Raw genomic sequence first — 55357 nt, forward strand, 5'->3', positions numbered from 1 at the left:
TGGTGCTCCCGCACCTGCGCGTACAAAACGCCAATGCCATCTCCAGCCCGCTCACGCATGGTTTTCCGTCCATCACCGCCTTCACCGGCCTGATGTGGGCGCTGGAGCGCAAGCTGGTGCAGGCGGGTATCGCACTGCAACTGCTCCAGGTCGGCGTGATCTGCCATGCGCACGACGAACAGGTGGTCGATGGCTACGTGAAGACCTTCCGCCTCACGCGCAACCCGGTCGGCAAAGACGGCAAAACGGCAGCCATTGTGGAAGAAGGACGCATCCATCTCGACATTACTTTGGTGTTTGGGGTGGCAATGCCTGACACCGCTGCGCTGATTCAAGCAACAGAAGACCAGTCACAGGCGCTGGCACAGGAAGCTTCACAGGTGTTGTCAACGATGCGCATTGCGGGCGGCACGGTACTGCCCACACCGCCCACACCGGGCCGTCGCACACGCCCCTGGCTGGCACTGCTGCCCGAAGATGCCGAGGCCCAGGCCGCCGCGTTCAAACAATGGCGCCGCCAGTGGCTGCCCGGCTATGCGCTGGTGGGGCGCGACGATCTGCTGGCAAAACGCCTGGCCCATCTGCAACAAACTCAGCCCGACGCCACGCTGCTCGATGCCTGGCTGCATGCCGCGCGTTTCAACCATGCGCCCATTGCGGCAGCAGAAGGTGAAGCGCCACAGGCGGACGGCAAAGTGCGCTGGGCCGATCCGCTGCGTGGCAAGGGCGCAGGCTGGACAGTGCCCATCCCCGTGGGCTACACATCGTTGACCGGCAAGCCTTACGGCGCAGGCGAAGTAGCCCATGCGCGCGACAACACCACACCGTTTGCGTTTGTGGAGTCGGTGTACTCGCTGGGTGAATGGATCAGCCCGCACCGGCTGCACAACGTGCAATCGCTGCTCTGGGACGCCGAAACCGATAGCGAAAAAGGCCTGTACCGCTGCCGCAGCGGCTATGTGCCGCCGGACACGGATGCAGACACGTTGGATAACGATGAGCCGGATTTTGATTAACGGATGCATTGACTACACGGCGCTGTGATGTCTGCCGCGCTGTTTCCACACACTCTTTGAAAGATTTGAACCATGTCTGAAAAACTCACCACCGCCTCCGTCCTCGCCTTTGAACGCAAGCTGGACCCATCTGATGCCGTGTTCCACGCCGGCCTCTGGGCCGACCAGGCACATGCCAACGCTTGGACACCCGTCACCGTCCGCGAGAAATCGGTGCGCGGCACCATCTCTAACCGTCTCAAGACGAAAGACCAAGACCCGGCCAAACTCGACGCTGCCATCGAAAACCCCAACCTGCAAACCGTGGACGTTGCCATGCTCCCCAGCGACGCTGACACCCTGCGCGTGCGCTTCACGCTGCGCGTGCTGGCGGGCGTGGGCACCCCATCGGCCTGCAACAGCGCCCCCTACCAAGCCAAACTGCTGAGCACCGTCAAAGGCTATGTGGACACCCACGGCTTCACGGAGCTGGCCCAGCGCTACGCAGCCAATCTGGCCAATGGGCGCTTCTTGTGGCGCAACCGCGCAGGGGCAGAAAGCGTGCAAATTACCGTGGAGCAGTTGAAAGACGGCCAAGCCCAAAAATCCTGGTCTTTTGATGCTCTAGCCCTTGATATGCGTGCGCTTGACGCTATCAATAGTGAAGTAAAAACCCTCGGGCAAACCATTGCCGATGGCTTGGCTGGAAAAGAACACGTCTTGCTGCAAGTGACCGCTTTTGTGCGCGTGGGCGCGGGCCAGGAGGTGTTTCCGTCGCAAGAGCTGATTCTGGACAAGGGCAGCAACAAAAAGAGCAAGACGCTCTACAAAATTGGTGAGCTGGGCAAAGAAGTAGCTGCCATGCATTCGCAAAAAATCGGCAACGCCATCCGCAGCATCGACACCTGGTATGAGGGTGCCGAAGAGCAAGGCCCGATTGCCGTCGAGCCCTACGGCTCCGTCACCACCCAAGGCAAGGCCTACCGCCAGCCCAAACAAAAAATGGACTTCTACACACTGCTGGACAACTGGCTGCTGAAAGACCAAGCGCCCCCTTTGGAGCAGCAGCACTTTGTGATGGCAGTGCTGGTGCGCGGCGGCGTGTTTGGCGACGCGGGCAAGGAGTAAGCGCCATGGCCCCCTTGAGCCACTACATCGACCTGCACCTGCGGCCCGACCCGGAAACCACGCCCCCCCATTTGCTGGCTGCGCTGTACACGCGCTTGCACCGCGCACTGGCGGCAGCGCCCACAGCGCCAGCGGGGCCGGGCATTGCGGTGGGTTTTCCGGGCTACGACAGCCGTCGCCGCACCTTGGGCGAATGTCTGCGCCTGTACGGCGACGAGGCCACGTTGCAGCCCTGGGCCACCGGCACGTGGTTGGGCAGTTTGCGCGACCATGTCCGCAGCACCGCTCCGCTGCCGGTGCCTGCCGATGCGGCACACCGCACGCTGCGCCGCATTCAGGTCAAAAGCAGCCCCGAACGCCTGCGCCGCCGCCTGATGAAGCGCCACCAGCTCACCGACGAACAAGCCCGCCAGCGCATCCCCGACAGCGTGGGCCGCATGACCGATTTGCCCTATGTGCAACTGGCCAGCACCAGCACGGCGCAGCAATTCAAGCTCTTCCTGGCCTTGGGGCCAGCCCAGTCGCAACCGCAGGCGGGGGACTTCAACAGCTACGGCCTGAGCGCCACCGCCACCGTGCCGTGGTTTTGACCCTTTTTGAAGGCGCCCGCCGAGGTGGTTATGAATCAACAACTTACGGCGGCCTGAAATAAAAGGGTTTGGACGATGGAAATGCCTGAAACCCTTGCTGCGCAAGGGCTCCGGGCAGAATGGGCCGTTCACTGCCGCATAGGCAGCTCAGAAAAAGCACCGTTCCCTTATCAGTTCGCGCTCAAAGTTCACTGCCGCATAGGCAGCTCAGAAAATCTCGGCAGCGGCGCCTTGCGTGACGCCAAACGTTCACTGCCGCATAGGCAGCTCAGAAACGGATGGAAACGAGGCCAGAATGATCCCGCAAGGTTCACTGCCGCATAGGCAGCTCAGAAAACCAACCAGCCTTACATCCAGCCCGGAATTAAGTTCACTGCCGCATAGGCAGCTCAGAAAAATAAGCACTGACCCGACGTGGTACGAGTGCAGTTCACTGCCGCATAGGCAGCTCAGAAATTCACTTCATTGTCTGCGTCACGCTGCTGGCCGTTCACTGCCGCATAGGCAGCTCAGAAAATCGACGCGCAGCATGCGATCTACGAGACCGTGTTCACTGCCGCATAGGCAGCTCAGAAATTAGATGAAAAATAGACGTGGCGGCCACCCTTCGTTCACTGCCGCATAGGCAGCGCAGAAACTGGATGGCAGCCAGCGCCGTGGCCTTGAATTGTTCACTGCCGCATAGGCAGCTCAGAAAGAAAAGCTGGAAGCCGAACTGCCAGATGGCCCGTTCACTGCCGCATAGGCAGCTCAGAAATGCTTGGCAAGGCAAAGGCCGTGCATGATGCCGTTCACTGCCGCATAGGCAGCTCAGAAATGACGTGTACCCAGTCGGCTTTACCGCTGCGAGTTCACTGCCGCATAGGCAGCTCAGAAAATTCGCCCGTGGAATCCCCCACCAGCGCCACAGGTTCACTGCCACATAGGCAGCTCAGAAAACGCCAGAAAGCGCCCCGGCCAGCCCCAGCGCGTTCACTGCCGCATAGGCAGCTCAGAAATGCGAGGCCATCGTGCAGGCCTTGGACACACAGTTCACTGCCGCATAGGCAGCTCAGAAAAGTTGACGACAGGCCCGCAGGGGATTGCCCGAGTTCACTGCCGCATAGGCAGCTCAGAAAAATACACATGGGTTGTTCGGTTTGAAACCGAGGTTCACTGCCGCATAGGCAGCTCAAAAAACAAAACGGGCATGGGCGCACTGGCATGAAAAGTTCACTGCCGCATAGGCAGCTCAGAAAGAACTGGTACGACGCATTGGCGTGGCCCGCCAGTTCACTGCACCACAGGTAGCCCCAACCACCCCGTCATCAGTCACTTTTTGATAGCTGCTTGCGCATACCCTGCGCGGCTTACAGGCCAATTTGGCTTCAAATTCTCATGGCATGTGCGCTGGTGCTGGCACGGTATAGCGCTGGTCGGGGTGGTTTTCCTGCTCTGGCAGGGTGTAGGCCAGTACGCCGCTGGCCACCATGGGGCTGAGGTAGTTGCGCACCAGTTTCTTGTGGTCTTGCTTGCCCAGGACGAGGGCAATCTCGCGCGAGCTCAGAGCGCGCCAGGCGCACAGGTCGCGCAGCAGGTCGTGCAGGGCTTCGCGGCGGGGTTTGGTGCCGGGCGCGGGGATACGCGCCAGGATGGACTCAGGAATAGACCCCAGCATCTGGTGCCCATTTTCAATAGGCTGGAGCCCATCAGGGCCAATGTGGTGCCCATATTCGCTTGACTGGTGCCCTTTTAAAATAGGCTCCAGCCCATTCTCAGGAGGTGGTGCCTGTTCCAGAATGGGCTCCACTGGCAGCGCAGCAACAACGGGCGCTGCCAATTCGGCCAGGCGCTCCTGGGCCAGGGCGCCCAGCAGCCAGTGGGCGCGCTCGCCCTGGCCGTGCGCTTGCAGCAGGCCCAGTTGCTCCAGGCGTTGCAGGTGGGCGCTGGCGGTGGTGGCGTCGCTGCGGTTGATGGCGCTGTAGGTGGCGGCGTCGATCTGGCCGCACTCGCGCACCAGCACCAGGGCGCGGGCTTCTTCGTCGCTGAGGGCTTCGCGGGTCAGGCGGCGCAGCCAGGCGCGGTCGTCGGGGCCAAGGAACTGGTGGAACAACAACGTGGCCACAAACTGGTCGGCGCTGCGCTGCGATGCCAGGGTGGGCGGCAGCAGGTCGTGGGCCAGCATCTGCTCGCGCAGGGTGCGGATGCCGCTGCCTTTGGTGCTGGCCAGGCGCACGTCGTGCAGCACGGCGGCAATGCGCGGGTTGCGCAGCAGTGCGCCGGGTGCGTCCCACTGCGCGCTGGGTTTGAGGGCGTGGCCGGGGTTGCGGATTTCCAGCCGGTTGTCGTAGCGGATGATTTGCACCGGCGCCTGTAGCCGGTAGCTGCGGTGCAGCACGGCGTTGACGATGGCCTCGCGCACCGCGCGCTGGGGCAGGCTGTCGTCGTGGGCGGCGGGGCCGTCGGTGCCGGGGGCGGGGGCTGTGAGTTCGTAGCGCACGGCGTTGCTGGCGCGGCGGATGGCGGCCAGCAGCGGGGCGCGGATTTCTTGCGTTTCGTAGGGCGCTTCGGGGTCGGGCGCCCACACACGGCCCGGCACGCGGATGTAGTCGATGCGCGCCATGGGCAGGCAGCGGCGCAGCGCCAGCGGTGTGCCAAACAACACGATACCGGCCACTGTGGGGCGCAGTTGTTCACCCTCGCCTTGCGCGCAGCCCAGGGCGCGCAGCAGGTCGTGGTCGTTCCAGATCAGCTCTTCGGCGCCGGGGTGGGCCTGGCGGCGCAGCTGGCGGTATTCCTCCAGCGCGGCGGGGTCGATGTCGTGCCACTGGGCATCGGGCAGCACGGCAGCGTCCAGCGTGGTGGCGTGGCGGGCGGCATACAGGGCGGCCAGATCGTCTTCGGTGCCGGGCTGGTCGCTGCTGCCAATGCGCCGGTAGGCACCGCGCGGCAGGCCCTGGTGCGCCAGAAATACCGGCTTGGTGGCGGGCGCGGCCTCGGGCAGGTAGGCGACAACCACGGTGTGCCCGGCCAGCCGCTCGGTGCGCACCTGCGGGCGCAGCGCGGTGTTGAAGGCGCTGGCGCAGTGCCGGGCCAGCTCGGCCTGCAACTGCTCGGGCTGGGCCACGCCCACGACGCGGTAGCGCGGGGGTGGCTCGGTGGTGGTGGGCGCATCGGGTGCGGGCTGGGCCTGGGGGACGGCAGATGCGGGGGCAGTGGCCTGGTCTGCGAGCGTTGCCGGGGCCGTCCAGGTGCTGGGCACCGCCGGGGCTGTCGGGGCGGCGCCAGTGCCAGGGGCGCTGGGGGCGGCGCTATCGGGCGGCACGGGCTCCAGGCCCCACAGCAGGTAGCCGCCGCCCTGCCCTGGCTCGTTGGCAAAAGCGCAGAGGGTGCGCAGGGCAGCGCGGTCTATGCGGGCGTGGCCGGGGGCTTCGATGCGGCGCGATGCGCCCAGCGACAGCAGCTCCTGCAGCAAGTCTTCTGCGGTGCGGTTCATGGTGTTTTTTCCTTGGTATGCAGCGGCGCCAGCGCCTGCAAGTGGCCTGGCGCGGTCGGTGTGGCGCGCCATTATTGGCGCCATGGCCCCCGTGGGCGCGGCGCTATACTCGCGCCCGTTTGGTGCTCGCACCGCCATTGCGGCTGTGCAGTTAAACGGGAATCAGGGAGGAGGCGTCCGGCACAGGACGCCATCCCCACCTGAGCTGCCCCCGCAACGGTAAGCGAAAGAAGGCCTGCGGCCTTCACCCCGCGTCACATATCCACTGGATCAGCCGATCCGGGAAGGGCTCACGGGACATTTTCGCCAGCCCGGAGACCGGCCAACAGGCGGGTGCGCTTGCGCGCCCATTTCACAGAACCTGCGGGGAGGCAGGGGTCTGGGCGAATCCGGTTTTCTCATGATGTCCCTGTTTTTTCTGGCCCGTGGGCCAGTGGCGCGATTGGTGTCGGGCAACGCTGCTCCCCGTGCGGGTGCTGGCGTGGCCGCTTTGCTGCGCGCAGCGTGACCGGCACGGTCTGGTTTGTGGGCGCCGGGCCGGGCGACCCCGAACTCATCACAGTCAAAGGCCGCAGCCTGATCGAGCGCGCGGGCGCCATCTTGTTTGCCGGGTCGCTGGTCAACGCGGCGGCCACCCGCTGGGCGCCGCCAGGCTGCACCATTGCCGACAGCAAAGACATGACGCTGGCGCAGATGGCCGCATGGCTGATCGAGCAAGCCCGCCAGCACACCACGGTGATTCGCCTGCAAACGGGCGACCCGGCGCTGTACGGCGCCCTCATCGAGGTGGTGCAGCCGCTGGACGCGGCGGGCGTGCCGGTGCGCGTGGTGCCGGGCGTGTCGTCGGCCATGGCCTCGGCGGCAGCGGCGGTGGAGAGCTTCACGCTGCCCGAGGTAACGCAAAGCGTGATCTTCACCCGCGTGGAGGGGCGCACGCCCATGCCCGAGGGCGAATCGCTGGCCGAGCTGGCGCGCCACCACTGCACGCTGTGCATCTTTTTGTCGATCACGCTGCTGCACAAGGTCGAGGCTGGCCTGCGCGCGGCGGGCTGGGCCGAGGACGCGCCCATGCTGGTCGTCCACAAGGCCAGCTGGCCGGGTGAAGAGCAGATCGTGCGCGGCACGCTGGCCGACATTCGCCAGCGCTGCCGCGACGCCAAGATCGTCAGCCAGGCCATGGTCATTGCCAGCCCCACGCTGGGCGCGCGCCAGTGGCCCGAGCTGGTCAAGTCCAAGCTCTACGACCCCACTTTCACCCACCGCTTCCGGCGTGCCAGCGAAGCCGCGCCCGCCCCTGCCCCGGAATTTCTGCCGACCCAACCCGCTCCCCTATGACCACGCAGCACGACACCATTCTTCTCATCGGCCACGGCTCACGCGAGAGCGAGGGCAACGACGAAATCCACCGCTTTGTGGCGCAGTGGCGCACACGCCAGCCGGGCTGGAACATCGAGGTTTGCTTTATCGAATTTGCCCCGCCCAGCCTGCACGATGGGCTGCTGCAAGCGGCTGCGGGCAGCGCGCGGGTGCTGGTGTTGCCGCTGATCCTGAACGCTGCCGGGCACGTGAAGATGGAAATCCCCGAGGCCATTGAGCACGCCCGCGCCCACTGCCCCGGCACCGAGTTTCTGTACGGCCCGCACCTGACGGCCTGCGACCCCATCCTGGCCGTGTTGCGGCGCAACCTGCGCCAGTGCATGGCCACGCTGGACATGCCCGACCCCACCACCACCGGCGTGGTGCTGCTGGGGCGGGGTGCGTCCGACCGCCAGGCCAATGGCGATGTGGCCAAGATGGCGCGCTGGCTGATGGAAGAAACCGACCACGAACTGGTGGACCTGGCCTTCACCGGCATCACCTGGCCCCGGCTGGAGCGCGTGGTGCAGCGCCAGGTGCAGCTGGGCATGAAGCAGGTCGTGGTGCTGCCGTATTACCTTTTTACAGGCACGCTGATGCAGCGCATTGCCCGGCAGGTGGAGCACCTGCGCCAGCAATACCCGCAGGTGCGTTTTGCGCAGGCGTCGTATTTTGGTTTTGAGAAGGAAATCTTCGCCCTGTTGGAGCAGCGTGTGGCCGACCTGCGGGCGGGCGTGCAAGACAGCCGCCTGCCCTGCGACGGCTGCAAATACCGCGAGCTGGCCCACGACCTGGGCCACGGCCACAGCCACGCACACACCCATGCCCCTGCACCGGCCACAGACGCCGTGGTGCATCTGCACCAGCACGACCATGGCCACAGCCATGCCCCCGCGCACGACGAGCACCACCCGCACAGCCACGGGGTGCTGACCGCATGAGCACCGTCAACACCGTCACCGAGCAGCTCACCCGCGCCGGGCAGGCCATTGAGCACGACAGCTTTGCCATCATCGACGCCGAGGTGCCAAGCCACGCCTACACGCCCGAGCAGTGGCCCATCGTGCGGCGCATGATCCACGCCAATGCCGACTTCGACTTCAACGGCCTGACGGACTTTCACCCCCAAGCCGTGCAGGCGGGCATGGCCGCCATGCTGCGTGGCGGCACGCCAGTGGTGGCCGATGTGGAGATGATTTGCTCGGGCCTGTCACAGCCACGGCTGGCGCACTTTGGCATGCGCACGCACCAGTTCATTTCCGATGCCGATGTGATCGCACTGGCGCAGCAAGAGGACACCACCCGCGCCGTGCAGGCCATGCGCAAGGCCCACCGCCTGGGCTTGTTGCAAGGCGCCATCGTGGGCATTGGCAATGCGCCCACGGCGCTCATCGAACTGGCCCGGCTGATTGCGCAAGAGGGTGTGCGCCCCGCGCTGGTCGTGGGGATGCCGGTGGGCTTTGTCTCGGCCGCCGAATCCAAAGACTTGATTGCCAGCCAGCACGAAGTGCCCTGGCTGGTGATTCGCGGGCGCAAGGGCGGCTCGACGCTGGTCGTGGCTGCCTTGCACGCGCTGCTGGCGCTGACCGAGGCGCAGCAACAGCAGTGGCGCCAGGCCAACCCCTGCGGGCAGGGCTGACACCGCCATGATGGAAAAAACCGTTCGCCGGGGCACCCGCACCGGGTTCACCACCGGGGCGTGCTCTGCCGCCGCCGCTGCCGCCGCAGTGCAGGGCCTGGTGCATGGCACGGTGCCCGACGCGGTCGATTGCCTGCTGCCCAATGGCGATGCGGTGCGCTTTGCCGTCCACGATGGCCGCTGCGATGGCACCACCGCCCACGCCATGGTCATCAAAGATGCCGGTGACGACCCCGACTGCACCGACAAAGCCCACCTGACCGCCGATGTGTGTACCCTGCCCGGCCAACCCGGCGTGGTGTGCCTGCGCGGCGGTTTTGGCATTGGCACCGTGACCATGGCCGGGCTGGGGCTGGAGGTGGGTGGCCCGGCCATCAACCCGGTGCCCCGGCGCAACATCGAAAGCAACGTGCGCGCCGCCGCCGGGGCGCTGCTGGAGCACACCGGGCTGGCCATCACTTTGTCGGTGCCGCAGGGCGTGGAGATGGCCAAAAAAACGCTCAACGCGCGGCTGGGCATTGTGGGCGGCATCTCGATTCTGGGCACCACTGGCATCGTCAAACCGTATTCCACCGCGGCCTACCGCGCCAGCGTGGTGCAAGGCATTCAGGTGGCGGCCACGCTGGGCCACGGGGTGGTGGTGCTGACCACGGGCGGGCGCACCGAGCAGTTCACCATGAAAGAGCGCCCCGACCTGCCCCCCGCCTGCTTTGTGCAGATGGGCGACTTTTTGCGCTACGCCCTGGATGAGGCCGTGGCCCAGGGGCTGCGCCAGGTGGTGATTGGCGGCATGGTCGGCAAGCTGACCAAAATTGCCCAGGGCGAAACCATCACCCACGCCCAGCGCGCCGAGGTCGATACGCAACTGCTGGCCGACCTGGCCGCCAGCCTGGGCGCACCGCCCGCCGACTGCGCGGCCATCGCCGCTGCCGAAACCGCCCGCTTTGCCGCCGAGCGCATGGAGGCGCTGGGCCTGTCGGCGCCGTTCCATACCGCCCTGGCCCGCGCCGTGGTGCGCACGCTGATGGCACCGGCGCGCTATGGCGGCCAATTTCAACTCCATGTGCTGGTGTGCGACTTTGACGGTCGCAAAGTGGCAGAGGCTTTTTCCCATGACTGACCCCCAACCCTGCCGCGTGATTGGCGTTCTGGACGACGGCGCAGCCAGCCTGAGCGCCACGGCACTGGCCTTTTTGCGCCGGGCCGATTGGGTCATTGGCGGTGCGCGCACGCTGGCGTTGCTCGACGATGACATCGCCCCCCACGCCATCCGCCGCGACCTGACCGGCCAGCTCAGCGCCGTGCCCGGCTGGATTGCCCAGGCCCGCGAAGCCCAGCAAACCAGCGTGGTGCTGGCCACGGGCGATCCGCTGTGCCACGGCATTGCCAGCTACCTGGCCGCGCGCCTGTGCATTGCGGCCATTGAGGTCTTGCCCAACGTCTCCACGCTGCAACTGGCCTGCGCCCGTTTTGGCGTGGCCTGGCAAGACGCGCGCATTGTTTCGGTACACAGCAAAGACGCTGGCGAATGGCAAGCGGGCACCGCACCCGGCCACGGCCTGTATGCGCTGGCGCAAGCGGTACGCCAGCACGAGCGCCTGATCGTGCTGACCAGCCCCGACAACAGCCCCGACCGCATTGCCCGCCTGCTGCTGGCCGAAGGGCTGGGGGACGACTTTGTGCTGTGCGTGGCTGAGCGCCTGTGCTCGCCGCACGAGCGCACCTGGGCCGACATGCCGCCCGCAGAAGCCGCCCTGCACCGCTTTGCCGACCCCAACGTAGTGCTGCTGCTGCGCACCACGGCACGCCCGCGCCCGGTGTGCCTGGGCCTGGCCGACAGCGCCTACCAGCAGCGCCAGCCCGACAAGGGGTTGATCACCAAACAGGAAGTACGCGCCGTCTCGCTGGCGCGGCTGCAACTGCGCTGCGACAGCCGGGTGTGGGACATTGGCGCGGGCAGCGGCTCGGTGGGGCTGGAGGCCGCGCGCCTGTGCCCGCAAGGCCATGTCTGGGCCATAGAGAAAAACGAGGCCGATGCCGCCATTGCCCGCTGCAACGCGCGCGCCCTGGGCGTCAGCAACCACACGCTGGTACACGGCAAAGCCCCCGAGGGCCTGGGCACCTGGCCCGACCCCGACGCCATCTTCATCGGTGGCTCGGGCGGCGAACTGGCCGACTTGATTGCCCTGTGCCTGCGCCGCCTGCGCCCCGGCGGCTGGCTGGTGATGAACTTTGTCACCCTGGAGAACCTGGCCACCGCCACACAAACATTGCAAGCGCTGGGGGCCACCTGGGATGTGCTGCAACTGCAAGCCGCCCGCAGCAAACCCATCTTGCACATGCACCGCATGGCCGCCGAAAACCCGGTGTGGATCGTCTGCGCCCAGCCGGGAGATGGAGCATGACCGTCATGACCCCTGCCGCCGCAGCCCCCACCGCCCCATCGCTGGGCCGCCTCATCGGTGTATCCCTCGGCCCTGGCGACCCGGGCCTCATCACCCGCGCCGCGTGGGCGCAATTGCAGCGCACCGATGCAGTGTGGACGTACCCGGCCCGCAGCACCAAGACGCCCAGCTACGCTTTTGACATCGTGCAGCGCGCCGGGCTCACACCGCCTGCGCAGCACCAAACGCTGCTGTTTCCCATGACACACGACGGCGACAAGCTCGCCCGCGCCTGGCTGCGCGCCGCCCAGACGGTGCTGCCCTGGCTGCTGGCCGGGCAAGACGTGTTGTTTTTGGTGGAAGGCGACGCCAGCACCTACGCCACCTTCGGCCACCTGGCGCGCACGGTGCAGGCGCTGGAGCCGCGCACCACCACCCAGGTGATTGCCGGGGTCAACGCCTTCACCGCCGCCTGCGCCGCACGCAACCTGCCGCTGGCCGAGCAGGACGACACCATCGCCATCGTGCCCGCCGCCTACGGCGTCAGTGCAGTCGATCGCCTTCTGACCGACTTCGACACCCTGGTGCTGATGAAGGTCAAGCCCCTGATGGACGACCTGATCGACTGGCTCACCCGCCGCGACCTGCTGCCCCACACCCAGTTCATCGAGCGCGTGGGTGCGCCCGACGAGCGCAGCATCAACGGCGTGGATCTGCCCGCGCTGCGTGGCACCAAAGTCAGCTACCTCTCGCTCATGGTGGTGAAGAACCCGCACCGCATCCGGGGCGAGCGCATCAAGGGCTGCCTCAAGAAGGCATCGCCTGCGCCATTGCCGCCTGCCGATCGCCATGGCCTCTGTGCCGCACTGGAAACCTCCGAATGACCGCCACCGCATCCCCCGCAGCGCCCGCCGTGGTGCTCTCAGCCCCCGCACAGCCTCTGCAAGAAGCCCGCGTCTGCATCGTCGCCATCACCCGCCACGGCGCGGCCCAGGCGGCCCAGCTGGCGCGTGATTTGCCTGATGCCCATGTCTGCACTGCCGCCAAATTTGCCCACGCATTTGACGGCCTGGGCAACCCGGTGCGCGCCTATGAAGGCGCGCTGCGCGACGAAATGGCACCGCTGTTTGCGGCCTACGATCAACTGGTGTTTTTTGTCTCACTGGGCGCGGTGGTGCGGCTGGTGGCGCCGCACTTGCAATCCAAAGACGAAGACCCCGGCGTCACGGTAGTGGATGACGCCGGGCAATTTGTCATTCCGGTGCTGTCGGGCCATGTCGGTGGTGCCAACGCCATGAGCGAGCGCATTGCCGACCTGATCGGCGCCACCCCCGTGCTGACCACCGCCTCGGATGTGGGCAAAACCATCCCCGTCGATATCCTGGGCCGCCACCTGGGCTGGCGCGTGGAGGCGCCCAAAATCAACATCACCCGGGTTTCGGCGCATGTGGTCAATGGCGAGCCCATCGCCGTGGTGCAAGAGGCGGGCAGCACCCGCTGGTGGACGCGGCCCACGCCGTTGCCCGCGCACATCGAGCGGTTGAGCGCCTTCAGCCAGGTGCGCCCCACGCACCACCGGGCCGTGCTGTGGATTACCGATGCCAGCGTTCCCCCGGCGCTGTGGGATGCCTGGGCCGAGCGGTTGGTGGTGTACCGCCCGCCAGCAGGCCAGCCCGCTGACGCCAGCACGGCCTGCACACCCACGGCAGCGGGGGCATGACGCCGCGCACCTTGCTCAGCGTCGGGCTGGGCTGCGACCGGGGCACACCGCTGGCCACCGTACAGGCCTGCCTGCACGAAGCCCTGGCGCAACTGGGCGCCACGCCCGCCGACATCGTGGCCGTGGCCAGCATCACCCTCAAGGCCGACGAGCCGGCCCTGGCACAACTGGCCGCGCTGCACGGCTGGACGCTGCAATGGTTCAGCCCGGCAGAGCTGGCCGCTGTGCCCGTGCCCAACCCCTCGGCCACGGTGCTGCGCCATGTCGGCACGCCCTCGGTCAGCGAGGCGGCGGCGCTGCTGGCCGGGCGGGTGCCCATGTCGGCCCTGCTGGTCGAAAAACACAAGCATCGCGGGCCCGATGGCAAGAACGCCACCGTGTCGATCGCCCGTGCGGCCGCGTCGTTTTCTGCTTCGTAATTTCCCCCCCACCCCTCTGACGTTTCTTGAAAGGAAACCACCATGCACATCGAAATCGGCATCCTCTCGCCCGAAAAAATTGCCTATGCCTCAGCCGCTGCCACCGCGCTGCTGGGCGCCCACGCCCTGGGCCTGCTCAAAAGCCCTGCGGCGTGGCTGCGCACCGCCCTGGCTGCGTTCTTCTTCAGCGTGCTGATGCAGGCGTGGCACGTGCCTGTGGGCCCGTCGGAGCTGCACCTGGTGGGCGCGATGCCGATTTACCTGTTGTTTGGCTTTGTGCCCACGCTGTTTGGCTTTGGCGTCGGTCTGCTCATGCAGGCGCTGGTGTTTGAGCCGCAAGACCTGGCCCACCTGGCCATCAACTTCCTGAGCCTGGCCGTGCCGCTGGTCACGGTACACCACACCCTGGGCAAAAAGATGCAGGGCATCAACGTGGCCAACGTGCTCCAGCTCGACGCCGTGTACTACGCGGGCGTGACGCTCATGGTGGGTTTCTGGCTGTCCATCAGCAGCGATGCCGCGCCCGTGGCCGACTGGGCGCTGTTTGCCGCGTCCTACGTCAGCCTGGTCGCCATCGAGCCGCTGCTGACCATCGGTCTGGTGGCGCTGGTGGGCCACCTGCGCGGCAGCCGCTGGCTGGCAGCTTGCATCGACGAAGGCTTGCTGCGCCGTGCAGCCCCGGCGGCGTTATCGGCAGCGGCCTGATCGGCAAAGGGCCCTACCCATGACCGCAGGAAAAATCATGCTCGTGGGCATTGGCCCCGGCAGCACCGAGCACATGACGGCGCGCGCTCGTGCCGCCATTGCCGAGGCCGACACCATCATCGGCTACGTCACCTACATCAAGCTGGTGGCCGACCTGATCGAGGGCAAAGAGATCGTGCGCAAGTCCATGACCGAGGAGCTGGACCGCGCCATCGAAGCGCTGGAGCGCGCCCGCCAGGGCAAAAAAGTGGCGCTGATTTCATCGGGCGATGCGGGTGTGTACGGCATGGCCGGGCCCACGTTCGAGGTGCTGTTCCAGGCGGGCTGGACGCCGCCCGTGCTGGATGCGCACGGCGTGCCCGAACCCGGCGGCATTGTGGTGGAAGTGGTGCCCGGCGCATCGGCCCTCAACAGCTGCGCGGCCCTGGTGGGCGCACCGCTCACGCATGACTTTTGCGCCATCTCACTGTCGGATCTGCTCACGCCCTGGCCCACCATTGCGCGCAGGCTGGATGCCGTGGCTTACTCCGATTTTGTGGTGGCCCTGTACAACCCCAAAAGTGGCCGCCGCACGCGGCAGATTGTGGAGGCGCAGCGCCTGTTCCTGCGCCACCGCAGCCCTGATACGCCCGTGGCCATCGTCAAAAGCGCCTACCGCCGCCGCGAGCGCATCGAGTTCACCACGCTGGCGCACATGAGCGATGCCGACATCGGCATGCTCAGCACCGTGCTCATCGGCAACAGCAACACCGTGGTGCTGGGCGGCCTGATGGTCACGCCACGCGGCTACGCCAACAAGTACGACGTGCAGGCCGGTGGCACCACGCGCGAGGGAGAGCGCCCAGGCAGGTCGCTTTCCACCGGGCTCAATGGCTGGCTCGAAAATTTGTTTGCCGACCATGCAGCGGGGGACAGTATCGAAGCCCTGGCCCAGCGCCACCGCCTGCCGGTGGAATACATCCGCGACACCCTTGAAAACCCGCTGGAAGCCGCAGCGCAAGATGCCCCCGAAGAGGCCGAAGCATGAGCACTGACAACACGAATGCGGCTGTGGCCGCCGATGCCAGCACACCTGAAGTCGTTCGCCCCAAGATCAGCGACTACCGACGCCACCTCCTCATCTGCACCGGCCCGCGCTGCGCGCCCGAGGGCGAAGCGCAAACCCTGTTCGATAGCCTGGGTGACAAGCTCAAGGCGGCGGGCCTGCACGAGGGGGATTTGCGCGTCAAGCGCAGCCGCGTCGGTTGCTTTGCCGCCTGCAAGGGCGGGCCGGTGGTGTGCGTGCAGCCCGACGGCACCTGGTACTACAACGTCACCCCGGGCCACATGGACCGCATCGTCACCGAACACCTGGTGGGCGGGCGCGTGGTGCAGGAGTTGGTGTTCCACCAGGGCCCATCGGGAGCAGCGCTGTAACCCGGCAGCCTCTGCATCCCACAAAAGCTCCTGAATCGATAGCTGCAAGCGCTCACCACACGGGCGCTTGAGGCCGATTTGGCTTCAACTCTTGGGTGTCAGGCCGGTGTGGCCGCGCTGCGCCGTACCTGCGCGGCCACCCCCGCCCCCACCAGCGCTGCCGAGCCCACACTCAGCAACAGGGCCAGCGCCGAGCCGTAGAAGATGCCCCCGGTCAGCCCCCGATCGAGCAGCGCGCCAAACACCGGCGCCGCCACCGAAAAGCCCAAATCCAGCCCCGAATACACCGTGCCATACACGCGCCCCGTGGCCCCGGGCGGCGCGGCGCGCTTGATCAGCATGTCGCGCGACGGGCTGGCAATGCCCGTGCCCAAGCCCGCCAGCGCCGCCACCACCACGGCGGCCATACCGGGCAGCCAGCCCGTGCCCACCAGCACCAGCAGCACCGCTGCGGCGGCCAGGCACACCGAGATGATTTTCTCCAGCCGCGCCACCCGCCCCACCAGGAAGCCGCCCACCACCATGCCCGCCGCACCGCACAGCATGTAGCCCGTGACGACCAGCGCCGTCAGGCTCAGCGGCAGGCCGTACATGGTTTGCAGCGCCGGGCTGGCAAAGCTCTGGATGGCACTGAGCGCGCACGTGCTCCAGAAGAAGAACGAGAAACACAGCCACACCGACGGCAAGCGCAAAAACGCCATCGGGTGTTCGGCGGGCGGCGCACCGGCGGCGCCCGGTGTACTCTGGTGCGCCCAGGCGCCCTGGCGGTCGTCCAGCGCGTCACGCTGCCAGACCATCACCGCCAGTACCAGCACGGCCAGCGCCGCACCGCTCAGGCAGGCGATACGCCAGGAACCCGTGGCCGTGGCAATCCCCGCCATGAACAGCGGCGCCGTCGCCCAGCCCAGGTTGCCCGAGATGCCATGCACCGAAAACGCATGGCCCAGCCGCACCTGCGACACGCGCTTGTTCAGGATGGTGAAGTCCACCGGATGGAAAGGCGCATTGCCCAGCCCCGCCAGCGCCGCTGCCACCACCAGCCCGGCATACCCCCCGGCGGTGCCCGCCACCAGCCCGGCCAGGGCAAAGCAGGCCAGCGCAAAAAACAGCACAGGCCGCGCGCCCACCTTATCGACCAGAAACCCCGCCAGCGCCTGCCCCACGCCCGACACCACAAAAAACACCGTGACCAGCAGCCCCAGCTCCGAGTAGCTGAAACCGAACTCGGCAATCAGCCACGGAAACAAGGGCGGCAACAGCATGTGGAAAAAATGCGAACTGCCGTGGGCCAGCCCGATCAGGCCGATGGTGCGCGCGTCCTGGCGCAAAGGGGTGGCGCCCGGGGCGCTGACAGAAGAGGTACTCATGGCATGGATGGTAGAGCGGGTTCCGGGAACGTGCAGGCGCGGCCCGCACGGTTGACGTGCGTCAACATGGAACCGCGCGGCTCTGGCCAGAATCCGCGCCAATACAATGGTTTTTTTATTCCAACAGGAGGGCTCCGATGAAGCTGCTGAACGATCTTTTCACGACAGACTATGGCCTGATGAGCATCATCGGGATTGCCATGATGGTGGCTGCCAGCGTCGCTTTTGTGTATGTCTTGCAGCGCAAGATCAACGCCGACCCAGGCCCGTCGGACAAGCAAAAATAAGCCCTTGCCGGGTGCGCCCTCCTGCGCTCACGGCGTTTCTCCCTCCGCGCACGGCCCGGCCTGCGGCCTGCGCGCCCATTGCTCCAGCCACCCCCACACCTGCTGCACGCCGTCATGCCCCGGGCGCTGCAAGCCATGGTCTGCCCCCGGCAGACTGCGTGGGCAATACGGTGCTGAGCGGCTTGCGGCCTGCGCGGCAAAGCGCTCATAGGCCACGGCGGGCACCAATTCGTCATCCGCACCCCAGACCTGGAGCAGCGGCCAAGGCCCGGCGATGAGCGGCGCGGCCAGCGGCCAATGCCACAGGTCGCGCCAGTAACGCAGGCTGCGGCCCTGCACCACGGCAGTGTCGGCCCGGGCGCTGGCCTGGGCCCGCCCCACCGCCTGCCAGGGCGCCAATGCGCCCTGGCGCCGGGCCTGCAACGTGCCCGCTTCCAGCGGGTCCAGGCCGCTGGAAGCCAGCAGCACCAGGCCCGCGAGCCGGGGCACCTCGGGCGCCAAGGTCGGCAGCAGCTCGCCTCCTTCTGAAATCCCCACCAGCCATTGCGGCACCTGGGGGCCGCCCGGGTGGCGGGCGGCATCGGTGCGCAGGGCGGCACGCGCATGCGCGGCCCAGGTGCTCAGGGCATCGGCCTGGACGAAGTCGGGTGCGCAATCGCCCGGCGCGGTGCGTGCCCAAGGCGCGACGCCGGGTTTGTGCAGCACCAGCACCTGCGCGTGCAGCAAACCGGCAAAGTAGCGCTCGGCCACCGCCCCCATCCCCGCACAGCCCGAGCCAGGAATGACGATGACGCGGTAGCGCAGCGGTGCTGCGCGCTCGGCACGCTCCAGCACCTGCACCGTCTGCCCGTCGGCAGCGGGCCAGCGGTGCTCGGTAAACCCGCCCGGCAGCGCGTGCAACGGCGGAGCGGGCGGTGCTGTCATGGTGGTTGTCGGCGCCGTGCAAGCGCACAGCAGTGCCGCCAGCACGGCCCACGCTGCCCCCGCCCGCCCCCGGCGCCCGCGCGCAAAAAAGGCCAGCACGGGGCTGGCCTGGGGGTGGCCGGTGGTGCGGTGCATGCCCGTCACGGCGGCAGCGCCCTCAGCGCAGGATGAGCACCTGCTCCGGCTGCTGCTGCGGCACGGGCTGGCCGCCATGCAGGGGCACCGGCACGGCCATGGGCGCGCGCACGCCGCGCGAGAGGTGGGGGTCGGTGTAGCCCAGCTGGTCGCTCAGTTGCTGGAAAACGCTCTGGGCCAGGCTTTGCGATGTCTCGCGCATGACCTTGGCGCGGTTGGGCGGGGCGATGTCGCCACGGTGGGACAGGATTTTGGTGTCGTTGCCCGCGCCCTGCGCCGAGAACGCGGCCTTGATCTCGTAGGTCTTGGTGTGGATCAGCGAAAAGTCGGCCAGCAAATCCAGGCCGTACTGGCGCGTAGCGCTGCTGGTGCCTTGCAGCGGCGACAGCGCATCGGAGAACTCGACGCTGGAGACCACGCCAAACAGCACGTAGTCGGCACCGTTGAATTCGCCCTTCTTGATGCGCGCAATGATGTCGTTCACCTCGGGCTGGCGCACCGGCTTGGCCATCTTGCCGCCCTGCACCTGGTTGAGCACCTGCTCGGCCTTGCTGGGCTGCGGGGCACCGGCGTCAAAGCCCTTGCCCTGCACCAGGCGAAACGCTGTGCCACGCAGCAGCACGCCCTTGATGTCGTTGGTGAAGCCACCCAGTTCGCGCTGCTCGATGTAGCTGTAGCGCCCTGCCACATAGGTGCCGCTGGCCTGCTCGGAGGCCTGCACCGAGTGGCTGCCCGAGTGCGACCCCGAGCCGCTGTAGGGCCCGTGGCTGTAGCCGCCGCTGTGGCTGCCCTGGGCACTCATCTGGCTGCTTCTTTGGTAGGTGCCGGCCTCGAAGTATTCCGACACCCGCTGGGCGTAAGCCAGGTCGGTCACGGCGATCTTGGGCGCGTTTTGCGCGCTGGCCGCGCTGCCCCAGACCAGTGCCGTGGCGGCCAGCACGGACAGCGCCGCGGTCAAGGTGGTTCTGCGTTGCATGGCGAGTCCTTTCAGCGCTTGCTGGTCTTGCGGATTTCTTTTTCATCCTGCCATTCGATGGTGCCCTCTTGCACGTCAAACAGCTTGAGCGTGAACTTGTAGTACACGTCTTTGGTGGCAGCGCTTTGCTTGACGATGCTGGTCAGCTCGCCCTCCATCTGGTACTTGGCTGCCGTCATCTGGCCCACCTTGGCCGTGGTGCCCTGCTTGTACAGGCCGCTCTGGTTCTGGCGCTGCAACTCGTCCACGCCCTGCTGCATTTCGTTGATGGAGCGCACAAAGCGCACCTTGCCCGACTTGACCAGCGCCGTCTGGATAGAGCTCATCACGTTGGTGGTGTCGATGTACTCGCTGGTCTTGTTCTTGACGGTGGAAATGGTCACCGTGGGCCGGCCCTGGAAGATGCCGGTTTCCAGCAGGCCGCCGGTCATCTTTTCGGCAATCATCTGCAAGTCGGTGGAACCGAATTCGTTGGTCACCAGCTCGACGGCCTTGGCGTCGCCGTAATTGACCTGGCGGTCAAAGCGCACCACCGGGGATGACAGGTTCTGGCAGGCCGACAGGGCCAGGCTGCTGGCGGCCAACGCCAGGACGAGCGCGCTGCGCTGGATGGTGTGTTGCTTCACAGTGTTTACTCCTCACTCAATCTATCTATCTGGGTCGATGCCGCTGTCAGCGCGGCTCCACGTTCATTTCCAGGCGCAGGTCCACGGCAGCGCCAGTGGGCGCCACGCTTTTGACCGTCTGCTGGCCCAGGCCCAGCACGGTCATCTGCTTCCAGGATTCGCCATCGCCCACCTGGTTGCCCACGTTGTCCAGCCAGCGGAAACGGTAGAACACGGTGCGGTCGCTGCGGCCCATGTTGGCCATGTCAGCCTGCACCACCAGGATGTCGTTCTTGCGCACGAGGCGCATCTCGCGCACGGCAATGCCGTGGGCATCGCCACGCAAGGCCACTTTGGAGGCCACGGCCAGCGGTGTGGCGGGGTCGTGTTGCTGCGCCTGGGCGCAGCCGACCAGCGCCCAAAAGGCCACGCCGATGGCAGCCAGGGTGTGTCGGGGGGTCATGCGGGAAAAGCTCCTTCAAAGTCAGCGGGCGGCGGCCTGCGGTGCGGTGGCGGCGGGTTTGGCCGCAGGGCGCGGCGCACGCGCGGGGCGCTCACGCCGCGCAGGCTTGGTGGCAGCCGGGGCGGCCACAGGCTCTGCCGCAGCAGGCTTGTCGGCCACGGCCACCAGTTGGCCCACCGTGGCCACATCGCCGGTCAGCACGCTGCGGTGGTAAAAGCGCAGCGGCACCAGGGCGTACTGCCCGTCGATCTTGACGGGCTGCTCCATCTCACGGCCATTGATGGTGATGCGGTGCTCGCCGGGCGGCAGGTAGCCGCGCGCCACATACACGCGCCCGGGCAGCATGCGCCACAGGCGGTCATCGGCCTGCTCGGTGGCCACCGAGGCCACGGCGCCGATCAAGCCGCCAATCAGGCCGCCATTTTTTTGCAGCTGGTCTTGCACCACGCCTTTGGCCACGGCGCGCGTGACGCCGCGCAGCACCATGCCAGGCATTTCATCCTTGAGCGCACGGCGCGCCATGACGTTCACGTCCACCACTTTTTCCAGCTTGAAGTCGTAACCGGCCACCGACACCTGGCCCAGCGGCGGGTCGTTCGAGGGCTCGATCACGGGGTAGGCAATGCTGGCCGTCACCATGCCCCGCCCCGTGGGCACGGGCAGCGTGAAGGCGATGGATTTGCGCGCGGGGGCATCGCCCGCTTCCACGATGAACAGCACATCGGTCATGCGCTGGCGGCGCTTCCACGTGAAACTGGCGCGGCTGTCGAGGCCGCGCAGGCCCTCTTCCAGCACCCCGGTTTCGGGCTTGAGTTCGATGGCTTTGCGGTAGCCGGGTGCGGCCAGACCGGGCTCGTTCATGGCCTCGTACAAAAAGCCCGCCAGGTAGTGGCTGAGTGCGTTCTGGTAGCCATTCTTGAGGGCCAGCACTTCAGGGTCGTTGAGGGTTTCGACGGGATAGCCGTTAATTTCCTTGCTGCCGGAGGTAGCGCCCTTGGACTTGGCCTCTTCCTCGGCCGCCAGGGTTTCTTTGGCACGGAACTCGGCGATGACGGCCTCGCGCTCGTGCGTGCGCTTGATGTCCACGCGGGCATTCTCAAAATCGCCCAGAGCCACGCGGTTGAGTGCCAGGCGCGTGGTGAGCCAGACTTTTTCGTAGTCCTGGCCTTCATAGACCTTCAGCCGCTCGCTGACCAGTGCCGCCCCCACGGTGCCCATGAGCTTTTGCGGATCGGTCTTGGCGGCCTCTTCCCATTCTTTGACCTTGTTATCGGCCAGCATGAAGGCGTGGTTGCTGTCTTCGTAGCGGCGGTCCAGGCGCAGCAGCTCGCCGCGTTCCATGTTGTAGAGCAGTGCGGTTTTTTGCTCTTCGGTGGTGGCCGATGCGTCCAGGCGGGCCAGCGCTGCCGATATGCCCTGCGTCTGGCCAGCGCTGTGTACGTCGCTGGCCAGCTTGTCGTGGCTTTGCATGCTGGCGCAGCCGGTCAGGGCCACGCTCAGCGCCAAGGTGCCCCAAACGCGGTTGCGGGGCAGAAAACGGTGATTCATGAATTTCCTTGCATGTCCATGGATGTGGGCACCAGAAAACCCCGACCGGGCTACTGGCACAGCAGCCGCCGGGCCAGGAAAGCGGGGGCCTGCGCGCGCCCTCCCGCGCGCACCGGCAATGCAAGCCGCCCTTCCCTCTGGCTCTGGGTTTTTTGGTTTTTTTGTGTCGCAGCGCGCCGCGCTCTGGTCAGTGCGGCAAGGCCCTGGGGCCCCGGCCTGTCTAGCGCAGCTAGCTGCCGTCTCAGGATGCCCGATCCCGCTTACCAGAGCCTTGCGCAAGGGCCCCAGGCATGCGGTACACCCACACCCGGCGCTCGCCTGCCAGGGCGATGTGCGCGTGCGCCGTGGCCTCGGGCACCGCAAACTCCAGGCTCACCAGCCAGGTGCCCGGCGCCATCTCAGCGCAGGCCTTGGCCCAGGCGCGGGGCATGCTCTCGGGGCGCTGGAACAAATACACCAGCGCATAAGCGCCCCAGTCGGCCTGCCAGATGTCGCCGCGTTCCACGTGGGCCCAGGGGCAGCGCCGCGCGCACAGCCAGCGCAACGGGCGGCTCCACTCCAGGCCGTGCAGCACGGCCAGCGGGTAGGCCTGGCGCAGGGCCATCAGGCCATCGCCCAGACCGCAACCGGCATCCAGCACCTCCGCGCCCGGCTCCACAGGGGCCACACCGGGCAGGTCGTTGAGGGCGTCGGGCGGGGTGGGAAACAGCGGCGCGTCTTTCCACGATTGCAGCGGGTACAGCAGCAGCAGACAGGCCAGCGGCAGCAGCCAGGCCCACGCGGGAAACGCCTGGGCCTGCGTGAGCGCCAGCGACAGCGGAAACCCGCCCGCAATGAACAATTTGCGCCACAGCGTATCGCCCCACAGGCTGATGAGCGCGCCCCACAGGCTGGCCGCCAGCAGCGCCCACAGCGGCGTCCAGCCACCGCGCTGCAACAACAGAAACAGCAGCCAGGAGCTTGACCAGCCCAGCACGGCGGGCAGGGGCCAGGGCAGGTGCGGCAGCATGGACAGCGGGCCTGTCAGCGGCGCTTAATCGGGGCGGCCGCGCAGCCGCTCGATCAGGCCGTTGAGCGCGTCCAGCGAGCCAAACTGGATGGCCAGCTCACCCACGTCTTCGGTGCGCGCGCCGCGTTTGACGCGCTTTTTCACGCGCACTTCCACCTCGGCCATGAGCAAGTCCGACAGCTCCTCTTCCACGCGCTGGATGTCGCGCGACTTGGCGGGCGCGGACTTGGGCTGCGCGGGGCTGAAATCGGTGCCCATCTTTTTCACCAGCGCCTCGGTTTCGCGCACCGACAGTTTTTTGGCGGCAATCTGGTTGCCTGCGGTGATTTGCGTGGCCTTGTCCAGCGCGAGCAGCGCGCGCGCGTGGCCCATGTCGATGTCGCCCGCCATGAGCATGGTCTGCACCGGATCGGCCAGATTCAGCAGGCGCAGCAGGTTGCTGGCGGCGCTGCGCGAGCGGCCCACAGCCTGCGCGGCCTGCTCGTGCGTCAGGCCAAATTCTTTGACCAGGCGCGACAGGCCCTGCGCCTCTTCCAGCGGATTGAGGTCTTCGCGCTGGATGTTTTCGATCAGCGCCATGGCGGCGGCGGCCTCGTTGGGCACGTCGCGCACCAGCACGGGCACGCTGTCCAGGCCCGCCAGCTTGGCGGCGCGGTAGCGGCGCTCACCGGCAATGATTTCGTAGCGCCCCGCGCCGCCCTCGCCCGCCAGTGGCCGCACCAGAATGGGCTGCATGATGCCCTGGGCCTTGATGCTTTCGGCCAGCTCGTAGAGCGCGCCCTCGTCCATGCGCGTGCGCGGTTGGTACTGGCCGGGCACCAGATCGGCCAGGGCCAGGCTGCTGGGCAGGCCCGCTTCGGCGGCCAGGGCCTGTTCGGTTTTTTCTTCGACCTTGGGGCCGAGCAGCGCTTCGAGGCCGCGCCCCAGGCCCTTGGGTTTTTTGGTGACCATGTTCTTCAATCTTTCTTCAGGGATGCGAGCAGCGCATAGCCTGCGGGCCAGTCGCCCAGAGCGGCCGCAGTGTCAAAGTGGCCACAGGCGCCGCCATCGACCAAGCCCGCGCCCCAGGCGCTGGCCAGCGCCTGCGCGCGCTCAAAACGGCAGTGTGGGTCGTTGCGGCTGGCCACCAGCAGCGCGGCAAACGGCAGCGGCTGCTGCGCTATCGGTGCCCAGCCGGGCAGGCGCTGGCGGGCGTCTTCGGCCTCGGTGTCGGTGGGCGCCACCAGCAACGCCGCCTGCACCCGGTGCGCCTGGCCCGAGTGCGCCGCCCACCACGCGGCCAGGATGCAGCCCAGGCCGTGCGCCACCAGCACCACCGGGCGCGGGCTGTCGATCACGGTCTCTTGCAGGCGCGCACTCCAGTCGCCGCGCAACGGGCGCTGCCAGTCGTGCTGCTCCAGGCGCTGTGGGCCGTGGAGCAGCTCCCAGCGGCTGAGCCAGTGGTCAGGGCCAGCGCCGTGCCAGTCGGGCAGGGTCAGAATCAGGGCAGATTTCACTATGCTTTTGATAGCTTATGGCGCAGGTGCATCGGGCGTTACAGGCTGTTTTGCCTGTTTTTTTGCCGCTGCGGGCCGGGGTTTGGCCGCGCCCACACGGGCCACCATCTCGCGGGCAAACTCGACAAACGCCTGGCTGCCCTTGGCCGACGGATCGAACACCACGCCGGGCAGGCCATAGCTGGGCGCCTCGGCCAGTCGCACATTGCGCGGGATGACGGTATCGAACACCTTGTCGCCAAAATGGCCCTTGAGCTGCTCGCTGACCTGCTGCTGCAAGGTGGTGCGCGGGTCGAACATCACGCGCAGCAGGCCGATGATTTCGAGGTCGGGGTTGAGGTTGGCGTGGACTTGCTTGATGGTGTGTACCAGATCGGTCACGCCCTCGAGCGCAAAGTATTCGCACTGCATGGGCACGACCACGCCGTGGGCCGCGCACAGCCCGTTGAGCGTGAGCATGGACAGCGAGGGCGGGCAATCGACCAGCACAAAGTCGTAATCGGCATCGACGGCGGCCAGCGCGGTTTTCAGGCGCTTTTCGCGCTGGGGCAGCGACACCAGTTCGATCTCGGCACCGGCCAGTTCGCGGTTGGCGCCCAGCACATGGTAGCCGCAGGGCTCGGCCAGCATGGCGGCGTCGCGCACCGGCGTGGAGTCGATCAGCACGTCGTACACCGACAGGGCCAGTTGGCGCTTGTCCACGCCCGAGCCCATGGTGGCGTTGCCCTGGGGGTCCAAATCCACCAGCAGCACACGCTGGCCGACCTGCGCCAGCCCGGCGGCAAGGTTGACGGCGGTGGTGGTTTTGCCCACGCCGCCCTTCTGGTTGGCAACACAAAATATCTTGGCCATGGTGGTGTTTACTTGGTAATAGCGAGCTTGATGCCAAAGGCAATGAGGAACACCCCGGCGGTTTTTTCCAGCACACGGGCGATGAGGGGGTTGGCGCGCATGCGCTCGGCCAGGTGGTGCGTGAGCAGCACCACGATCAGGCCATATACCAGCGTCAGGGTGGCAATGGTGATGGCCATGACGGCAAAAGTGAACAGACCCTGGTGGCGCTGAGTATCGACAAACAGCGGAAAGAACGCCATGTAAAACACGATGGCCTTGGGGTTGAGCAGCGTAATCAGCGCGCCCTGGCGGAAGTAATGGCGCGGTGCAATGTTCAGCACCGGCTTGGCCCCGGGCGCTGCCGTGAGCATTTTCCAGCCCAGCCAGGCCAGGTAAGCGGCGCCCAGCCACTGCACCGCATGGAACGCTGCCGGGTAGGTGGCCAGCAGCGCGGCCACACCGGCCACGGCCAGCCACATCAGCACCTGGTCGGCGGCCATCACGCCCAGCGTGGCGGCCACACCGGCGCGCACGCCGCCCTTGCCGGTGGAGGTGATCAAGGCCAGATTGCCCGGCCCCGGAATGGCCAGAAACAACACGATGGCTGCGACGAAAGCGCCGTAATCTGCAATGCCAAACATGGTGGTTTCCTCCGGACTGGAGCTGCCGAGTTTACGCGACGCACCTGCGCGCGCAGCGCATCACGCCGTGGGCCGCAGCCAGACGATGCAGCGCTCGGCGTCCAGGCCCGGCACCTGCAACGGTTCCACGTGAAACACCTGCACCGCTGCGGGCAGCGCAGCGATCTCGTCCGCCGGGTGCTTGCCCTTCATGGCCAGCCAGACGGCGCCGTTGCCCAGCGCCGAGTGCGACCAGCGGGTGAAGTCGGCCAGCGCGGCAAACGCGCGGCAACTGACCACATCGAACGGCCCGGCCAAAGACTCGACCCGGGCGTGGATGCCGTGCAGATTCGGCAGGCGCAGCGTGACGGCCGCTTGCTGGATGAACGCGGCTTTTTTGGCCACGGTATCGACACAGCTCACGTCCAGCTGCGGGCAGCAAATGGCAAACACCACGCCGGGCAGGCCACCGCCCGAGCCCACATCCAGCAGGCGCTGCGCGGGCGCACCGGCTTGCGCGGCCTGCGCCAGATGGCGGCGCAGCGGCCCTACCGCTGCCAGGCTGTCGAGCAGGTGGTGGGTGAGCATCTCGGCGGGGTCGCGCACCGCCGTCAGGTTATAGACCTTGTTCCACTTTTGCAGCAGCGCCATGAAGTCCAGCAGCTGCGTGATTTGCGCGTCGCTCAAGTCCAGCGCCAGGGCCTGGGCGCCGCTGCGCAGGGTTGCTTCCATGGTGCTCATGCCGCCTCTCCGTTCTGGGCGGCAGCGCCCGGTGCCGGTGTGGCAAAACCCTTGAAGCCGCCTTTCTTCAGGTGCACCATCAGCAGCGAGATGGCCGCCGGGGTAATGCCCGTGATGCGCGATGCCAGCCCCAGCGTTTCAGGCCGGTGGCGGGTCAGCACCTGGCGCGCCTCAATGCTCAGTGCCGTGACCTGCATATAGTCCAGGTCGGGTGGCAAGCGCAGTTTTTCGTAATGGGCAGCGCGCCCTACTTCGTCGCGCTGGCGGTCGATGTAACCCGCGTACTTGGCGGCAATCTCTACCTGCTCCACCACCGGCTCGCTCAGGGCGCCCAGCGTTTCACGTGAAACATCGCTGCTGGCGTACTTGCCGCCGTCCATGTCCATCAGCGCGCCATAGGCCACATCGGGGCGGCGCAGCAGCTCGAACAGGTTGTATTCGTGCTCAATGCGCTTGCCCAGCACGCGCGCCGATTCTTCAGCAGGCAGGTTGCGCGGGTTCACCCAGGTGGATTTGAGGCGCTCGGTTTCACGTGAAACCGCATCGCGCTTGCGGCTGAAAGACTCCCAGCGGGCGTTGTCGATCAGCCCCAGCTGGCGGCCCACTTCGGTCAGGCGCATGTCGGCGTTGTCCTCGCGCAGTTGCAGGCGGAACTCGGCGCGGCTGGTAAACATGCGGTAGGGCTCGGTCACGCCCTTGGTGATCAGGTCGTCCACCAGCACGCCCAGGTAGGCCTGGTCACGGCCCGGCAACCAGCGCTCGCCCGTGTAGCTGATGGCGCCTGCGGCACTGGCTGCGGCATTGCCGCCGCCCAAAGCGCGCACTTGCAGCGCCGCATTCAGGCCCGCAAACAGGCCCTGGGCCGCAGCCTCTTCGTAGCCGGTGGTGCCGTTGATCTGGCCCGCAAAAAACAGGCCCTGAATCTGCCGCGTCTCAAAATTGCTTTGCAGCGAGCGCGGGTCAAAGTAGTCGTACTCGATGGCGTAGCCGGGGCGCAGGATGTGTGCGTGCTCCAGCCCCGGCATGCTGCGCACCAGGGCCAGCTGAATATCAAAGGGCAAGCTGGTGCTGATGCCGTTGGGGTAGAACTCGTGGGTGGTCAGGCCCTCGGGCTCCAGAAAAATCTGGTGGCTGTCCTTGTCGGCAAAGCGGTTGATTTTGTCTTCCACGCTGGGGCAATAGCGCGGGCCCACGCCCTCGATCTTGCCGGTGAACATGGGGCTGCGATCAAAGCCGCTGCGGATGATGTCGTGCGTGCGCGTGTTGGTGTGCGTAATCCAGCAGGGCATCTGGCGCGGGTGCATGGCTGCGCCCCCGTAAGCGTGTGCCATGAAGCTGAACACCGGCACCGGGCTGTCGGCATTCACACCGCCGGGCATGCCGTCGCCAGGCTGCTCGGTGCATTGGGAAAAATCAATCGTGCGGCCATCGATGCGCGGCGGGGTGCCGGTTTTCAGGCGCGCCTGGGGCAGCTGCAGCTCTTTCAGCCGCGCGGACAACGACACCGCTGGCGGATCGCCTGCGCGGCCTGCGGCGTAGTGGTTCAGGCCGACGTGGATTTTTCCGTCCAGAAACGTCCCCGCCGTCAGCACCACCGTGCGGCCGCGAAAACGCACGCCCACCTGCGTGACGGCGCCCACCACGCGGTCGCCCTCCACCATCAAGTCGTCCACGGCCTGCTGGAAGATGAGCAGGTTGGGCTGGTTCTCCAGCACGCGGCGGATGGCGGCCTTGTACAAGATGCGGTCGGCCTGCGCCCGCGTGGCGCGCACCGCCGGGCCTTTGCTGCTGTTGAGGATACGGAACTGGATGCCGCTCTCGTCCGTGGCCAGCGCCATGGCGCCGCCCAGGGCATCCACCTCTTTGACCAAATGGCCCTTGCCGATGCCGCCAATGCTGGGGTTGCAGCTCATCTGCCCCAGCGTCTCGATGTTGTGCGTCAGCAGCAGCGTCTGGCAGCCCATGCGCGCAGCGGCCAGCGCGGCCTCGGTGCCCGCGTGGCCACCGCCAACGACGATCACATCAAATTCCTGGGGGTACAACATGGAACAACTCCGGGGGCAGGCACAACGGCCTGGTAGTCAACAAAGGGCCGCGCAAGGCAGGCCAGGGGGATTGGCGCCTGCACCGATTGCGCAGCCACGCAGGCAGCCAACTGGGCGCAGAAAAGGGGCAATTTTCCCACTTTGCGCACGGACTGTCGCTGGCAGTGCTGCCAAGGGCGTGGTCTTTACCCGGCGCGCTGCGGCGGTGTTTCACGTGGAACACGCGCGCAGCCTGCATGCCTGTGCTCCAATCGTGGCCATGAAAATCCTCATCTTCGCGGGCAGCACCCGCCAACAATCGTTCAACCGTCGGCTGGCGCGCGTGGCCGCTGAGATGGCGCAAAGCAGCGGCGCGCAAGCCACGCTGCTGGAGCTGGGCGAGCTGGACATCCCCATGTACAACGCCGATCTGGAGGCCCGTGGCACGCCCGCCGATGTGCGCCGCCTCAAGCAGCTGATGTGGGAGCACCCGGCCTGGATCGTCTGCACGCCCGAGTACAACGGCAGCTACACCGCCCTGCTCAAGAACACCATCGACTGGGCCTCCAGCCCCATCGCTGGCGACGCCGACTGGAGCGATGGGGTCAAGCCGTTTCGCGATACGGTGGTGGGCATGCTCAGCGCGTCCAATGGCCGCCTGGGTGGTCTGCGCGCGCAAAGCCATCTGGCGCCCCTGCTCACCAACCTGGAATGCTGGCTGGCACCGCGCGCCTACGCACTCAGCGGCGCAGCCAGCGCCTTTGATGACCACGGCGCCCTGGTGGCAGAAGAGCACCGCCAGGGCGTGCGCGCTGTGGTCGAACAGGTGCTGTGGGCAGCGCAGCGCCTGCACGGCCCGGCGGCATGAGCGCTGGCCTGGCAAACGGCCTGAGATTTCAGACCAAATCGGCCTCTAGCGCCCGCGCAGTGCGCGCTGGCAGCTATCATTAAGATAGCAAAATGGACTGCCGACCCGGCTGCGGTGCCTGCTGCACCGCCCCTTCCATTTCCAGTGCCATCCCCGGCATGCCGCAGGGCAAGCCGGTTGTCAACCAAAGTGATGCAGATGCAGTGCCGTGAACGTTGTGGCGCGTGCTGCACGGCGCCGTCCATTTCCAGCCCCATCCCAGGAATGCCCACGGGAAAACCGGCGGGCGTGAGATGCGTGCAGCTTGACGAGCAAGAGCGGTGCAGGATTTTTGGTCACCCCGAGAGGCCGGCTGTCTGCGCATCTCTTCAGCCGTGCCCCGACATGTGCGGCGACAGCCGCGAGCAGGCCATGCACTGGCTTGAGCAGGTCGAGGCTGAGACGGCACCAAGACGCTGAGTGACAACTCACCCCTGCCATTAAACTAGGCAATATGCACAGCTTCCAAGCGCAATCCAACGACGTTCTCTCTTTTTTCTCCGGGGCCGGCGGCTTTTCTTATGGATTTGCACTTTCTGGGTTGAAGCCCGTTTGTGGTGCAGAGGTTGACAAGGATGCGTGCGAAACTTACGAGCGCAACGTCGGCAGTGACTGCCACAACGTTGACCTTTCGTCCATTGACCCGGGTTATTTTCGAAGAATCTCCGGCGGGCGTGCTCCATTTGCCGTCATCGGTGGCCCCCCGTGTCAAGGGTTTAGTACGGCCGGGTCGCGCGACTCAAGCGACCCACGTAATCGGCTGATATTCAACTATCTGAACATCGTTGACCACCTACGTCCGCGTTGGTTCATCTTTGAGAATGTTGAAGGTCTGCTTACGTCCGGACACGGCGTTGCGGTTTTTTCTCTTGTGAAGGAATTTATTCGGATTGGGTATTCGGTGCGAGTACAGAAAGTCAACCTTGCCGCCTATGGCGTTCCTCAAACGCGGAAGCGCGTCTTGATAATAGGAAATAGCTTGGGGGTTGATTTTGAATTTCCTGAGGAAACGCATTCGTATGCGTCCGGGAAGTCAAAGAAACATAGCGGCAAGCCTTTTGCGCCTACGCTCGACGAGGCGCTGGCCGGGTTGCCAATGGCAGGAAAATCTCGGCAGGAGAAAATTAACTATTCATCAGATATTCCGGCAAACGAATTCGACCAGGAAATGAGGCAGGGTAATAATGGTGGCACTTTGACCGAGCATTTTCAAAATGTCGATATCAAGGACGCTGAAATGTATTCGCTCCTTCGGGCTGGTCAGACGATGAAGGACTTACCTCAAGAACATTGGCATGAGAGCTTCAAGCGTCGGGCCTTCAGACGTGTGCAAGACGGGACACCTACCGAGAAACGGGGCGGCGCCCCGTCGGGGGTAAAGCGCTTGACTGGTGACCTGCAGAGCCTGACTATCACCGGAGCAGCGTCCCGAGAATTTATTCATCCGCACGAGAATAGGCCATTGACTATTCGCGAGTGCGCAAGAATTCAGACTTTCCCGGACGCATATTTATTTTCTGGTAACGCTGCAAGCGTCATTCAGCAGATTGGAAATGCTGTTCCGCCATTGGCGGCATCTGTTTTTGCTAGGCACCTTGAGGCGCTCGACGGGAAATTTGGTTCAGGGGTCGAGTTGCCGCGTAAGGGTGCTGCGAGACTTCTTGGATACCTGCTTACGGAAGCATCCGGGATGAGTGAGGCACTCCAGAAAACTGAGTCGCTTCTGCGGGGTATCCAACAACAACAACTTGAATTTGACGAACTATGAGCGTAGCCCCATTGAGACTTTCTGCGGAAGAGTCGAAGTTTTTGACCAAAGTGACGACACTTGGTTCTGCAACAGCGCTCCCGGTGGTCATGAGTCCAGGTGAGTTTGCTAAGCTTATCGGCGTGGTTTACTACGATACGGAGCGTTTCCAGGAGCTTGAGAAGACGCACCCTGATTTGGCTCTGAAGATAAACCCCGGGGTCGATTACTATTGCGTTCCCGAAGGATGGTTTGAAGCTCCAATTCAGTTGGGCGAACTTGAGCATGTGTCGTTGATGCGCCAGGCCGCAATTGACATACCGGATTTCGTTACCTACCTAAGGTGTTTATCGGAGCTGCACAAGCGTCGAAAGAAGTACTCCAAGATTTTGTCCGCCCAACCAATGCCGACAATGGTTCAGGTTTCTCCTCGCTCACTCATGGAGTATGGACACGTCGAACCTGAAGCCCTTGCCTCATGGTTGACCTGGCGAAAATTCTTCTACGACCTAGACAACAGGTCAGCACAGGAGACAGGCTACCTTTTCGAGCCTATTCTTGCAGCCGCTATAGGCGGAGAGTCTAAGGGTTCACGCGCCAAAGTCGTCAAGCGCACCGACGACCCTTCGAAGGGGCGTCAGGTGGACTGCTGGAAGGCAGTACCTGGAAGGCCACCGCTCGCATATGAATTTAAATTACGAGTGACTATTGCTGCTAGTGGTCAAGGGCGTATTGGTGAAGAGCATCAGTTTGCCGTTGACTGTAAGACCTCAGGCGCCGTCCCCGTGCTGGTGATATTAGACCCCACTCCAAATCCGACAATGGCAGGCCTGAAAGCTGTGTATGAGGCCAATGGTGGTCATGCCTACATCGGCGATGAAGCTTGGGCACATTTGGAGGCCGAGGCAGGCGTAGTAATGGCTCGGTTCATCGAAAAGTATGTGAGAGCGCCAGTTACTGAAATATCTGCGTTTGAAAAGACGATTAACGGCGACCCAGGAAAGCGACGTATTCAGCTGCTAGATTTCGGCGCTCGCGCTTCTGCCGGTGAAATCCGGATTACTCTCGGTTCACACGAGCGCGTGATTGTCCGCAACGAGGACCAATCGCTAACAAATGACGACGAGAATGGGGAAGAAGAGTAATCGTAACCAGCGGCCGTGGGCGTGAGCGGCGGCATCCAGATAGTGCGACCGTAACGCAGTGTGAGAACACTATATTCTCCGGGGTACACCTCTCCTTACTCTCGGATGTAAGCCGTCCGCCGACACAGTTATCTGCGGCGGACTGCAATGGCGGGTCACGGCCAGGACAAGGTGACTGATGACAACCCCGTAGGGCTTGGACAACTATGTCTAACTATCCCCGGCCGCATCGGCCGGGGCCGGCTTTGGACGGGGTTTGGCCTTCGGCTTCACTTGCCAGTGCGCCGTACGCGTGCTCACGCGCTCCAGCACCGCGCCGTCACTGACCAGCTCGACGCCCTCTACCCGCTGGACTTGCCCGGCGTCTGAAGCGGTGCATGGCCGCTGTGGGCGGCGCCTGCAAAAAAGCCCGCCAGCGCATAGCATCGGACTCCCGCTTTTTTCTCACCAAGGACTTTGCCCATGAAGCTATACTACTCCACCGGCGCGTGCTCGCTGTCGCCCCACATCGCCCTGCACGAAGCGGGCCTGGCCTTTGAGGCCGTGCTGGCCAGCACCAAGACACACCAGCTGCCCGATGGCACCGACTTCTACACCATCAACCCCCTGGGCTACGTGCCCGTACTGGAGCTGGACAACGGCGAGCGCCTGCGCGAAGGCCCGGCCATCGTGCAATACATCGCTGACCAGGTGCCCGACAAAAAGCTGGCCCCGGCCAACGGCACGCTGGCGCGCTACCGTCTGCAAGAGTGGCTGAGCTTTATCGGCACGGAGCTGCACAAAGGCCACAGCCCGCTGTTTGCCCCCGGCACCCCCGAAGACTACAAACCCGTGCTGCGCCAGCGCCTGCTGTCGCGCTTTGAGTGGGTCAATGCGCAGCTGGCCGACAAGGACTACCTGCTGGGCGACTTCAGCGTGGCCGATGCCTACCTGTACACCGTCTCGCGCTGGGGCCAGTTCGTGGGCGTGGACACCAGCGGCCTGCCGCACCTGATGGCCTTCAAGCAGCGCATGGAAGCGCGGCCCGGCGTGCAGGCCGCTCTGCGCGCAGAAGGGCTGCTCAAGTAAGAGGCTTTTGGCGCGCGGCCACCAGCGCGCCCAGCCACAGCGCCGCGGCAGAAAACACCAGGCCGCGCGCCAGCCCCCCGGGCCCGTCGGCAATCAACCCCACCACGGTGGGGCCGACGATCTGGCCCGCTGCAAACACCACCGTGAAGGCGCTGATGCCCAGCGCCCACTGCGCAGGCGCCAGGTTGTGCCGCACCAGCGCCGTGGTCGATGCCACCACCGACAAGAACACCCCGCCAAACAGCAGCCCCGAGGCCAGCATCACCGGCCACACCGAGGTCACTGCGGGCAACACCGTGGCCACGCCCAGCAGGCCGCACAGCACGGCCAGCGCCTGCCCGCCCCGGCTGCGGTCAAGCAGCCCCGCCCAGATGCGCGAAGACAGCACCACCGCCAGCCCCAGCAGCGCATAAAACAGCGTCACAGCGGCAGCACTGGCGCCCTGCTCGCGCAGCAGTGCCACCACAAAAGTCATGTAGCCGATGTAGCCCACGCCAAACAGGCCATAGCCCACCAGCGCAGGCGCCATGGCCCGGGCACTGAACACGCCCTGCCCTTGCGGCAACGGCACCGCAGCCGCCGCCTGCACCGCTGGCTGCGCCGCCGCATCCAGGCGCCGCAGCACCCGCACCGGCCAGACCAGCACCGCCGTGGCCAGCACGCAGGCCACGGCCAGTGCCCACCAGGCCCAAGTCCAGGCATGGGGGTGGGGGGCACGCTCCAGCACCCAGGGCACCAGCAGTGCCGACAGGCTGATGCCCCAGCCCGTGCCGCCGTAGTACAGCCCCAGCAGCAGGCCGCCGCGCTGGGGCGCCAGCGCACCCAAACGCGCCGCCATCAGGCCACCGGCCACAAACACCAGCGCACTGGCCACCCCGGCCAGCAGCCGCTGCACCAGCAACGGCGCCGCATCCAGAAAGAAACCGCACAGCCCCATGAACAGCGACGCCAGCGCCGCACCGCACAGCAACACCCCTCCGGGCGCCCAGCGGCGCAGCAGCCACGGCGTGGCCAGCGCGCCCAGCAAATAGCCCAGCGCATTGACCGTGTTCATGCCACCCGCCAGGGTGTACGACCAGCCCAGGTCGGCCCGCATGGGCGGCAGCAATAAAGCGTAGGCAAACCGCGTAATGCCCAACGACACCGCCGCACCCAGCGACAGCGCCAACGCCAATACCACGGGGTGCGCGCCCCCTGCCGGTGTACCGGCCCTGTTGTTTGTCTCCATGGCCAACGATTGTGCCCCACACCCTGAGCGCGCTACAAGCTATCAAAAAATGAGCTACTCGCGCACAGCACACGGGCGCCAGAAGCCTTTTTGGGTCAAAGAATGCCCATGCAAAGTTTGCACAGCCCCATGCCAGCGCCCTACCATACAAGCCATGCGCTTGCAGTCACCCCACGGCACAGGGCGGTTGCGCTAGCGCGTTACGCTCTGCGCCCAAAGTGTCCTGGGGCCGTGAGGCTCCAGGCCCGTTTTTTTGTCCATGATCCTGAAAGGCTTCTTCATGCCCAGCTTGTTTGATCGCGTCCAGATGGGCGACATCGCCCTGGCCAACCGCATCGCCATGGCACCCCTGACGCGCAACCGCGCCCCCAATGCCATCCCCACTGCGCTCATGGCGCAGTACTACGCGCAGCGCGCCAGCGCCGGGCTGCTCATCACCGAGGCCACCGCCATCAGCCCCCAGGGCCAGGGCTATGCCGACGTGCCCGGCCTCTACAGCACCGAGCAGCTCGATGGCTGGAAGAAGGTGACGCAGGCCATCCACGACGCGGGCGGCAAAGTGGTGGTGCAGCTGTGGCACGTGGGCCGCGTCTCGCATTCGAGCCTGCAACCGGGCAACCTGCCGCCCGTGGCGCCATCGGCCATTGCGGCCAAGTCCAAAACCTACCTCATCGACCATGCCACCGGCCAAGGCCACTTTGCCGCCACCTCCACGCCGCGCGCGCTGGAGGTCGATGAGCTGCCCGGCATCGTCCACGACTTCCAGATCGCGGCGCGCAACGCCGTCGGCACCGCTGGTTTTGATGGCGTCGAAATCCACGCCGCCAACGGCTACCTGCTCGACCAGTTCCTGAAAACCGGCGCCAACCAGCGCCAGGACGATTACGGCGGCAGCATCAAAAACCGCGCCCGCCTGCTGCTGGAAGTGACCCGCGCCGTGGTCGAGGCCGTGGGCGGCGGCAAGGTGGGCATCCGCCTGTCGCCCGTCACCCCCGCCAACGACATCCACGACGACGCACCGCAGGCCCTGTTTGAATACGTGCTGCGCCAGCTGGGCCACCTGAACCTGGCGTATATCCACATCGTCGAAGGCGCCACCGGCGGCCCGCGCGAGCTGCCCGACCGCCCCTTTGACTACGACGCGCTCAAGGCCGCCTACCGCGCCGCTGGCGGCAAAGGCGCCTGGATGCTGAACAACGCCTACACCCGCGAGCTGGCCGAGCAGGCCGTGGCCAGCGGGCGTGCCGATGTGGTGGCGTTTGGCAAAGCGTTTATTGCCAACCCCGATCTGGTCGAGCGCCTGCGCCAGAACGCGCCGCTCAACGCCTGGGACCAGAGCACCTTCTACGGCGGCGGCGCCCAGGGCTACACCGATTACCCGGTGCTGGCGGCAAGTTAATGGTCAAAAGTGGCCGCAGCGCCCTGCCAGTGGGCGCAAGCAGCTATCAATAAAGAAGCAAAAGTGTCCCTGACATCGCGCCTGGGCCTGCGCGCTCAGCCCAGGCCGATGGGGCTGGGGGCGCGCAGCACGATGCGCGAGAACAGGCGGTCGTAGGCCGCATCGCGCGGCTGCGAATCGCACAGCGGATCGGCATTGTTGGCAAAGGCCGCATCCAGTTCACGCCAGTCGTCGCCGTCCAGGTGCTGCTGGGCCAGCGGCAGCACCTGGGTTTCTTCCAGGCGCATGTGTTCCATGTAGAACTGCACGTAGCGCGCCAGCTCGTTGGCAAAGGGCGCGCGCCGAGGCTCGCCCATCAGCTCCCAGGCCAGCAGCAGGTGCTGCAACTGGCGCACGGCGGCCTCACCGCCTGCGTGGTCTTGCTCCAGTTGGGCCAGCACCGGGGCCACCTCGGGGGCGCGCTGGAGTACCAGCGGAAACAGCAGCCGGGACTCCTTGGGGTGGTGCAGGCGCTCGGGAATCTCGTCGATGTAGAACAGCATCGCGCGCATCGAATCAAAGAATGCCTCGGGCGCATCGCCCGGGCCTTTGTCGAGCAACAACAGCAGGGAGCGCAGCACCGCTGACAGCGAGGCGTGTTCTTTGCGAATTTTTTGCAGGCAGATTGAGGGCATGGGCGGACTCCGGTAGGGCAACAACAAGGGAACGCCCCATGGTAGAGCGGGTTGGCCCTGCGCGACACCCGGGTTGACCACACCCGGGGCGCGGTGCGCGCTCAGGCCAGCCGTGCCATGGCCTGGGTGCGGTGCCGGGCCGCAGCGCGGGTGGGCGCCAGTGCCTGCCCATCCTGCACCCCTTCGGCCAACCGGAACTGCTGCACCACCTGCGACAGGCGATCGGCCTGCTCGCGCAGCGACTCGGCCGCCGCCGCCGACTCTTCGACCAGGGCGGCGTTTTGCTGCGTCATGCGGTCAATCTCGCCCACCGACTGGTTGACCTGGCCGATGCCCGCCGACTGCTCGGAGGCCGCCGCCGTGATCTCGCCAATGATGTCGCCCACGCGCTGCACGCTGCCCACGATCTCCTGCATGGTCTTGCCCGCGTCTTCCACATGGCGCACGCCGCCTTCGACGGCGCTGACGCTGTCGTCAATCAGCTGCTTGATTTCCTTGGCGGCGGCGGCGCTGCGCTGCGCCAGGCTGCGCACCTCGCTGGCCACCACGGCAAAGCCCCGGCCTTGTTCGCCCGCGCGGGCCGCTTCCACGGCGGCGTTGAGCGCCAGGATGTTGGTCTGGAAGGCGATGCCATCGATCACGCCGATGATGTCGGCAATCTTGCGGCTGGCCACCGAGATGCCGTGCATGCCCGCCACCGCCTGCTCCACCACCGCGCCGCCGCGCGTGGCCGTGCCCGAGGCCGACACCGACAGCTGATTGGCCATCTGCGAGGACGTGGCCGTCTGCTGCACCGTGCTGGTCAGCTGCGAGAGCGAAGTCACCGCCTCTTGCGCGTTGCTGGCGGTCTGCTCGGTGCGCACCGACAAGTCCTGGTTGCCCATGGCGATTTGCGCGCTGGCCGTGGCAATGCTGCCGCTGGCATCGCGCACCTGCGCCACCAGCGCGCTCAGGCCCTGCTGCATCTGGGCCAGGGCGCGTTGCAGGTCGGCAGCCTCATCGCGGCCCTGGGCATCAATGCGTTGCGACAAATCGCCCCCGGCAATGGCCAGCGCCATCCGCTGGGCCTGCTCCAGCGGCTTGCAGATGGCCTGCATGTTGAGCCAGGTCAGGGGCACCACCACCACAATCATGAGCAGCACAGCCAGCCCGAACAGCCATTTGGTCTGGGTGCCCGCATCCATTTGCGCTTTTTCCGATGCCTGCACTTCGGCGTCCAGCAAAGCGCCCAGCTCCTGCACCAGTTTGTCTGCCGCCTCGAACTCGGCCACGGCCTTGCCACTCATGCGGTTGGCAATGGTGGCCGTGTCATAGCCGCCGGCTTCGAGCTGGCGCGCCACATGGGCAAACTGCTCGCGGTAACTGTCCAGCCGCTGCACCAGGGTGCGAATGATGGTGTTGTCCTCATCCTCGGCGCCTTCCAGAAAACGGTTGGCCACTTTTTTGGCATCTTCCAGGCTGGTCAGCCACTGGGTGTGCGCCTTCTTCACCGCTGCGGGCTTTTCGTAGTGGATGATCATGTCCTTCTCGTGCTGGCGCACCGTGCCCAGCGCAGCGCGCAAGTCGCCCATGTGCCCGACTTCTTTGAACTCGTGGGCCACAAACTCGGCGCTCATGGCCTGGATGCGGAACATGCCCAGCATGCCCGCGCCCCCCAGCATGCCCAGCAGCCCCATCACCACCGCGATGGCGCTCAGCATGCGAAAACGGATGGTGAATTGCCTCATGAGCGCCTGGATCGTCATGTGTCTTCCTCTCGGTAAGGGTGAGCGCCACAGGCACAGCGCCCGTGGCCAGTTCAAATGCAACGAAGCGTTGCAGTTTGCCACCGCCTGCCAAGCCTGCGCATAGGTGGTTGTCACATCGGTTTCACCCCGTTTTGTGGCATGCGCCAGCGTTTGAGCAGCAGTGCGTTGGTCACCACGCTGACCGAACTGAGCGCCATGGCCGCCCCGGCCACCACCGGGCTCAAGTAGCCCAGCGCGGCCAGCGGGATGCCGGCGACGTTGTAGGCAAAGGCCCAGAACAGGTTTTGCCGGATTTTGCGCACCGTGCGGCGCGAGATATCCAGCGCCGCCGCCACCAGTGCCGGGTCGCCGCGCATCAGCGTGATACCGGCGGCGTGCATGGCCACATCGGTGCCGTTGCCCATGGCCATGCCGACATCGGCAGCGGCCAGCGCGGGCGCATCGTTGACGCCATCGCCCACCATGGCGACCACATGGCCCCCGGGGTGACCATCGCCTTGCTGCAAGGCGCGCACCTGGGCGGCCTTGTCACCGGGCAGCACGTCGGCGCGCACATCGGCGGCGTCCAGGCCCAGGCGCTGCGCCATGGCCAGGGCAGCGCCCCGGTTGTCGCCCGAGATCATCACCGTGCGGATGCCGCGTTCGTGCAGCTGCGCCAGCGCCGCGCGCGCGCCGGGCTTGGGCTCGTCGCCAAAGGCCAGCAGGGCCTGCAATTGCAGACCGGGCGCAGCGCCTGTATCGGCACCGGCAGGAGGCGCATCGTTTTCTGCACGGGCCTGCACACGCACCGCCACCGCCGACACCGTGGCGCCCTCGCTTTGCCACTGCTGCGCTTGCGCAGCCAGCGGGCCCAGCGCCACGCCCAGCTCGTCCATCCAGCGCAGGCTGCCCACCAGGTAGCTGCGCGCGCCCACGGTGCCCTCGGTGCCGCGCCCAGGCACGGCGCGCACCGCGCCGGGCGCGGCCACGTCCAGCCCCCGGTCGTGCGCGGCCTGCACCACAGCACGGGCCAGCGGGTGCTCGCTGCCGCTTTGCACTGCCGCCAGCGCCGCCAGCAGCGCGGCTTCGTCCTGGCCCGGTTCCACGTGAAACGCCGTCAGGCGCGGTTGGCCCACGGTGAGGGTGCCGGTCTTGTCAAAGGCCACGGTGTCCACGCGGTGGGCCAGCTCCAGCGCCTGCGCGTCCTTGATGAGGATGCCGTGCCGGGCCGCCACACCCGTGCCCGCCATGATGGCGGCGGGCGTGGCCAGCCCCAGCGCGCAGGGGCAGGCAATCACCAGCACCGCCACGGCGCGGATCAGTGCCACCTCCATGCCCACGCCCGCCCACCACCAGCCCAGGAAGGTACACAGCGCAATCAGCAGCACCACGGGCACAAAGACGTTGGCCACCTGGTCCACCAACCGCTGTATCGGTGCCTTGGCGGCCTGCGCATCCTCCACCAGCCGGATGATGCGCGAGAGCACCGTCTCCGCGCCCACGGCGCGCACTTGCAGCACGATGCGGCCCTCGCCGTTGATGGCGCCGCCCGTCAAGCCATCGCCCTGCGCCTTGGCCACGGGCAGCGGCTCGCCCGTCAGCATGGATTCGTCCACCTGCGTGTCGCCCTCCAGCAGCACGCCATCGACGGGGATGCGCTCGCCGGGGCGCACCACCAGCCGGTCGCCCACCATCACCTCGGCCACGGGCACATCGACCTCGCCGGTTTTGCCCAGCAGGTGCGCCACATCGGGCCGCAGGCCGTGCAGGGCGCGGATGGCCGCCGTGGTCTGGTGCTTGGCGCGTGCCTCCAGCCACTTGCCCAGCAGCACCAGCGTGATGACCACCGCCGACGCCTCGAAGTACAGGTGCGGCGTGTGCCCCGGGTGGGCGGTGAGCCACAGCCACACCGACAAGCCCCAGCCCGCACTGGTGCCAATGGCCACCAGCAAATCCATGTTGCCCGATAGCGCCTTGGCCGCATGCCAGCCCGCCTGGTAAAAGCGCGCGCCCAGAATGAACTGCACCGGCGTGGCCAGCACGAACTGCGCCCAGGCCGGCAGCATCCAGTGCGCGCCGAACAGGTCGCCCAGCATGGGCAGCACCAGCGGCAACGACAGCACCAGCCCGATGGCCACCGGCGCAAACCCGGCCCAGGGCGAATCGTCCTGCTCGCGCGCAGCGCTGGCAGCGGGCGTGAGTGGCTCGTAACCGGCGTTGCGCACGGCGCGGCGGAGCAGCGCCTCCATGGCGGCGTCGCCCCCCTCGGGCGGGGTGAACTGCACGCGCGCCGACTCGGTGGCCAGGTTCACGGTGGCCTGCTGCACGCCCGGCACCTTGCCCAGGGCGCGCTCGACACGGCCCGAGCAGCTCGCACAGGTCATGCCGCCAATGGACAAGTCCAGCGTGTGCGCCGGCGCAGAGGCAGCCGGTTCAGGCACAAAGGCCGGGGCGGTGGCAGGCGTGGTGTCCGGGGTAGCGCTGGCCTGGGGCGCTGCCGGGGTGGGGGCGGAGGTGTTCATGGCGCTACGGTAATCCTTCACAGCGTGGCAAGGTCAAGCCCTGGTGCCGTATCAACGATCCAGCGGTGCCCCATGGCGCCCGCGCGCAGGGCGCAGGCCGCCCCCCCGCACCGGGGCCATGGTGCAGCGCGGGGCTTGACCTTGCCACGATGGCAAGGTTCATGATGGCAACCATCATTCACTCACACCGGAGCCACCACCATGCAACACCAATTTGACGTCCAGGGCATGACCTGCGGCCACTGCGAGCGTGCCGTCACCGACGCCGTGCTGGAACTTGACCCGCAGGCCCAGGTGCGCATTGACCGCGCGCAGCACCGCGTCGAGGTGGACAGCACCCAGCCGCGCGAGGCCCTGGCCGCTGCCATCGCCGCAGAAGGCTACCAAGTCGCGCCATGACCGCACGCGCCAGCGCCCAGGCCTGGCCTGTGGCCATTGGCCAGGCCGCGCGCCGTGCAGGCATCTCGGCGCGCATGGTGCGCCACTACGAATCGCTGGGCCTGCTGGCGCCCGTGGCCCGCACCGATAGCGGCTACCGCCAGTACGCCGAGGCCGACGTACACGCGCTGCGCTTTATCGGGCGCGCGCGGGTGCTGGGCTTTTCGATAGAAGAAATCCGCGCGTTGCTGCAACTGTGGCAAGACCAGGAGCGTGCCAGCAGCCAGGTCAAGCGCATTGCCCAAGCCCACATCGACGACCTGGGCGCGCGCATCGCCGCCATGCAGGCCATGCAGCGCACCCTGCAAACGCTGGTGTCGTGCTGCCAGGGCAACGAGCGGCCCAACTGCCCCATCCTGGACGACCTGGCGGCAGCGGGCCAGCGGCTGTAGCGGGACTGGACTGCAGCGCGGGGGCTGCGATTCACTATCAAATCAATAGCTTATAGCGCACGTCCAGCGGTGCTTTGAGACCAAAAAATATCTGAAACCTGCGCGCAACCTGCGCTAAGCGCTCACTTTTTTGCAGCCCGTGGCTTGCGCGCCGGGGCCACCGGGGCAGTCTCTGCGGGCGCAGCCCGTGCCACCGCCGGCACATCGGCCCGGCGCAGCACGCCCTCGCACAGGGTGGTGATGCACTGCTGGGCGATCTGCTCGGGCGTGTACTCGCCGCCGCTTTGGTACCAGCGGCCAATCCAGCTCAGCGCACCGGCAATCACAAACGCGGTCATCTTGGGGTCGCACGGTTGCAGCGAGCCCTCTTCCACGCCTGCGGCCACCAGGCGCCGAAACGCCTGGTCAATGCCGGACTTGAGCCGGCGCAGCTCTTTGCGGCTGTCGGGGGGCAGCTCCTCATCGCCCACACGGATCAGGCACATGCCAAAAGGCTGGGTGACGATGTGCGCATACACCTGCATGCAGGCCATGAGCTGGTCAATGGCCTTGCCACCGGCAGCGCGCGAGGCTTCGATGCCCTCAATGGTCATCTCCAGGCCCTGGCGCACGCACTCGATCAGGATCTGGTCTTTGTTCTTGACGTAGTAGTACAGCGTCGGCTTGGTCACGTTCAGCCGCGCGGCGATGTCGTCCAGCGACGTGGCATGGAAGCCCTTTTCATTGAACAACTGCGCTGCGGTGCTCAACACCGCGTGGCGTTTGGCCTCGCGCTGCTGCTCGCGGTCGGGCGCGCTCGCCCAGGGCGAAGCGATGGCGGAAGTCGCAGGGGCGGCTTTTCTTTTTTTGGCGGGAGTCGGCTCAGTCATGGCGGTATTACACAGGGAAAGTACCAATGCGGACAGTGGCTGCGCATCCCAAAATCTACTCAGAAGTAAATAGTCTACGTAAAAGTAGATTTTTCACGGTTCGCACAAACCCGAATAAGAGACCGATGGAGACAAAACACCCTGGCGGCAGCCCTGCCGCCCCCCTGCTGCAAGTCGATGGCGTGACGCTGGCGTTCGGTGGCGTCAAAGCCCTGACCGGCGTGGGCTTTGACGTACAGCCTGGCTCCATCACTGCCGTGATCGGGCCCAACGGCGCGGGCAAAACATCGCTGTTCAACACCATCTCGGGCTTTTACCGGCCCACGGGCGGCAGCATCCGCTTCAAGGGCCAGGACATCACCCGCATCCCTGCACCGCAGCGCGCCAGGATGGGGCTGGGGCGCAGTTTCCAGAACATTGCGCTGTTCCGTGGCATGACGGTGCTGGACAACATCAAGCTCGGGCGCCACGCCCACCTGAACACCAACGTGCTGGACGCGCTGCTGTACTTTGGCCGTGCCCGGCGCGAAGAGGCCGCGCTGCGCGCCGACATCGAGGAGCGCATCATCGACTTCCTGGAGATCGACCACATCCGCCACGCGCCGGTGTCGGCCCTGTCTTACGGCCTGCAAAAGCGCGTGGAAATGGCCCGCGCCCTGGCCATGCAGCCGCAAATCCTGATGCTCGATGAGCCCGTGGCCGGCATGAACCGCGAAGAAACCGAAGACATGGCGCGCTTCATCCTCGATGTGCGCGACGAATGGGGCGTCACGGTGCTGATGGTCGAGCACGACATGGGCATGGTGATGGACTTGTCTGACCACGTGGTGGTGCTCAACTTCGGCCAGGTGATTGCCCAGGGCCAGCCCGCCGCCGTGCAGGGCAACCCCGAAGTCATCAAGGCTTATCTGGGCTCGGGCGATGTCCACGACCTGCGCCGCAAGCTGCACGCCAGCACCCCCGCCAACGCCGCAGGAGTCGCATGATGGATTGGGCCTACCTTTTTGAAATTTGCCTCACCGGTCTGTCCGGGGGCGGTTTGTACGCACTGGCCGCGCTGGCCTTTGTGATGGTTTACAAGGCCACGCGCGTGGTCAACATCGCCATCGGCGAGCTGCTGATGGTGGGCGCCTACCTGTTCTTCACCTTTGCCTCGATGTTTGCGCTGCCGCTGTGGCTGGCCATTCCGGCCGCCGTGCTGGGCACGGGCCTGCTGGGCGCGGTGATCGAGCGCACCATGATCCGCCCGCTGCTGGGCGAGCCACCGATCTCGGTGTTCATGGTCACGGTGGGCCTGGCCTCGGTGCTGGTGGGCCTGGTCGAGATGATCTGGAGCGCCGACCAGCGCCGCCTGCCCGAGTTCATGCCCACGCAACCCATCATGGTGGGCGAGGCCTTCCTGGCGCCCAAGGTGTTCTGGGGCGCGGTGGTGGCGGTGGTGTTCATTGCCGCCGTGCTGCTGGTGTTTCGCTTCTGGCGCGGCGGCGTGGCACTGCGGGCCACGGCGTCTGACCAGGCGGCGGCGTACTCGGTGGGCATCAACGTGCCGCGCGTGTTCTCGCTGGCCTGGGTGGTGTCGGCCATGATCGCCGCCGTCTCCGGGATCATCGTCGGCTCGATTGGCGGCATCTCGTCCAGCATGGGCGTGTTTGGCCTGTCGGTGCTGGTGGTGGTCATCGTCGGCGGGCTCGACAGCGTGCTGGGCGCGCTCGTCGGCGGTTTGCTGATTGGTCTGGTGGAGGCCCTGGCGGGCAGCTACCTGGGCGGCGAATACAAGCTGCTGGCCACCTTCCTTGTTCTGGTGGCCATCTTGATGGTGCGCCCCTACGGCCTGTTTGGCACCCACGAAATCGAAAGACTCTGATGAGAATCGGCACCCTCAAAGAGAGCTACATCGCCGACGCGGCGCTGTTCGACTCGCGCACACAAAAGACCTGGCTGGCCGTGGCAGCGGCACTGCTGGTGCTGTTCCCGTTCATGGCCAGCGACTACTGGCTGTACCTGGCCTGCCTGGTCAGCATCAACGTGGCCAGCGCCACCGGGCTGAACATCCTGACCGGCTACACCGGCCTGGTCAGCCTGGGGCAGGCGGCCTTCATGGGGCTGGGCGCCTACACCGTGGCGGTGATGGAGACGCGGCTGGGCACGCCGTTCTTGCTGAACCTGCTGGCCGGTGGTTTCGTGGCCATGCTGGGCGGCATCGTGGTGGGCATTCCGTCGCTGCGCGTCAAGGGCCTGTACCTGGCCATTGCCACCATTGCGGCCTCGTTCATCGCCCATTTCATTTTTGCCAACTGGTCGTTCACCGGGGGCACGGGCGGCCTGTCCATCCCGCCGGCCAGCCTGCTGGGCATGCCGCTGGACACGTCGTTCCGGCTGTACTGGGTGATCGTGCCCATCACCATCGTGATGCTGCTGGGCGCAGCCAACCTGTTTCGCACCCGCATTGGCCGCGCCTTCATCGCCATCCGCGACCGCGACATCTCTGCCGAGGTGCTGGGCATTCCGCTGTTGCGCTACAAGCTGCTGTCGTTTGGCCTGTCCTCGTTCTACGCCGGGGTGGCGGGCGGGCTGTGGGCGTACTTCTTCCGCGTGGTCACGCCCGAGAGCTTTCCGCTCTTGATGTCCATCTTCTTCCTGGCGGCCATCATCGTCGGCGGCATGGGCACGATTCTGGGCGGCATCCTGGGCGCGGTGTTCATGACCATGGTGCCCGAGCTGCTCAAGCTGGTGTTCGACCTGCTGCCCAACAGCGCCGAATACACGGTGTTCCTCTCGCCCGTGCGCACCATCATTTTTGGCCTGTTGATCATCGGCTTTCTGGTGTTCGAGCCCCACGGCCTGGCGGAAATGTGGCGCCGCGTGCGCCGCTTCTTCCACCTCTGGCCCTTCCGCAACTAGGCCCCGCCACTGTTTTCATGCCACCACACAACCAACCCAAGGAGACACGCATGGACAACCAACGCATTTCCAGCCAACGCCGCAGCCTGATGCTGGGCGCCGCCGCAGCCGCAGGCGCTGCTGCGCTCACGCACCCGCTGTCGGTGCTGGCGCAGGGCACCGAAGACATCGTCATCGGCGGCTCCATCCCCATGACCGGCGTGTTCGCCTTTGCGGGCGTGGGCATCAACGCCGGCATCCAGGACTACGTGAAGATCACCAACGACGCCGGTGGCATCAAGGGCCGCAAGCTCAAGTACGTGCCCGAAGACACGGGCTACAAGGTCGATGTGTCGGTGGCCACCTTCAAGAAGATCACCAGCCAGAACAAGGTCAACCTGTACTACGGCGACTCCACCGGTTTCTCCAAAACCATCAACCCCGAGCTGGAGCGCAACGGCGCCATCATGATGGCGGGCGCCTCGTTTGCCACCGAGCTGAACGACCCCAAAAAGTACCCCCACCAGTTCCTGGTCGGCCCCGACTACACCGAGATGTTCGGCATCCTGCTGAAACACATCGCCCAGGAAAAGCCCGGCGCCAAGGTGGCCTTCGTCTATTCCGACTCCGAGTTTGGCCGCGACCCCATCGACGAGAGCGAAGCGCTGGCCAAAAAGCTGGGCCTGTCGGTGCCCGTCAAGATCATGACGCCCGCAGGCAGCGTGGACGTGTCCACCGAAGTCATCAAGCTGCGCCGCGCCGCGCCCGACTACACCATCTTCCACGGCTACATCCTGGCGCCCATCCCCGAGTTCATCACCCAGGGCAAGCAAATGGGCATGACCAGCAAATGGATGGGCACCTTCTGGACGATGGACAGCTCCACCGTCATGAAGATGGGCCCCGCAGGCGACGGCTTCATGGGCGTGATGCCCTACCGCTACTACTACGACACCTCGGCCAAGGCGCCCATGCTGGACAAGATCCGCGCCATGCGCCCCGAGTACCAGAGCACGGCCTACATGCAAGGCTTTCTGGCCGCCATGCTGTTCACCGAATCGGCCAAACGCTGCCTGGAGGCGGGCAAGCCCCTCAACGGCACCAACCTCAAGGCCGCGCTCAACTCCATCAAGGACTTCGACACCGGTGGCCTGATCGGCGTGCCCGTCACCATCAAGGGCAACTCCATCCCCGTGGGCCGCGTCTACAAGGCCGACATGAAGGCGCAGAAGATGCTGCCCGCCTCCGACTGGATCACCCTGTAATCCCTGAGCGCACCATGACCCAGCCGTCCACGGACCACGTCCTCGCCGTCAACAACATCGAGGTCATCTACAACAAAGTGGTGCAGGCCCTGCGTGGCCTGTCCCTGGTCGTGCCACGCGGCCAGATCGTGGCCCTGCTGGGCAGCAACGGGGCGGGCAAGAGCACCACGCTCAAAGCGGTGTCGGGCCTGCTGGCGCTGGAAGATGGCACGCTCGATGCGGGCACCATCTTGTTCAACGGCCAGAGCACGGCGCAGCACGCACCCCAGCAGCTGGTGCGCGCGGGCCTGTCGCACGTGATGGAAGGGCGCCGGGTGTTTGAAGACCTCACGGTCGAAGAAAACCTGATCGCCGCCACCTACGCCCTCACGGGCCGCCCCCACACCGCGCACGGCGCGCCCAAGCCCGACTTTGATCTGGTCTATGAATACTTTCCGCGCCTGCACGAGCGGCGCAAGGGCCTGGCCGGGTACCTGTCGGGCGGCGAGCAGCAGATGCTGGCCATTGGCCGCGCGCTCATCGCCCAGCCCCAGCTGATCTTGCTGGACGAGCCCTCGCTGGGCCTGTCGCCCAAGCTGGTGGAGGACATCTTCACCATCATTGCCCGCATCAACGCCGAGCGCGGCACCTCCATGCTGCTGGTGGAGCAAAACGCCACCGTGGCGCTGGCCGTGGCGCACAGCGGCTACATCATGGAAAACGGCAAGATCGTCATCGACGGCTCTGCCGAACGGCTGGCCAGCGACCCCGACGTGCGCGAGTTCTACCTCGGCATGGGCGGCGGTGGCGAGGCCAAGAGCTTCAAAGAAATCAAGCACTACAAACGCCGCAAGCGTTGGTTGTCATGACTGCGCGCGAGTCCGATATGTCTGTTTCCACCCCCCTTCCTGAACTGACCCTGGTGCAAATGCTGCGCGAACGCGCACGCACGGACGCCACGCGCATCGCCATCCGGCAAAAGGACTTCGGCATCTGGAAGCCCTTTACCTGGGCCGACTACTACCGCCGCGCCTGCCACTTCGGCCTGGGCCTGCGCGCGCTGGGCCTGCCCGACAACGGCCACGTGGGCGTGATCTCCGAGAACCGCATCGAATGGGTGCTGGCGCAAATGGGCGCGGGCCTGGTCGGCGCCGTCACGGTGGGCGTGTACCCCACCAGCCCGACGCACGAGGTGGCCTACGTGGTGGGCCACGCCGACATCGAGGTCATGGTCTGCGAAGACCAGGAGCAAACCGACAAGGTGCTCGCCGCCCTGTCCGAGCTGCCCCGCCTGAAAAAAATCGTGGTCATGGAAACCAAGGGCCTGCGCAGCCACGACCCCGAGATGCGCCGCCTGATCTGCACCTTTGCCGAGGTCGAGGCGCTGGGCGCGCAAACGCGCGACACCACCCTCATCGACCAGGCGCTGGCGCGCCAGCAGCTCGACGACACCGGGCTGATGATCTACACCTCGGGCTCCACCGGCAAGCCCAAGGGCGCGATGATTTCGTGGCGCAACATGCGCGGCGCCGCGCCCGGCATCATCGAGCGCCTGGGCCTGTCGGCCGACACCACGCACCTGTCTTACCTGCCGCTGTGCCACGTGGCCGAGCAGATGCTGACCACGTTCTGCCCGCTGTACCTGGGCTCGCAGGTGAACTTTGGCGAATCCATCCGCACCGTGCAGGAAGACCTGCGCGAAGTGGCGCCCACCATGTTTCTGGGCGTGCCCCGCATTTGGGAAAAAATGCACGCCGCCATCAGCATCAAGCTGCAAGAAACCGGCGGCCTGCGCCGCGCGCTGTTTGATCGGGCCTACGCCGCCTGCGCCCACCTCGCAGAAAAACCCCGCAGCCAATGGAGCCTGGCCGACAAGGCCCGCTACTTTGCCAGCTACTGGACGGTGCTGCGCGCGCTGCAAAACTTCATCGGCCTGCGCAACGCCCAGGTGGCGCTGACGGGCGCAGCGCCCATCCCGCCTGACGTGGTGCGGTTCTTTCGGGTGCTGGGCGTGCCGCTGATCGAGGTCTATGGCCTGACCGAATCGAGCGGCATGGTCACTGGCCACCCGCGCGACCAGGTGGTGGTGGGCACGGTGGGCACACCCACGCAGGGCGTGCAGTGGCGCATCGGCGAGGCGGGCGAGTTCCAGATCAAGGGCGAGATGGTGTTTGCCGGGTACTACAAAAACCCCGAAGCCACGGCGCAAAGCATCCAGGACGGCTGGCTGCACACCGGCGACGTAATCCGCGAAGAGCGCGGCCAGCTCAAGATCGTGGACCGCCTCAAGGACATCATGATCACGGCGGGCGGCAAGAACCTCACGCCCTCCGAGATCGAGAACACCATGAAAGGCAGCCCCTACATCAAGGAGTGCATCGTGGTGGCCGACGGGCGCAAGTTTGTCAGCGCGCTGGTGATGATCGACTACGAGACGGTGGGCAAATGGGCCGAGGCCCAGCGCCTGGCGTTCACGCACTTTCGCTCGCTGGTGGAGATGCCGCAGGTGCGCGCCCTGATAGAGCAGGCCATCGCCCAGGGCAACGAGCGCTTGGCGCAGGTGTCGCACATCCGCAAGTTCCACCTGCTGACCAAAGAACTCGACCACGACGATGGCGAAGTCACCGCCACCATGAAGGTGCGCCGCTCCAGCATCTACAAGACCTACGCCGCAGAAATCGAGGCCCTGTACCGCTGAGCACCGCTGGCGCAACCCCGCTGCCTGCGCTATTAAAAGAGAAGCTGCTAGCGCACACCCACAGACAGTTTCAGCACGATTCAATACTGAAACCACCTACAGACGTGCGCTATCAGCTCCCATATCCATAGCAAACAAACCGTCCCCCATGAGCCTGCCCCACCCCCCCGACGCCCCCGCCGACGCCCCGCTGCTGCTGGAGCGCAACGGCGCCATCGCCACGCTGCGCTTTCACCGCCCCGGTGCGCTCAACGCCGTGGATGTGCCCATGGCCCAGGCGCTGCTGGCCGCCGTGCGCAGCCTGGCCCAGGATGACAGCGTGCGCTGCGTGGTGCTGTGCGGCGCGGGCAAAGGCTTCATGGCCGGGGGCGATCTGGCCACCCTGCGCGCCGACCCCGTGCAAGGCGCCGCCGACCTGCTGGCGCCGCTGAACGAAGCCGTGGCCCTGCTGGCCCAGCTGAACGCCCCCGTCATCGCCCAGGTGCACGGCGTGGCCGCCGGGGCGGGCCTGTCGCTGATGCTGCAAGCCGATCTGGTGCTGGCCGCCGACACCACGCGCTTCAACCTCGCCTACATCAACCTGGGCACCAGCTGCGACGTGGGCGCCTCGTGGGCGCTGCCGCGCCTGGTGGGCCTGAACCGCGCGCTGGAGATTGCCCTGCTGGGCGACGCCTTCACCGCCGTGCAGGCGCAGCAGTGGGGCCTGATCCACCGCGCCGTGCCCGCCGCCGAGCTGGACGCCGCCGTGCAGCAACTGGCCCAGCGACTGGCCAACGGCCCCACGCGCGCCTACGGCCACATGCGCCGCCTGCTGCGCAGCGCCTTCGACCGCGCCCTGCCCGAACAACTCAGCGCCGAGGCCCAGGCCTTTGGCGACTGCGCCCGCACGCACGACCTGCGCGAAGGCATTGAAGCCTTCTACGCCAAACGCCCCGCCGCCTTCCAGGGCCGCTGAACGCACCCTTTATTTCCGACACCTCCAGGAGCACCACCATGTCCCACCGCGACGTTTTTGTTGTCAGCACCGCCCGCACCGCCATCGGCACCTTTGGCGGCGCCCTGAAAGACGTGCCCAACACCCAACTGGCCACCACCGCCGTGAAGGCCGCCATTGCGCGCAGCGGCCTCGCGCCCGACGCCGTGGGCCATGTGGTGATGGGCAACGTCATCCCCACCGACACCAAAGACGCCTACCTGGCGCGCGTGGCCGCCATCGACGCCGGTTGCCCTATTGAGACGCCCGCCTTCAACGTCAACCGCCTGTGCGGCTCGGGCTTGCAGGCCATCATCAGCGCCGCGCAGGCCATTGGCTACGGCGACTGCGACGTGGCCGTGGGCGGCGGCAGCGAGAGCATGAGCCGCGGCCCCTACTTCGACCAGGCCGCCCGCTGGGGCGCGCGCATGGGCGACGCCAAAAGCATCGACTACATGCTGGGCATCCTGCACGACCCCTGGCAAAAAATGCACATGGGCATCACCGCCGAGAACGTGGCCGCGCGCTACGGCATCACGCGCGAGATGCAAGACCAGCTGGCCCTGCAAAGCCAGCAGCGCGCCGCTGCTGCCATTGCAGCGGGCCACTTCAAAGCGCAGATCGTTCCGGTAGAAATCGCCACGCGCAAAGGCACCGTGCTGTTCCAGGAAGATGAACACGTGCGCGCCAGCACCACGCTGGAGGCGCTGGCAGGCATGAAGCCCGCCTTCCAAAAGGACAACGGCACCGTGACGGCGGGCAACGCCTCGGGCATCAACGACGGCGCCAGCGCCGTGGTGCTGGTGGCGGGCGACCGCATCGGCGCGCTGGGCGTCAAGCCGCTGGCGCGCCTGGTGGGCTACGCCCACGCCGGCGTGGAGCCGGGCTACATGGGCATCGGCCCCGTGCCCGCCACGCAAAAGGTGCTGGCGCGCACGGGCCTGACGGTGGCCGACCTGGACGTGATCGAGTCCAACGAAGCCTTTGCCGCCCAGGCCTGCGCCGTCATCCAGGAGCTGGGCTTTGACCCCGCCCGCGTCAACCCCAACGGCTCGGGCATCTCGCTGGGCCACCCGGTGGGCGCCACCGGCGCCATCATCACCACCAAAGCCATTGCCGAACTGCACCGCACCGGGGGCCGCTACGCGCTGGTGACCATGTGCATTGGCGGCGGCCAGGGCATTGCGGCCATCTTCGAACGGGTTTGAGTCTTTTTTTGCCGCTAGCGCTTATCTGGCAAGCGCTGGCAGCTCTCATCTTCATAGCACCATGCTGACCAACCACTTCCTGAGCGCCGACGAGCGCGCCGAACTCGACCTGTTCCGCCAATCGCTGGAGCGCTTTTGCGACGCCGAGATCGAGCCCCACTACCGCGACTGGGAGCGCGCCGGGCAGGTGCCGCGCGCCCTGTTCACGCAGATGGGTGCGCAAGGCTACCTGTGCGCCGACGTGCCCGAGCCCTACGGCGGCGCGGGCGCCAGCGTGCATTTTTCGTTTGCCGTAACCGAAGTGCTGGCGCGCCGGGGCTACGGCGGCCTGGTGGGCGGCGTGCAAGTACACAACGACGTCATCCCGCCCTACCTGCTGCACTGCGGCACCGAGGCGCAGCGCGCCCACTGGCTTCCGCGCATGGCCCGGGGCGAGGCCATTGCCGCCATCGGCATGACCGAGCCCGGCGCGGGCAGCGACCTCAAGGCGCTGCGCACCACGGCGCGCAAAGACGGCGACCACTACGTCATCAACGGCAGCAAAATTTTCATCAGCAACGGCCAGAACTGCCACCTGATCGTGCTGGCCGCCAAAACCGACCCCAGCGCGGGCGCCAAGGGCGTGAGCCTGTTTTTGGTGGACACCAGCACGCCCGGCTTCTCGCGCGGGCGCAACCTGGACAAAGTGGGCCAGCACGCGGGCGACACCTCCGAGCTGTTCTTTGAAGATATGCGCGTGCCGCTGGACGCCCTGCTGGGCGGCGTGGAAGGCCAGGGCTTTGCGCAGATGATGCGCGAGCTGCCGCGCGAGCGCCTCATCATCGGCGTGCAGGCCGTACACGGCGCCCAGGGCGCACTCGACGTAACGCAGCGCTACGTGCAAGAGCGCCAAGCCTTTGGCCAGGCCATTGGCCAGTTCCAGAACACGCGCTTTACGCTGGCCGCCTGCGCCACCGACATCGCCGCCGCCCAGGCGTTTTTGAACGCCAGCGTGGACGCCTACCAGCGCGGCGACCTCAGCCCCGAAGCCGCCTCGGCCCTGAAGCTGCACACCAGCGAACTCATGGGCCGCGTGGCCGACCAGTGCCTGCAACTGTTTGGCGGCTACGGCTACATGGCCGAATACCCCATCGCCCGCTTCTGGACAGACGCGCGCGTGCTGCGCATCTACGGCGGCACCTCCGAGATCATGAAAGAGCTGGTGGCGCGAGGGTTGTTGGGGCGGTAAAGCCGATATACGGCTGTTCTGCGCAAAGCAGCCTAATCCGGTAAAGCCGCCATCGAGCGGAGCACTTGCCGGGTGATGATTTGGCGCTTGGCCACATCACCCATGCGATGGGGTGTGTCGATATTCATGGCGAAAAATACCGCGCCGTTGGGATGTTCGACCCAGCCAATCCACCAGCCAATGCTGCCTGTCCAGCCCGTTTTGGCTCGCAGAATCCAATGGCTGCCGGCTTCGTTGACCATCAGGTCTTTCACCAAACGTTGGTGCGCCAGCTCGAACGGCAACGCATTGCGATACAGCTTCTGCAAAAACTCCAGCTGCTCCAGCGCGGAAATCGCCAAGTCGCCTTCTACCCAAAAAGGTGCTGCGCCAGTGGTGGCCGCATTGCCATAGCCAATTTGCTGCATCCATTGATGTTCTTGGTGCTGACCCATGGTTTGGGCAAACCGCTCAAACACCCAAACCGTCGAGTTGCGCATCGCAGAGCGCAAATCCTGGTCTTGATTCCACGCCGGATTGCCGCGCTGCTTTTGGTCCCAAGCGATCACGTCAAATTCATCTTTGACCACCTTGGCCTGCAATGCAAACAAGCTGTGGGGAACTTTGAAAGTAGAGGCAGGAGAAAAGCGCTGCTTGGCGCGCTCGGTGGCATGCACCCACAACTTCTCAGTGCCGTTACGCGCGTCCAGAACCGCAATGGTTCCTACAGCGGGGGCGCCCTCAAAAAAATGGGCCCACTCTTGCTGCTCTATAGCCTGGGGCATGGCCATCGCGGCGCAGCTCCAAACGAGTGACAACAAGGCAAAAATTTTTCGGGTTTTTTTCATCGAAAGATTTTATGGACTGGCTGCTTTTCCGCTGGAAGCGGCACAACCCGCCGAAGCGGACACCCTGCTGTTTGCCGCAGGTGGGGAGTGAAAACCATCCACGGTTTTTAAGAGGTTTTTTGCACTCCAGCCCAATCAGCATAAGCGCGAGCAGCTCACATTTTTGAATGCTGGAGTGCAACGTGGCCGACCAGTGCCTGCAACTGTTTGGCGGCTACGGCTACATGGCCGAATACCCCATCGCCCGCTTCTGGACAGACGCGCGCGTGCTGCGCATCTACGGCGGCACCTCCGAGATCATGAAAGAGCTGGTGGCGCGGGGGTTGTTGGGGCGGTAAGGCGGGGCGCTGGGGGGGCAGTCAGGTTTTTACCGTCGACCACTCTGCTGCTTGTTTGGGGAATTTCTTGATGAGCCATTGCAAAACTGCCAACTGGTCTTGCGATGTACCCCGGCGCACCTGAATGAGCAATTTTTGCAAGTCTGGCCGGGTGAGTGTGGCATTGGATGCCCCCTCATTGCACACAGAGCAGATGGCACGAAGATTGGCTGGATCATCCGTCCCACCCATGCTTTTATCGATGACATGTCCCAGATGCAATCTGGTTTTTCGGGTGACATCGTAGGGATGGGCCTCACCTGCGACAGCACCGCACATTTGGCAGGTGAACCCATTTCGATCCAGTACAAATGCCCGGGTTTCCTTGGAAATGGCGCGCTCAAACGCAGGCTGAGGTTTTGGCGTTTCCAGAAGATATTGCCCTGGCTTCAACTCGCTCCTGTCATTGTGCGTGAGTATTTGATAACCCTCTTCAGTACGCAATTCCCGAACACGGCGAGCCCACTCTGATTGATTTTCAGCGACAACGCGCAACTCATCTGAGTCCATTACTCTGCCAATATTTTCGAGAAAATGGGCTCTTAATTTACCGCGAGCCCCACCTCGCGCTTTTTTCTCTGTTGCCATGGTCAAGCCCGTTTGAGTCGTTTTTTTGCTTCTGCATTCAATGCAGCATGAATTTTTTGGCCAACAGCGCAGGCTACTGGAGGCGGAAAAGCATTGCCAATTTGACGGTATGCAGATGTTTTTTTTCCACTGAATTGCCAGCTATCAGGAAACCCCTGAATACGGGCAGCCATTCTGACGGTGAGGCGGGGCATGCCCACAAATTCTTTTGTAGGTGGCGCATCAGCGATGCCCATGCCATCTACACCAATAGATGCCCATGCCTTTTTGGCTCTAGTTGGCCCAAGATCAGGGCCACCATGCTTTTTGCTCCCACCTACCAAAGTGGGGGCAATATCACACGCACGATCACGCCATTGCTC

The 55357-nt window shown here is 65.7% G+C and carries 54 protein-coding genes, 1 pseudogene, 1 CRISPR repeat array and 1 riboswitch (2 of these 57 only partly in view); of the genes and pseudogenes, 33 read left to right on the forward strand and 22 right to left on the reverse strand.

Going from position 1 to position 55357, the window contains the following annotated elements; translation table 11 throughout:
- From csy2 to cas6f, 3 genes are all read left to right on the forward strand, one after another.
- On the forward strand, nt 1-1016 hold the 3' portion of the coding sequence (gene csy2, locus EV674_RS04020; protein ID WP_119012109.1) for a type I-F CRISPR-associated protein Csy2. Its footprint begins 37 nt before the window's first position; the window shows 1016 of its 1053 coding nt (coding positions 38-1053); the start codon falls outside the window, past its left edge; the stop codon is at nt 1014-1016.
- Between the two features lie 72 nt (nt 1017-1088).
- A complete protein-coding gene (csy3, locus tag EV674_RS04025) occupies nt 1089-2123 on the forward strand; it encodes a type I-F CRISPR-associated protein Csy3 (protein WP_119012110.1) in 1035 nt (344 codons plus the stop codon).
- Nucleotides 2124-2128: 5 nt separating this feature from the next.
- A complete protein-coding gene (cas6f, locus tag EV674_RS04030; RefSeq protein WP_119012111.1) occupies nt 2129-2713 on the forward strand; it encodes a type I-F CRISPR-associated endoribonuclease Cas6/Csy4 in 585 nt (194 codons plus the stop codon).
- Between the two features lie 126 nt (nt 2714-2839).
- Nucleotides 2840-3951: direct repeats of the CRISPR family, unit length 28 nt; unit sequence GTTCACTGCCGCATAGGCAGCTCAGAAA.
- Nucleotides 3952-4088: 137 nt separating this feature from the next.
- On the opposite strand, the gene EV674_RS04035 is transcribed toward cas6f, so the two are convergent.
- Nucleotides 4089-6188, reverse strand: coding sequence for an ATP-binding protein (locus tag EV674_RS04035; protein ID WP_165887068.1), 2100 nt, complete (start codon nt 6186-6188; stop codon nt 4089-4091).
- 102 nt (nt 6189-6290) lie between these two features.
- Nucleotides 6291-6529, forward strand: a riboswitch (cobalamin riboswitch).
- 163 nt (nt 6530-6692) lie between these two features.
- Between EV674_RS04035 and cobM the strand changes: the two genes are divergently transcribed.
- From cobM to EV674_RS04090, 11 genes are read left to right on the forward strand one after another with little or no spacing between them, the layout of a single operon-like run.
- Complete coding sequence (gene cobM / locus EV674_RS04040) at nt 6693-7523, forward strand: precorrin-4 C(11)-methyltransferase (RefSeq protein WP_119012113.1); 831 nt, start codon at nt 6693-6695, stop codon at nt 7521-7523.
- The gene (locus tag EV674_RS04045; protein ID WP_119012114.1) at nt 7520-8485 is read left to right on the forward strand and encodes a sirohydrochlorin chelatase; all 966 of its coding nucleotides are present in this window, start codon (nt 7520-7522) and stop codon (nt 8483-8485) included. The genes cobM and EV674_RS04045 overlap by 4 nt, the downstream gene beginning before the upstream one ends.
- A complete protein-coding gene (locus EV674_RS04050) occupies nt 8482-9183 on the forward strand; it encodes a precorrin-8X methylmutase (RefSeq protein WP_119012115.1) in 702 nt (233 codons plus the stop codon). The genes EV674_RS04045 and EV674_RS04050 overlap by 4 nt, the downstream gene beginning before the upstream one ends.
- Nucleotides 9184-9190: 7 nt before the next feature.
- Complete coding sequence (locus tag EV674_RS04055; protein ID WP_119012116.1) at nt 9191-10303, forward strand: cobalt-precorrin-5B (C(1))-methyltransferase; 1113 nt, start codon at nt 9191-9193, stop codon at nt 10301-10303.
- On the forward strand, nt 10296-11588 hold the full coding sequence (gene cbiE / locus EV674_RS04060) for a precorrin-6y C5,15-methyltransferase (decarboxylating) subunit CbiE (RefSeq protein WP_119012117.1): 1293 nt from the start codon (nt 10296-10298) through the stop codon (nt 11586-11588). The genes EV674_RS04055 and cbiE overlap by 8 nt, the downstream gene beginning before the upstream one ends.
- 5 nt (nt 11589-11593) lie before the next feature.
- Nucleotides 11594-12451, forward strand: coding sequence for a precorrin-2 C(20)-methyltransferase (cobI, locus tag EV674_RS04065; protein WP_119012203.1), 858 nt, complete (start codon nt 11594-11596; stop codon nt 12449-12451).
- The gene (locus EV674_RS04070; RefSeq protein WP_119012118.1) at nt 12448-13287 is read left to right on the forward strand and encodes a cobalamin biosynthesis central domain-containing protein; all 840 of its coding nucleotides are present in this window, start codon (nt 12448-12450) and stop codon (nt 13285-13287) included. Before cobI ends, EV674_RS04070 begins: the two co-directional genes overlap by 4 nt.
- Entirely contained in the window at nt 13284-13706 is a 423-nt protein-coding gene (locus EV674_RS04075) for a cobalamin biosynthesis protein (protein ID WP_119012119.1), read from the forward strand. The genes EV674_RS04070 and EV674_RS04075 overlap by 4 nt, the downstream gene beginning before the upstream one ends.
- A 42-nt stretch (nt 13707-13748) precedes the next feature.
- Nucleotides 13749-14411 (forward strand): energy-coupling factor ABC transporter permease, encoded by a 663-nt coding sequence (locus EV674_RS04080; RefSeq protein ID WP_119012120.1) that lies wholly within the window; start codon nt 13749-13751, stop codon nt 14409-14411.
- Between the two features lie 19 nt (nt 14412-14430).
- Nucleotides 14431-15438, forward strand: coding sequence for a precorrin-3B C(17)-methyltransferase (gene cobJ, locus EV674_RS04085; protein WP_119012121.1), 1008 nt, complete (start codon nt 14431-14433; stop codon nt 15436-15438).
- Complete coding sequence (locus EV674_RS04090; RefSeq protein WP_119012122.1) at nt 15435-15827, forward strand: (2Fe-2S) ferredoxin domain-containing protein; 393 nt, start codon at nt 15435-15437, stop codon at nt 15825-15827. Before cobJ ends, EV674_RS04090 begins: the two co-directional genes overlap by 4 nt.
- A gap of 98 nt (nt 15828-15925) precedes the next feature.
- On the opposite strand, the gene EV674_RS04095 is transcribed toward EV674_RS04090, so the two are convergent.
- Nucleotides 15926-17194: an MFS transporter gene (locus EV674_RS04095; RefSeq protein WP_119012123.1), complete on the reverse strand. Its 1269-nt coding sequence runs from the start codon at nt 17192-17194 to the stop codon at nt 15926-15928.
- Between the two features lie 137 nt (nt 17195-17331).
- Between EV674_RS04095 and EV674_RS04100 the strand changes: the two genes are divergently transcribed.
- Complete coding sequence (locus EV674_RS04100; RefSeq protein ID WP_119012124.1) at nt 17332-17481, forward strand: DUF3149 domain-containing protein; 150 nt, start codon at nt 17332-17334, stop codon at nt 17479-17481.
- A gap of 27 nt (nt 17482-17508) precedes the next feature.
- Here the strand turns inward: EV674_RS04100 and EV674_RS04105 are convergent, their stop codons facing one another.
- From EV674_RS04105 to mnmG, 12 genes are all read right to left on the reverse strand, one after another.
- Nucleotides 17509-18540, reverse strand: a complete 1032-nt coding sequence (locus EV674_RS04105) for an alpha/beta hydrolase (RefSeq protein WP_241524869.1) — start codon at nt 18538-18540, stop codon at nt 17509-17511.
- Between the two features lie 22 nt (nt 18541-18562).
- A complete protein-coding gene (locus tag EV674_RS04110) occupies nt 18563-19516 on the reverse strand; it encodes a hypothetical protein (protein ID WP_119012125.1) in 954 nt (317 codons plus the stop codon).
- A gap of 11 nt (nt 19517-19527) precedes the next feature.
- Nucleotides 19528-20142, reverse strand: coding sequence for a penicillin-binding protein activator LpoB (gene lpoB / locus EV674_RS04115; RefSeq protein WP_119012126.1), 615 nt, complete (start codon nt 20140-20142; stop codon nt 19528-19530).
- A gap of 46 nt (nt 20143-20188) precedes the next feature.
- Nucleotides 20189-20584, reverse strand: a complete 396-nt coding sequence (locus EV674_RS04120; protein ID WP_119012127.1) for a YcfL family putative periplasmic lipoprotein — start codon at nt 20582-20584, stop codon at nt 20189-20191.
- A gap of 21 nt (nt 20585-20605) precedes the next feature.
- On the reverse strand, nt 20606-22132 hold the full coding sequence (locus EV674_RS04125) for a COG3014 family protein (protein ID WP_119012128.1): 1527 nt from the start codon (nt 22130-22132) through the stop codon (nt 20606-20608).
- A gap of 241 nt (nt 22133-22373) precedes the next feature.
- Nucleotides 22374-23141, reverse strand: coding sequence for a class I SAM-dependent methyltransferase (locus EV674_RS04130; protein ID WP_119012129.1), 768 nt, complete (start codon nt 23139-23141; stop codon nt 22374-22376).
- A gap of 24 nt (nt 23142-23165) precedes the next feature.
- Nucleotides 23166-24092 (reverse strand): ParB/RepB/Spo0J family partition protein, encoded by a 927-nt coding sequence (locus EV674_RS04135; RefSeq protein ID WP_119012204.1) that lies wholly within the window; start codon nt 24090-24092, stop codon nt 23166-23168.
- Nucleotides 24093-24097: 5 nt separating this feature from the next.
- Complete coding sequence (locus EV674_RS04140) at nt 24098-24637, reverse strand: RBBP9/YdeN family alpha/beta hydrolase (RefSeq protein ID WP_119012130.1); 540 nt, start codon at nt 24635-24637, stop codon at nt 24098-24100.
- 15 nt (nt 24638-24652) lie between these two features.
- The gene (locus EV674_RS04145; protein WP_119012131.1) at nt 24653-25489 is read right to left on the reverse strand and encodes a ParA family protein; all 837 of its coding nucleotides are present in this window, start codon (nt 25487-25489) and stop codon (nt 24653-24655) included.
- A gap of 8 nt (nt 25490-25497) precedes the next feature.
- Nucleotides 25498-26112, reverse strand: coding sequence for a LysE family translocator (locus tag EV674_RS04150; protein WP_119012132.1), 615 nt, complete (start codon nt 26110-26112; stop codon nt 25498-25500).
- A 60-nt stretch (nt 26113-26172) separates the two neighbouring features.
- Nucleotides 26173-26832: a 16S rRNA (guanine(527)-N(7))-methyltransferase RsmG gene (gene rsmG / locus EV674_RS04155; RefSeq protein ID WP_119012133.1), complete on the reverse strand. Its 660-nt coding sequence runs from the start codon at nt 26830-26832 to the stop codon at nt 26173-26175.
- The gene (gene mnmG, locus EV674_RS04160; protein ID WP_119012134.1) at nt 26829-28877 is read right to left on the reverse strand and encodes a tRNA uridine-5-carboxymethylaminomethyl(34) synthesis enzyme MnmG; all 2049 of its coding nucleotides are present in this window, start codon (nt 28875-28877) and stop codon (nt 26829-26831) included. Before mnmG ends, rsmG begins: the two co-directional genes overlap by 4 nt.
- 259 nt (nt 28878-29136) lie before the next feature.
- On the opposite strand from mnmG, the gene EV674_RS04165 reads away from it, so the two are divergent.
- The 5 genes from EV674_RS04165 to gstA all read left to right on the forward strand — a co-directional run bounded on the left by EV674_RS04165 (nt 29137) and on the right by gstA (nt 33723).
- Nucleotides 29137-29724, forward strand: coding sequence for an NADPH-dependent FMN reductase (locus EV674_RS04165; protein WP_119012205.1), 588 nt, complete (start codon nt 29137-29139; stop codon nt 29722-29724).
- Between the two features lie 198 nt (nt 29725-29922).
- The gene (locus EV674_RS04170; protein WP_119012206.1) at nt 29923-30183 is read left to right on the forward strand and encodes a YkgJ family cysteine cluster protein; all 261 of its coding nucleotides are present in this window, start codon (nt 29923-29925) and stop codon (nt 30181-30183) included.
- A 34-nt stretch (nt 30184-30217) separates the two neighbouring features.
- Entirely contained in the window at nt 30218-31531 is a 1314-nt protein-coding gene (locus EV674_RS04175) for a DNA cytosine methyltransferase (RefSeq protein WP_119012135.1), read from the forward strand.
- A complete protein-coding gene (locus EV674_RS04180; protein ID WP_132750362.1) occupies nt 31528-32655 on the forward strand; it encodes a restriction endonuclease in 1128 nt (375 codons plus the stop codon). Before EV674_RS04175 ends, EV674_RS04180 begins: the two co-directional genes overlap by 4 nt.
- A gap of 462 nt (nt 32656-33117) precedes the next feature.
- On the forward strand, nt 33118-33723 hold the full coding sequence (gene gstA, locus EV674_RS04185; protein ID WP_119012137.1) for a glutathione transferase GstA: 606 nt from the start codon (nt 33118-33120) through the stop codon (nt 33721-33723).
- Here gstA and EV674_RS04190 read toward each other — a convergent pair.
- A complete protein-coding gene (locus EV674_RS04190; RefSeq protein WP_119012138.1) occupies nt 33716-34951 on the reverse strand; it encodes a YbfB/YjiJ family MFS transporter in 1236 nt (411 codons plus the stop codon). The genes gstA and EV674_RS04190 overlap by 8 nt on opposite strands.
- Before the next feature lie 280 nt (nt 34952-35231).
- On the opposite strand from EV674_RS04190, the gene EV674_RS04195 reads away from it, so the two are divergent.
- On the forward strand, nt 35232-36350 hold the full coding sequence (locus tag EV674_RS04195) for an alkene reductase (RefSeq protein ID WP_119012207.1): 1119 nt from the start codon (nt 35232-35234) through the stop codon (nt 36348-36350).
- A 95-nt stretch (nt 36351-36445) separates the two neighbouring features.
- On the opposite strand, the gene EV674_RS04200 is transcribed toward EV674_RS04195, so the two are convergent.
- The 3 genes from EV674_RS04200 to EV674_RS04210 all read right to left on the reverse strand — a co-directional run bounded on the left by EV674_RS04200 (nt 36446) and on the right by EV674_RS04210 (nt 41273).
- Entirely contained in the window at nt 36446-37024 is a 579-nt protein-coding gene (locus tag EV674_RS04200; protein ID WP_119012139.1) for a hemerythrin domain-containing protein, read from the reverse strand.
- 101 nt (nt 37025-37125) lie between these two features.
- Nucleotides 37126-38769, reverse strand: a complete 1644-nt coding sequence (locus EV674_RS04205) for a methyl-accepting chemotaxis protein (protein ID WP_119012140.1) — start codon at nt 38767-38769, stop codon at nt 37126-37128.
- 113 nt (nt 38770-38882) lie between these two features.
- The gene (locus EV674_RS04210; RefSeq protein WP_119012141.1) at nt 38883-41273 is read right to left on the reverse strand and encodes a heavy metal translocating P-type ATPase; all 2391 of its coding nucleotides are present in this window, start codon (nt 41271-41273) and stop codon (nt 38883-38885) included.
- A gap of 201 nt (nt 41274-41474) precedes the next feature.
- Here EV674_RS04210 and EV674_RS04215 point away from each other — a divergent pair, with 201 nt between their 5' ends.
- Nucleotides 41475-41672: a heavy-metal-associated domain-containing protein gene (locus EV674_RS04215; protein WP_119012142.1), complete on the forward strand. Its 198-nt coding sequence runs from the start codon at nt 41475-41477 to the stop codon at nt 41670-41672.
- Nucleotides 41669-42103 (forward strand): Cu(I)-responsive transcriptional regulator, encoded by a 435-nt coding sequence (gene cueR / locus EV674_RS04220; protein WP_119012143.1) that lies wholly within the window; start codon nt 41669-41671, stop codon nt 42101-42103. Before EV674_RS04215 ends, cueR begins: the two co-directional genes overlap by 4 nt.
- A gap of 122 nt (nt 42104-42225) precedes the next feature.
- Here cueR and EV674_RS04225 read toward each other — a convergent pair whose 3' ends face one another.
- On the reverse strand, nt 42226-42972 hold the full coding sequence (locus EV674_RS04225) for a TetR/AcrR family transcriptional regulator (RefSeq protein ID WP_119012144.1): 747 nt from the start codon (nt 42970-42972) through the stop codon (nt 42226-42228).
- A 125-nt stretch (nt 42973-43097) separates the two neighbouring features.
- On the opposite strand from EV674_RS04225, the gene EV674_RS04230 reads away from it, so the two are divergent.
- The 9 genes from EV674_RS04230 (at nt 43098) to EV674_RS04270 (ending at nt 53203) form a co-directional block, all read left to right on the forward strand.
- Entirely contained in the window at nt 43098-43958 is an 861-nt protein-coding gene (locus EV674_RS04230; protein ID WP_119012145.1) for an ABC transporter ATP-binding protein, read from the forward strand.
- The gene (locus EV674_RS04235; protein WP_119012146.1) at nt 43955-44836 is read left to right on the forward strand and encodes a branched-chain amino acid ABC transporter permease; all 882 of its coding nucleotides are present in this window, start codon (nt 43955-43957) and stop codon (nt 44834-44836) included. Before EV674_RS04230 ends, EV674_RS04235 begins: the two co-directional genes overlap by 4 nt.
- Nucleotides 44836-45873 carry a branched-chain amino acid ABC transporter permease gene (locus tag EV674_RS04240; RefSeq protein WP_119012147.1) on the forward strand — a complete coding sequence of 346 codons (1038 nt, stop codon included), beginning with the start codon at nt 44836-44838 and terminating at the stop codon, nt 45871-45873. Before EV674_RS04235 ends, EV674_RS04240 begins: the two co-directional genes overlap by 1 nt.
- A gap of 50 nt (nt 45874-45923) precedes the next feature.
- Nucleotides 45924-47117, forward strand: coding sequence for an ABC transporter substrate-binding protein (locus EV674_RS04245; RefSeq protein ID WP_119012148.1), 1194 nt, complete (start codon nt 45924-45926; stop codon nt 47115-47117).
- A 14-nt stretch (nt 47118-47131) separates the two neighbouring features.
- The gene (locus EV674_RS04250) at nt 47132-47965 is read left to right on the forward strand and encodes an ABC transporter ATP-binding protein (protein WP_119012149.1); all 834 of its coding nucleotides are present in this window, start codon (nt 47132-47134) and stop codon (nt 47963-47965) included.
- A gap of 17 nt (nt 47966-47982) precedes the next feature.
- Nucleotides 47983-49794, forward strand: a complete 1812-nt coding sequence (locus EV674_RS04255; RefSeq protein WP_119012208.1) for an AMP-dependent synthetase/ligase — start codon at nt 47983-47985, stop codon at nt 49792-49794.
- 148 nt (nt 49795-49942) lie between these two features.
- Entirely contained in the window at nt 49943-50749 is an 807-nt protein-coding gene (locus EV674_RS04260; RefSeq protein WP_119012150.1) for an enoyl-CoA hydratase/isomerase family protein, read from the forward strand.
- A gap of 38 nt (nt 50750-50787) precedes the next feature.
- Nucleotides 50788-51975 carry an acetyl-CoA C-acyltransferase family protein gene (locus tag EV674_RS04265; protein ID WP_119012151.1) on the forward strand — a complete coding sequence of 396 codons (1188 nt, stop codon included), beginning with the start codon at nt 50788-50790 and terminating at the stop codon, nt 51973-51975.
- 61 nt (nt 51976-52036) lie between these two features.
- The gene (locus EV674_RS04270; protein WP_119012152.1) at nt 52037-53203 is read left to right on the forward strand and encodes an acyl-CoA dehydrogenase family protein; all 1167 of its coding nucleotides are present in this window, start codon (nt 52037-52039) and stop codon (nt 53201-53203) included.
- A gap of 32 nt (nt 53204-53235) precedes the next feature.
- Here the strand turns inward: EV674_RS04270 and EV674_RS04275 are convergent, their stop codons facing one another.
- Nucleotides 53236-54030: a penicillin-binding transpeptidase domain-containing protein gene (locus EV674_RS04275; protein WP_119012153.1), complete on the reverse strand. Its 795-nt coding sequence runs from the start codon at nt 54028-54030 to the stop codon at nt 53236-53238.
- A gap of 176 nt (nt 54031-54206) precedes the next feature.
- On the opposite strand from EV674_RS04275, the pseudogene EV674_RS04280 reads away from it, so the two are divergent.
- Nucleotides 54207-54368: pseudogene (locus EV674_RS04280) on the forward strand (acyl-CoA dehydrogenase family protein); the annotation flags it as partial.
- Between the two features lie 21 nt (nt 54369-54389).
- Here the strand turns inward: EV674_RS04280 and EV674_RS04285 are convergent.
- Nucleotides 54390-54995 (reverse strand): HNH endonuclease, encoded by a 606-nt coding sequence (locus tag EV674_RS04285; protein WP_206613228.1) that lies wholly within the window; start codon nt 54993-54995, stop codon nt 54390-54392.
- A gap of 2 nt (nt 54996-54997) precedes the next feature.
- Nucleotides 54998-55357, reverse strand: the 3' end of a protein-coding gene (locus EV674_RS04290) for a DNA cytosine methyltransferase (RefSeq protein WP_119012156.1). Its footprint extends 600 nt past the window's final position; only the last 360 of its 960 coding nucleotides appear in the window; the start codon falls outside the window, past its right edge; its stop codon occupies nt 54998-55000.

Origin of the sequence: Simplicispira metamorpha, assembly GCF_004341365.1 — a bacterium.
GTDB classification, from domain to species: Bacteria; Pseudomonadota; Gammaproteobacteria; order Burkholderiales; family Burkholderiaceae_C; genus Simplicispira; species Simplicispira metamorpha.

What these genes read in the sequence shown, in the direction of transcription:
- csy3 (WP_119012110.1), top strand. Translation starts at nt 1,089, where the DNA reads ATGTCTGAAAAACTCACCACCGCCTCCGTCCTCGCCTTTGAACGCAAG.
- cas6f (WP_119012111.1), top strand. Translation starts at nt 2,129, where the DNA reads ATGGCCCCCTTGAGCCACTACATCGACCTGCACCTGCGGCCCGACCCG.
- EV674_RS04035 (WP_165887068.1), bottom strand. Translation starts at nt 6,188, where the DNA reads ATGAACCGCACCGCAGAAGACTTGCTGCAGGAGCTGCTGTCGCTGGGC.
- EV674_RS04045 (WP_119012114.1), top strand. Translation starts at nt 7,520, where the DNA reads ATGACCACGCAGCACGACACCATTCTTCTCATCGGCCACGGCTCACGC.
- EV674_RS04050 (WP_119012115.1), top strand. Translation starts at nt 8,482, where the DNA reads ATGAGCACCGTCAACACCGTCACCGAGCAGCTCACCCGCGCCGGGCAG.
- EV674_RS04055 (WP_119012116.1), top strand. Translation starts at nt 9,191, where the DNA reads ATGATGGAAAAAACCGTTCGCCGGGGCACCCGCACCGGGTTCACCACC.
- cbiE (WP_119012117.1), top strand. Translation starts at nt 10,296, where the DNA reads ATGACTGACCCCCAACCCTGCCGCGTGATTGGCGTTCTGGACGACGGC.
- cobI (WP_119012203.1), top strand. Translation starts at nt 11,594, where the DNA reads ATGACCCCTGCCGCCGCAGCCCCCACCGCCCCATCGCTGGGCCGCCTC.
- EV674_RS04070 (WP_119012118.1), top strand. Translation starts at nt 12,448, where the DNA reads ATGACCGCCACCGCATCCCCCGCAGCGCCCGCCGTGGTGCTCTCAGCC.
- EV674_RS04075 (WP_119012119.1), top strand. Translation starts at nt 13,284, where the DNA reads ATGACGCCGCGCACCTTGCTCAGCGTCGGGCTGGGCTGCGACCGGGGC.
- EV674_RS04080 (WP_119012120.1), top strand. Translation starts at nt 13,749, where the DNA reads ATGCACATCGAAATCGGCATCCTCTCGCCCGAAAAAATTGCCTATGCC.
- cobJ (WP_119012121.1), top strand. Translation starts at nt 14,431, where the DNA reads ATGACCGCAGGAAAAATCATGCTCGTGGGCATTGGCCCCGGCAGCACC.
- EV674_RS04090 (WP_119012122.1), top strand. Translation starts at nt 15,435, where the DNA reads ATGAGCACTGACAACACGAATGCGGCTGTGGCCGCCGATGCCAGCACA.
- EV674_RS04095 (WP_119012123.1), bottom strand. Translation starts at nt 17,194, where the DNA reads ATGAGTACCTCTTCTGTCAGCGCCCCGGGCGCCACCCCTTTGCGCCAG.
- EV674_RS04100 (WP_119012124.1), top strand. Translation starts at nt 17,332, where the DNA reads ATGAAGCTGCTGAACGATCTTTTCACGACAGACTATGGCCTGATGAGC.
- EV674_RS04105 (WP_241524869.1), bottom strand. Translation starts at nt 18,540, where the DNA reads ATGCACCGCACCACCGGCCACCCCCAGGCCAGCCCCGTGCTGGCCTTT.
- EV674_RS04110 (WP_119012125.1), bottom strand. Translation starts at nt 19,516, where the DNA reads ATGCAACGCAGAACCACCTTGACCGCGGCGCTGTCCGTGCTGGCCGCC.
- EV674_RS04120 (WP_119012127.1), bottom strand. Translation starts at nt 20,584, where the DNA reads ATGACCCCCCGACACACCCTGGCTGCCATCGGCGTGGCCTTTTGGGCG.
- EV674_RS04125 (WP_119012128.1), bottom strand. Translation starts at nt 22,132, where the DNA reads ATGAATCACCGTTTTCTGCCCCGCAACCGCGTTTGGGGCACCTTGGCG.
- EV674_RS04130 (WP_119012129.1), bottom strand. Translation starts at nt 23,141, where the DNA reads ATGCTGCCGCACCTGCCCTGGCCCCTGCCCGCCGTGCTGGGCTGGTCA.
- EV674_RS04135 (WP_119012204.1), bottom strand. Translation starts at nt 24,092, where the DNA reads ATGGTCACCAAAAAACCCAAGGGCCTGGGGCGCGGCCTCGAAGCGCTG.
- EV674_RS04145 (WP_119012131.1), bottom strand. Translation starts at nt 25,489, where the DNA reads ATGGCCAAGATATTTTGTGTTGCCAACCAGAAGGGCGGCGTGGGCAAA.
- EV674_RS04150 (WP_119012132.1), bottom strand. Translation starts at nt 26,112, where the DNA reads ATGTTTGGCATTGCAGATTACGGCGCTTTCGTCGCAGCCATCGTGTTG.
- rsmG (WP_119012133.1), bottom strand. Translation starts at nt 26,832, where the DNA reads ATGAGCACCATGGAAGCAACCCTGCGCAGCGGCGCCCAGGCCCTGGCG.
- mnmG (WP_119012134.1), bottom strand. Translation starts at nt 28,877, where the DNA reads ATGTTGTACCCCCAGGAATTTGATGTGATCGTCGTTGGCGGTGGCCAC.
- EV674_RS04165 (WP_119012205.1), top strand. Translation starts at nt 29,137, where the DNA reads ATGAAAATCCTCATCTTCGCGGGCAGCACCCGCCAACAATCGTTCAAC.
- EV674_RS04170 (WP_119012206.1), top strand. Translation starts at nt 29,923, where the DNA reads ATGCAGTGCCGTGAACGTTGTGGCGCGTGCTGCACGGCGCCGTCCATT.
- EV674_RS04175 (WP_119012135.1), top strand. Translation starts at nt 30,218, where the DNA reads ATGCACAGCTTCCAAGCGCAATCCAACGACGTTCTCTCTTTTTTCTCC.
- EV674_RS04180 (WP_132750362.1), top strand. Translation starts at nt 31,528, where the DNA reads ATGAGCGTAGCCCCATTGAGACTTTCTGCGGAAGAGTCGAAGTTTTTG.
- gstA (WP_119012137.1), top strand. Translation starts at nt 33,118, where the DNA reads ATGAAGCTATACTACTCCACCGGCGCGTGCTCGCTGTCGCCCCACATC.
- EV674_RS04190 (WP_119012138.1), bottom strand. Translation starts at nt 34,951, where the DNA reads ATGGAGACAAACAACAGGGCCGGTACACCGGCAGGGGGCGCGCACCCC.
- EV674_RS04195 (WP_119012207.1), top strand. Translation starts at nt 35,232, where the DNA reads ATGCCCAGCTTGTTTGATCGCGTCCAGATGGGCGACATCGCCCTGGCC.
- EV674_RS04200 (WP_119012139.1), bottom strand. Translation starts at nt 37,024, where the DNA reads ATGCCCTCAATCTGCCTGCAAAAAATTCGCAAAGAACACGCCTCGCTG.
- EV674_RS04205 (WP_119012140.1), bottom strand. Translation starts at nt 38,769, where the DNA reads ATGACGATCCAGGCGCTCATGAGGCAATTCACCATCCGTTTTCGCATG.
- EV674_RS04210 (WP_119012141.1), bottom strand. Translation starts at nt 41,273, where the DNA reads ATGAACACCTCCGCCCCCACCCCGGCAGCGCCCCAGGCCAGCGCTACC.
- EV674_RS04215 (WP_119012142.1), top strand. Translation starts at nt 41,475, where the DNA reads ATGCAACACCAATTTGACGTCCAGGGCATGACCTGCGGCCACTGCGAG.
- cueR (WP_119012143.1), top strand. Translation starts at nt 41,669, where the DNA reads ATGACCGCACGCGCCAGCGCCCAGGCCTGGCCTGTGGCCATTGGCCAG.
- EV674_RS04225 (WP_119012144.1), bottom strand. Translation starts at nt 42,972, where the DNA reads ATGACTGAGCCGACTCCCGCCAAAAAAAGAAAAGCCGCCCCTGCGACT.
- EV674_RS04230 (WP_119012145.1), top strand. Translation starts at nt 43,098, where the DNA reads ATGGAGACAAAACACCCTGGCGGCAGCCCTGCCGCCCCCCTGCTGCAA.
- EV674_RS04235 (WP_119012146.1), top strand. Translation starts at nt 43,955, where the DNA reads ATGATGGATTGGGCCTACCTTTTTGAAATTTGCCTCACCGGTCTGTCC.
- EV674_RS04240 (WP_119012147.1), top strand. Translation starts at nt 44,836, where the DNA reads ATGAGAATCGGCACCCTCAAAGAGAGCTACATCGCCGACGCGGCGCTG.
- EV674_RS04245 (WP_119012148.1), top strand. Translation starts at nt 45,924, where the DNA reads ATGGACAACCAACGCATTTCCAGCCAACGCCGCAGCCTGATGCTGGGC.
- EV674_RS04250 (WP_119012149.1), top strand. Translation starts at nt 47,132, where the DNA reads ATGACCCAGCCGTCCACGGACCACGTCCTCGCCGTCAACAACATCGAG.
- EV674_RS04255 (WP_119012208.1), top strand. Translation starts at nt 47,983, where the DNA reads ATGTCTGTTTCCACCCCCCTTCCTGAACTGACCCTGGTGCAAATGCTG.
- EV674_RS04260 (WP_119012150.1), top strand. Translation starts at nt 49,943, where the DNA reads ATGAGCCTGCCCCACCCCCCCGACGCCCCCGCCGACGCCCCGCTGCTG.
- EV674_RS04265 (WP_119012151.1), top strand. Translation starts at nt 50,788, where the DNA reads ATGTCCCACCGCGACGTTTTTGTTGTCAGCACCGCCCGCACCGCCATC.
- EV674_RS04270 (WP_119012152.1), top strand. Translation starts at nt 52,037, where the DNA reads ATGCTGACCAACCACTTCCTGAGCGCCGACGAGCGCGCCGAACTCGAC.
- EV674_RS04275 (WP_119012153.1), bottom strand. Translation starts at nt 54,030, where the DNA reads ATGAAAAAAACCCGAAAAATTTTTGCCTTGTTGTCACTCGTTTGGAGC.
- EV674_RS04285 (WP_206613228.1), bottom strand. Translation starts at nt 54,995, where the DNA reads ATGGCAACAGAGAAAAAAGCGCGAGGTGGGGCTCGCGGTAAATTAAGA.